The organism is Anaeromassilibacillus sp. An200 (assembly GCF_002160025.1).
GTDB lineage: Bacteria > Bacillota > Clostridia > Oscillospirales > Acutalibacteraceae > Caccousia > Caccousia stercoris.
This window is the reverse complement of the sequence record NZ_NFJU01000018.1, coordinates 1-57,031: the sequence shown is the minus strand read 5'-3', so window position 1 is coordinate 57,031 and position 57,031 is coordinate 1. Positions and strand designations below refer to the sequence as shown.

At 58.8% G+C, this 57,031-nt stretch carries 59 protein-coding genes and 1 tRNA gene (1 of these 60 cut by a window edge); 11 read left to right on the top strand and 49 right to left on the bottom strand.

Annotation, left to right across the window (positions count from 1 at the left end; translation table 11 throughout):
• The 3 genes from B5F35_RS10380 to B5F35_RS10370 form a co-directional block, all read right to left on the bottom strand.
• Positions 1–723: the beginning of a VirD4-like conjugal transfer protein, CD1115 family gene (locus B5F35_RS10380; protein ID WP_087240662.1), read on the bottom strand. The gene continues 1,059 nt to the left of window position 1, outside the view; the window shows 723 of its 1,782 coding nt (coding positions 1–723); it begins with the start codon at positions 721–723; the stop codon falls past the left edge of the window.
• The gene (locus tag B5F35_RS10375) at positions 720–1,484 is read right to left on the bottom strand and encodes a phosphoadenosine phosphosulfate reductase domain-containing protein (protein WP_275532259.1); all 765 of its coding nucleotides are present in this window, start codon (positions 1,482–1,484) and stop codon (positions 720–722) included. Before B5F35_RS10375 ends, B5F35_RS10380 begins: the two co-directional genes overlap by 4 nt.
• Positions 1,485–1,605: 121 nt before the next feature.
• The gene (locus B5F35_RS10370) at positions 1,606–1,947 is read right to left on the bottom strand and encodes a DNA-processing protein DprA (RefSeq protein WP_087240660.1); all 342 of its coding nucleotides are present in this window, start codon (positions 1,945–1,947) and stop codon (positions 1,606–1,608) included.
• 171 nt (positions 1,948–2,118) lie between these two features.
• Between B5F35_RS10370 and B5F35_RS10365 the strand changes: the two genes are divergently transcribed.
• Positions 2,119–2,322 (top strand): type II toxin-antitoxin system antitoxin, encoded by a 204-nt coding sequence (locus B5F35_RS10365; RefSeq protein ID WP_087240658.1) that lies wholly within the window; start codon positions 2,119–2,121, stop codon positions 2,320–2,322.
• A gap of 10 nt (positions 2,323–2,332) precedes the next feature.
• Here the strand turns inward: B5F35_RS10365 and B5F35_RS10360 are convergent, their stop codons facing one another.
• From B5F35_RS10360 to B5F35_RS10215, 29 genes are all read right to left on the bottom strand, one after another.
• A complete protein-coding gene (locus tag B5F35_RS10360; RefSeq protein WP_242969481.1) occupies positions 2,333–3,283 on the bottom strand; it encodes an ArdC family protein in 951 nt (316 codons plus the stop codon).
• A gap of 3 nt (positions 3,284–3,286) precedes the next feature.
• Positions 3,287–4,093, bottom strand: a complete 807-nt coding sequence (locus tag B5F35_RS10355) for a PcfB family protein (RefSeq protein ID WP_087240656.1) — start codon at positions 4,091–4,093, stop codon at positions 3,287–3,289.
• 13 nt (positions 4,094–4,106) lie between these two features.
• Complete coding sequence (locus B5F35_RS10350) at positions 4,107–4,376, bottom strand: DUF4314 domain-containing protein (protein ID WP_087240654.1); 270 nt, start codon at positions 4,374–4,376, stop codon at positions 4,107–4,109.
• Positions 4,377–5,717: a relaxase/mobilization nuclease domain-containing protein gene (locus B5F35_RS10345; protein WP_242969480.1), complete on the bottom strand. Its 1,341-nt coding sequence runs from the start codon at positions 5,715–5,717 to the stop codon at positions 4,377–4,379. It abuts the gene before it with no gap.
• Between the two features lie 28 nt (positions 5,718–5,745).
• The gene (locus B5F35_RS10340; protein ID WP_087240650.1) at positions 5,746–6,054 is read right to left on the bottom strand and encodes a plasmid mobilization protein; all 309 of its coding nucleotides are present in this window, start codon (positions 6,052–6,054) and stop codon (positions 5,746–5,748) included.
• Positions 6,051–6,452 (bottom strand): DUF6329 domain-containing protein, encoded by a 402-nt coding sequence (locus B5F35_RS10335; RefSeq protein WP_162611400.1) that lies wholly within the window; start codon positions 6,450–6,452, stop codon positions 6,051–6,053. Before B5F35_RS10335 ends, B5F35_RS10340 begins: the two co-directional genes overlap by 4 nt.
• 173 nt (positions 6,453–6,625) lie before the next feature.
• Positions 6,626–7,054 carry a DUF7768 domain-containing protein gene (locus tag B5F35_RS10330; protein WP_242969479.1) on the bottom strand — a complete coding sequence of 143 codons (429 nt, stop codon included), beginning with the start codon at positions 7,052–7,054 and terminating at the stop codon, positions 6,626–6,628.
• A gap of 51 nt (positions 7,055–7,105) precedes the next feature.
• Positions 7,106–7,915: a DNA-methyltransferase gene (locus B5F35_RS10325; RefSeq protein ID WP_087240646.1), complete on the bottom strand. Its 810-nt coding sequence runs from the start codon at positions 7,913–7,915 to the stop codon at positions 7,106–7,108.
• A gap of 16 nt (positions 7,916–7,931) precedes the next feature.
• A complete protein-coding gene (locus B5F35_RS10320; RefSeq protein WP_242969478.1) occupies positions 7,932–8,450 on the bottom strand; it encodes a hypothetical protein in 519 nt (172 codons plus the stop codon).
• A 219-nt stretch (positions 8,451–8,669) separates the two neighbouring features.
• Complete coding sequence (locus B5F35_RS10315; protein ID WP_242969477.1) at positions 8,670–9,566, bottom strand: DUF3991 domain-containing protein; 897 nt, start codon at positions 9,564–9,566, stop codon at positions 8,670–8,672.
• 118 nt (positions 9,567–9,684) lie between these two features.
• Complete coding sequence (locus B5F35_RS10310) at positions 9,685–10,011, bottom strand: type II toxin-antitoxin system RelE/ParE family toxin (protein ID WP_087240640.1); 327 nt, start codon at positions 10,009–10,011, stop codon at positions 9,685–9,687.
• Entirely contained in the window at positions 10,008–10,313 is a 306-nt protein-coding gene (locus B5F35_RS10305) for a type II toxin-antitoxin system RelB/DinJ family antitoxin (protein ID WP_087240638.1), read from the bottom strand. Before B5F35_RS10305 ends, B5F35_RS10310 begins: the two co-directional genes overlap by 4 nt.
• A 79-nt stretch (positions 10,314–10,392) precedes the next feature.
• On the bottom strand, positions 10,393–11,655 hold the full coding sequence (gene metK / locus B5F35_RS10300; protein ID WP_206424038.1) for a methionine adenosyltransferase: 1,263 nt from the start codon (positions 11,653–11,655) through the stop codon (positions 10,393–10,395).
• Between the two features lie 4 nt (positions 11,656–11,659).
• The gene (locus B5F35_RS10295; RefSeq protein ID WP_087240636.1) at positions 11,660–12,043 is read right to left on the bottom strand and encodes a DUF3846 domain-containing protein; all 384 of its coding nucleotides are present in this window, start codon (positions 12,041–12,043) and stop codon (positions 11,660–11,662) included.
• On the bottom strand, positions 12,040–12,297 hold the full coding sequence (locus B5F35_RS10290) for a hypothetical protein (RefSeq protein ID WP_087240634.1): 258 nt from the start codon (positions 12,295–12,297) through the stop codon (positions 12,040–12,042). Before B5F35_RS10290 ends, B5F35_RS10295 begins: the two co-directional genes overlap by 4 nt.
• Before the next feature lie 90 nt (positions 12,298–12,387).
• Positions 12,388–17,631 (bottom strand): SpaA isopeptide-forming pilin-related protein, encoded by a 5,244-nt coding sequence (locus B5F35_RS10285; protein WP_087240632.1) that lies wholly within the window; start codon positions 17,629–17,631, stop codon positions 12,388–12,390.
• A gap of 133 nt (positions 17,632–17,764) precedes the next feature.
• Positions 17,765–18,838 carry a CAP domain-containing protein gene (locus B5F35_RS10280; protein ID WP_140401194.1) on the bottom strand — a complete coding sequence of 358 codons (1,074 nt, stop codon included), beginning with the start codon at positions 18,836–18,838 and terminating at the stop codon, positions 17,765–17,767.
• A gap of 103 nt (positions 18,839–18,941) precedes the next feature.
• Complete coding sequence (locus B5F35_RS10275; RefSeq protein ID WP_087240628.1) at positions 18,942–19,679, bottom strand: sortase; 738 nt, start codon at positions 19,677–19,679, stop codon at positions 18,942–18,944.
• Positions 19,676–20,512 carry a hypothetical protein gene (locus B5F35_RS10270; RefSeq protein ID WP_087240626.1) on the bottom strand — a complete coding sequence of 279 codons (837 nt, stop codon included), beginning with the start codon at positions 20,510–20,512 and terminating at the stop codon, positions 19,676–19,678. Before B5F35_RS10270 ends, B5F35_RS10275 begins: the two co-directional genes overlap by 4 nt.
• Before the next feature lie 23 nt (positions 20,513–20,535).
• A complete protein-coding gene (locus B5F35_RS10265) occupies positions 20,536–21,057 on the bottom strand; it encodes a gamma-glutamylcyclotransferase family protein (protein WP_242969476.1) in 522 nt (173 codons plus the stop codon).
• Entirely contained in the window at positions 21,054–22,004 is a 951-nt protein-coding gene (locus tag B5F35_RS10260; protein WP_087240624.1) for an amidoligase family protein, read from the bottom strand. Before B5F35_RS10260 ends, B5F35_RS10265 begins: the two co-directional genes overlap by 4 nt.
• Positions 21,995–22,993: a DNA (cytosine-5-)-methyltransferase gene (dcm, locus tag B5F35_RS10255; protein ID WP_275532260.1), complete on the bottom strand. Its 999-nt coding sequence runs from the start codon at positions 22,991–22,993 to the stop codon at positions 21,995–21,997. Before dcm ends, B5F35_RS10260 begins: the two co-directional genes overlap by 10 nt.
• Positions 22,994–23,119: 126 nt before the next feature.
• A complete protein-coding gene (locus B5F35_RS10250) occupies positions 23,120–23,524 on the bottom strand; it encodes a hypothetical protein (protein WP_087240620.1) in 405 nt (134 codons plus the stop codon).
• Between the two features lie 447 nt (positions 23,525–23,971).
• Positions 23,972–24,910: a ParM/StbA family protein gene (locus B5F35_RS10240; protein ID WP_087240616.1), complete on the bottom strand. Its 939-nt coding sequence runs from the start codon at positions 24,908–24,910 to the stop codon at positions 23,972–23,974.
• Positions 24,911–25,590: 680 nt separating this feature from the next.
• Positions 25,591–25,667: transfer RNA gene (locus B5F35_RS10235), tRNA-Arg, on the bottom strand.
• Between the two features lie 117 nt (positions 25,668–25,784).
• On the bottom strand, positions 25,785–27,272 hold the full coding sequence (locus B5F35_RS10230; RefSeq protein WP_087240614.1) for an L-fucose/L-arabinose isomerase family protein: 1,488 nt from the start codon (positions 27,270–27,272) through the stop codon (positions 25,785–25,787).
• 39 nt (positions 27,273–27,311) lie between these two features.
• Positions 27,312–28,847, bottom strand: a complete 1,536-nt coding sequence (gene xylB, locus B5F35_RS10225; RefSeq protein WP_087240612.1) for a xylulokinase — start codon at positions 28,845–28,847, stop codon at positions 27,312–27,314.
• A gap of 15 nt (positions 28,848–28,862) precedes the next feature.
• Positions 28,863–29,477, bottom strand: a complete 615-nt coding sequence (locus B5F35_RS10220) for a DUF4867 family protein (RefSeq protein ID WP_087240610.1) — start codon at positions 29,475–29,477, stop codon at positions 28,863–28,865.
• Entirely contained in the window at positions 29,474–30,517 is a 1,044-nt protein-coding gene (locus B5F35_RS10215) for a LacI family DNA-binding transcriptional regulator (protein ID WP_087240608.1), read from the bottom strand. Before B5F35_RS10215 ends, B5F35_RS10220 begins: the two co-directional genes overlap by 4 nt.
• Positions 30,518–30,837: 320 nt before the next feature.
• On the opposite strand from B5F35_RS10215, the gene B5F35_RS10205 reads away from it, so the two are divergent.
• The 3 genes from B5F35_RS10205 (at position 30,838) to galE (ending at position 34,526) form a co-directional block, all read left to right on the top strand.
• Positions 30,838–32,124 (top strand): galactokinase, encoded by a 1,287-nt coding sequence (locus B5F35_RS10205; RefSeq protein WP_087240604.1) that lies wholly within the window; start codon positions 30,838–30,840, stop codon positions 32,122–32,124.
• Positions 32,125–32,494: 370 nt separating this feature from the next.
• Entirely contained in the window at positions 32,495–33,481 is a 987-nt protein-coding gene (gene galT, locus B5F35_RS10200) for a galactose-1-phosphate uridylyltransferase (RefSeq protein WP_087240602.1), read from the top strand.
• A 34-nt stretch (positions 33,482–33,515) separates the two neighbouring features.
• On the top strand, positions 33,516–34,526 hold the full coding sequence (gene galE, locus B5F35_RS10195; RefSeq protein ID WP_087240600.1) for a UDP-glucose 4-epimerase GalE: 1,011 nt from the start codon (positions 33,516–33,518) through the stop codon (positions 34,524–34,526).
• 107 nt (positions 34,527–34,633) lie between these two features.
• On the opposite strand, the gene B5F35_RS10190 is transcribed toward galE, so the two are convergent.
• From B5F35_RS10190 to B5F35_RS10180, 3 genes are all read right to left on the bottom strand, one after another.
• Positions 34,634–35,068, bottom strand: coding sequence for an aspartate carbamoyltransferase regulatory subunit (locus B5F35_RS10190; protein ID WP_087240598.1), 435 nt, complete (start codon positions 35,066–35,068; stop codon positions 34,634–34,636).
• Entirely contained in the window at positions 35,062–36,000 is a 939-nt protein-coding gene (pyrB, locus tag B5F35_RS10185) for an aspartate carbamoyltransferase (RefSeq protein ID WP_087240696.1), read from the bottom strand. Before pyrB ends, B5F35_RS10190 begins: the two co-directional genes overlap by 7 nt.
• A gap of 121 nt (positions 36,001–36,121) precedes the next feature.
• The gene (locus B5F35_RS10180) at positions 36,122–36,907 is read right to left on the bottom strand and encodes a sulfite exporter TauE/SafE family protein (RefSeq protein WP_087240596.1); all 786 of its coding nucleotides are present in this window, start codon (positions 36,905–36,907) and stop codon (positions 36,122–36,124) included.
• 191 nt (positions 36,908–37,098) lie between these two features.
• On the opposite strand from B5F35_RS10180, the gene rpe reads away from it, so the two are divergent.
• The 6 genes from rpe to secA all read left to right on the top strand — a co-directional run bounded on the left by rpe (position 37,099) and on the right by secA (position 44,046).
• Positions 37,099–37,773, top strand: coding sequence for a ribulose-phosphate 3-epimerase (gene rpe, locus B5F35_RS10175; RefSeq protein ID WP_330396268.1), 675 nt, complete (start codon positions 37,099–37,101; stop codon positions 37,771–37,773).
• Entirely contained in the window at positions 37,755–39,002 is a 1,248-nt protein-coding gene (locus B5F35_RS10170; protein ID WP_140401193.1) for a 4Fe-4S dicluster domain-containing protein, read from the top strand. The genes rpe and B5F35_RS10170 overlap by 19 nt, the downstream gene beginning before the upstream one ends.
• Complete coding sequence (locus B5F35_RS10165) at positions 38,999–39,967, top strand: RnfABCDGE type electron transport complex subunit D (protein WP_242969474.1); 969 nt, start codon at positions 38,999–39,001, stop codon at positions 39,965–39,967. The genes B5F35_RS10170 and B5F35_RS10165 overlap by 4 nt, the downstream gene beginning before the upstream one ends.
• A complete protein-coding gene (locus tag B5F35_RS10160) occupies positions 39,964–40,605 on the top strand; it encodes an Rnf-Nqr domain containing protein (protein ID WP_087240592.1) in 642 nt (213 codons plus the stop codon). The genes B5F35_RS10165 and B5F35_RS10160 overlap by 4 nt, the downstream gene beginning before the upstream one ends.
• Positions 40,602–41,189 (top strand): Rnf-Nqr domain containing protein, encoded by a 588-nt coding sequence (locus B5F35_RS10155; protein WP_162611399.1) that lies wholly within the window; start codon positions 40,602–40,604, stop codon positions 41,187–41,189. The genes B5F35_RS10160 and B5F35_RS10155 overlap by 4 nt, the downstream gene beginning before the upstream one ends.
• Positions 41,190–41,295: 106 nt before the next feature.
• Positions 41,296–44,046, top strand: coding sequence for a preprotein translocase subunit SecA (secA, locus tag B5F35_RS10150; protein WP_087240588.1), 2,751 nt, complete (start codon positions 41,296–41,298; stop codon positions 44,044–44,046).
• A 248-nt stretch (positions 44,047–44,294) separates the two neighbouring features.
• On the opposite strand, the gene B5F35_RS10140 is transcribed toward secA, so the two are convergent.
• Positions 44,295–44,597, bottom strand: coding sequence for a helix-turn-helix domain-containing protein (locus B5F35_RS10140; protein WP_087240584.1), 303 nt, complete (start codon positions 44,595–44,597; stop codon positions 44,295–44,297).
• Between the two features lie 133 nt (positions 44,598–44,730).
• Here B5F35_RS10140 and B5F35_RS10135 point away from each other — a divergent pair, with 133 nt between their 5' ends.
• Positions 44,731–45,156 (top strand): hypothetical protein, encoded by a 426-nt coding sequence (locus B5F35_RS10135; protein ID WP_087240582.1) that lies wholly within the window; start codon positions 44,731–44,733, stop codon positions 45,154–45,156.
• 134 nt (positions 45,157–45,290) lie between these two features.
• Here the strand turns inward: B5F35_RS10135 and B5F35_RS10130 are convergent, their stop codons facing one another.
• The 13 genes from B5F35_RS10130 to B5F35_RS10070 all read right to left on the bottom strand — a co-directional run bounded on the left by B5F35_RS10130 (position 45,291) and on the right by B5F35_RS10070 (position 56,387).
• On the bottom strand, positions 45,291–45,782 hold the full coding sequence (locus B5F35_RS10130; RefSeq protein ID WP_087240580.1) for a hypothetical protein: 492 nt from the start codon (positions 45,780–45,782) through the stop codon (positions 45,291–45,293).
• A gap of 28 nt (positions 45,783–45,810) precedes the next feature.
• The gene (locus tag B5F35_RS10125; protein WP_087240578.1) at positions 45,811–46,311 is read right to left on the bottom strand and encodes a hypothetical protein; all 501 of its coding nucleotides are present in this window, start codon (positions 46,309–46,311) and stop codon (positions 45,811–45,813) included.
• Between the two features lie 141 nt (positions 46,312–46,452).
• Positions 46,453–46,998: an NUDIX hydrolase gene (locus tag B5F35_RS10120; RefSeq protein WP_087240576.1), complete on the bottom strand. Its 546-nt coding sequence runs from the start codon at positions 46,996–46,998 to the stop codon at positions 46,453–46,455.
• 18 nt (positions 46,999–47,016) lie between these two features.
• The gene (locus B5F35_RS10115) at positions 47,017–47,688 is read right to left on the bottom strand and encodes a lysozyme inhibitor LprI family protein (RefSeq protein WP_087240574.1); all 672 of its coding nucleotides are present in this window, start codon (positions 47,686–47,688) and stop codon (positions 47,017–47,019) included.
• 21 nt (positions 47,689–47,709) lie between these two features.
• Entirely contained in the window at positions 47,710–50,298 is a 2,589-nt protein-coding gene (gene gyrA, locus B5F35_RS10110; protein ID WP_087240572.1) for a DNA gyrase subunit A, read from the bottom strand.
• Positions 50,291–50,857 (bottom strand): YcxB family protein, encoded by a 567-nt coding sequence (locus B5F35_RS10105; protein WP_087240570.1) that lies wholly within the window; start codon positions 50,855–50,857, stop codon positions 50,291–50,293. The genes gyrA and B5F35_RS10105 overlap by 8 nt, the downstream gene beginning before the upstream one ends.
• Complete coding sequence (locus B5F35_RS10100) at positions 50,850–51,434, bottom strand: hypothetical protein (protein ID WP_087240567.1); 585 nt, start codon at positions 51,432–51,434, stop codon at positions 50,850–50,852. The genes B5F35_RS10105 and B5F35_RS10100 overlap by 8 nt, the downstream gene beginning before the upstream one ends.
• A 44-nt stretch (positions 51,435–51,478) precedes the next feature.
• Positions 51,479–52,162, bottom strand: coding sequence for a YcxB family protein (locus tag B5F35_RS10095; protein WP_087240565.1), 684 nt, complete (start codon positions 52,160–52,162; stop codon positions 51,479–51,481).
• A gap of 60 nt (positions 52,163–52,222) precedes the next feature.
• Entirely contained in the window at positions 52,223–54,163 is a 1,941-nt protein-coding gene (gene gyrB / locus B5F35_RS10090; protein WP_087240563.1) for a DNA topoisomerase (ATP-hydrolyzing) subunit B, read from the bottom strand.
• A 78-nt stretch (positions 54,164–54,241) separates the two neighbouring features.
• Entirely contained in the window at positions 54,242–54,763 is a 522-nt protein-coding gene (locus B5F35_RS10085) for a hypothetical protein (protein ID WP_087240561.1), read from the bottom strand.
• Positions 54,764–54,779: 16 nt separating this feature from the next.
• Positions 54,780–55,052, bottom strand: coding sequence for an extracellular matrix regulator RemB (gene remB / locus B5F35_RS10080; protein ID WP_087240559.1), 273 nt, complete (start codon positions 55,050–55,052; stop codon positions 54,780–54,782).
• A 19-nt stretch (positions 55,053–55,071) separates the two neighbouring features.
• On the bottom strand, positions 55,072–56,148 hold the full coding sequence (recF, locus tag B5F35_RS10075) for a DNA replication/repair protein RecF (protein ID WP_087240558.1): 1,077 nt from the start codon (positions 56,146–56,148) through the stop codon (positions 55,072–55,074).
• Positions 56,145–56,387 carry an RNA-binding S4 domain-containing protein gene (locus B5F35_RS10070; protein ID WP_087240556.1) on the bottom strand — a complete coding sequence of 81 codons (243 nt, stop codon included), beginning with the start codon at positions 56,385–56,387 and terminating at the stop codon, positions 56,145–56,147. Before B5F35_RS10070 ends, recF begins: the two co-directional genes overlap by 4 nt.
• Positions 56,388–57,031 lie beyond the last annotated feature (644 nt).

Here is a 57,031-nt window from a genome sequence, read left to right as displayed (position 1 = left end):
CGCCGTCTCAGACTTCGTCCAGAACGGATCGGTGGTCTGGCTTCCAGCCGGGGTGGTGTTCTGAATGAGCGTTTCGATAAAGCGGAGCACGTCCTTGTCGTCGCGCACATAGGCCATGGGGTTGTAGCAGAACGAAGCGTCGGGGTTGAGCAGATCGAAAACCCGCACCGCAAAGCCGTTCGCTTCCAGCGCACCTCCCGTTTTGCGCAGAATTTCAGATTTGGGATCACAGATCACCATGGAACACTCGCCGCAGAGAAGAACGTTCGGAATGGCATAGGAGCGGCTTTTTCCCGCTCCGCTGCCTCCGATGACAAGCACGTTGGTATTGCGTTTATGCTTGTGGCCGTCCATTCCAATCTGGAAATGACGGGTGAGAATCACGTTTTGCCCGGGATGCTTTCTGTCCCGGTATCTTCCCGCGATTTGAAACACATCTCCCCATTTTGCGGAACCGTGCTCCTCTCCCCGTCTCCGGTTTTTCCGGCCGGCTTCCGCCGCCGCAGCTGCCACCGCGTATCCCATGGTAAAAAGAAGCAGGCAGCGGAGGGAAGCATCCGTCCAGCGGATGGAAAGCGGCTCGTTCATGGTTGCGGACAACTTTTCAAGAAGGATCGGGAGAGAATCGCCGGTACTCCAGCATCCCGCTGCGAGCAGCGCCGCCCACCAGACGATGGGTAAGGGCAGCAGCCACAGCCACCATGGAAATTGTTTTCGATTCATGAGGGATCTCCTCCTTTCCGATGGTTCAGGCGCTCTTTGAACAGGGAGAAAAATTCTTTGTTCCGTATGGAAAGGCCCTGCGCAAGGCGTTCCTCCTCCAGATGAAAGCGCAGGCCAAGCTGGCGGACGGAATAGTCCCTGCGAAACTGGCGCCATGTATGGTCGTCCATGTATTGAAGCTTTTCCCACAGTTCAGGGCAATGACGGTAAAGCTTGCGAAGCTCCTCCAGCGGCTGCAGAGGGCAGCACCAGCAGGAAACACGCTCGAATATGCGGTACAGGCCATCCCAATCGAAGCCTCGCTGCAGACAATAAGACAGACAATCCTTTTCCGTCATGCCCCAATCGACAAGAGGGTAATGGTGCTGCTTCACCCGATACGGCTCATCAGCGGCAATTCCTATATATTGGATCAGGTTAAATTCCTTCCGCATTTCCCGCAGATAGCGATTGACAACGCGTTCTTTCAGTCGTCCCGTACACCAGCGAGCCCGCGGCCCCGGCCAGCTCATCCCCTTGCAGTTTACAAGCGTGGGATTTTTTCTGACTGGCTGGTATTCATAAAACAGAGCTTCAAAACCAACTGGCGGGTTCAGCCTGATAATCGGTCTTGCAATGTATCGTTCAAGCTTCTCCAAATGCCGGTACATTTGGGGGAATTCCATCCCCGTATTACAGAACAGGATTTCATCAACCGGCATTCCCTCCTCCAACATTCTCAGCAGCATTGCCGTGGAATCCTTTCCCCCGGACAGGGACACTATATGCTTTGCTCTTCTGCCAAAAACCCCTTCTTTCTTTGACTACAGAAAAAAGGAGCCTGCGGATATTCCACAGGCTCCGGGCAATATGGTTGAATGTTTGACTGACGATGAAGCGATGTTAGCCGGAATGGGAACGGACAAACACTTTCACCGGAATACTCCGGCTTTTGCATTGCTTGATTACAAATTTCGTTCCGTGGGAAACGCCATCCCAAAAGGCCAGCACCAGATCCGCGTTCTCGATGATGGTGATGTTCCGTTTCAGCGGAGCGGAGCGTCCGTATTTATCATATTCCGGAAGAAACTCCGTCAGCTTGAGTCCATGAGATAGGGCGTATTCTCTTGCGCAGGTGTCCACTCCTCTGGCTCCTCCGGACACAATCTCTGTGACCCCTTCCGGCAGATAGTTTTCCAGGTGCTCCACTTTGAGACCTCTCGAACCCACTACAGCCACTCTCATCTGTTTTCCTCCTCATGCGCACTGGTTCCGGGATGCAGTCCTCATTCAGGAACCGGCCTGTTTTTGCTTTGCTGTCCGTCACATTATAGATATACTATATATCTATTTAAGCCATTATAGCATAGCGCGGCTATAAAATGAACACACAATATAGCTGCTGAGGTGATATGTATGGCTATCAAAAGTGTGTCCATCCGCATTGAAGAAGAAATGCTGGAAAAGCTGGGATATGTCGCGGACTATGAGGGCCGCTCGGTCAACAGCCATGTGCTGGTGCTGATCCGCGACAGCATTAAGGCGTTTGAGCAGGAGCACGGCGCCATCGAGGGAAGCATCCGTCCTGACGTAAACGTCAAGCCAGCCAGAAAAAGCTGATCTGCCCCGTTTATCTGTCCGGCTCCTCCTTTCCTTTGGAGGAGCGCGCTTTTTCCGGCCTGGGAGCTTCCACGCTGAATTCGTCCGGTCTGATGGCCTGTTCCTGCTCCAGCAGGCTGCACTGAATTTCCCTTCCAACGGCATAGGCGGCCCGTTTAACGTCGCTCAGAAATCCGCGCTGCCCGCGGACGTCCATTCCGGCGCAGGCGCCGCACACTTTGTCGAAGCGGAACGCGGAGACGTCCATGCCATATCGCCGCGCCACCACATAGGCGGCGCAGTAGCTCTGCGGTGCAAAGGACTGGCGGGTATAACCGCTTCCCAGGGAATCAAAATGAGCGTGCGCCTCCTCGCGGGCAAGGCAGCAGAAGGCTGTTACGGCTTCCATCCCATCGCGCACATAAATGGCGCGCTGACGGGGGACATACTGCGCCTGCACGCCGGGAGGAAGCTGGTCGGTAACGGTAAACAGAGCATGAGACTGCTGTGCCATGGCGGCGATCAGCTCCTCGGGATCATACTGCCGGACCGGAGGAGCCTGCCAGCCGCGCGTCTGCGAAATATCGTAGGCCCGCGTGATCTGATACCCTGACGCCTTTGTGCCGTCCTCTTTCTCGTAGTCCTGCTCCGCAAAGAACACATACCCTTTTTCTCCTGCCCGAATGGAGCGTCCTGCTTCCTTCCATTTCTCGAAGGTGCGCGGATGCGTAATTTCGGGATTTTGTTCCGAGAGGATCAGGAGGTTCCGGGTGCTCTGCGGCGTACAGCGAGCCATAAAATCAAGAAAACTCCGCATGGAGGAATCGTCCTGAAACACCCTTGCGGTCTGCGCGTCCACCCGCTCCCAGACCGCTTCGCGCTCCGCCTTTTTCTGCGCGGCATATTCTTCTTTTCCTACTCGGGGTATCTCATGGTCCGTTTGTTCCCTGTGCTTTTTTCCAAGCAGTTCTGCTAAATTCATGAATTACCTGCCTTTCTGTCGTTTCTTTTTTCTTTTGCGGGAGCGGGCGGGCGCGGTGTGCTCGGGCCCGCGGCGCTCCTCCCGTTTTGTACGGCGCTGTGCCTGCTCCTGCCGGATTTCCCGGAGCAGTTTTTTCACAGACTCCTTTCGGCCGGGCGTCCGGTCATCGCCCTCCCAATCGGGAGAGGAGCCTCTGCCGCGCGAGAAAGGCTCGGACGGATTCCCGTTCCTCTCCCGGCCCTGTGTAAAATTTTCCGTGTCCGCCTCGCGGGCGGCAGAGGAGAGGGAAAACGCCTCGTCGAAGCCGCCAAGCTCGAACTCCACCTGCTCGTTTCCTATGGAAACAGCTTCGTTTCGGACCGGGGCGGGCGGCACGAGATCCGGCGCTCTCCCGCCGGTTTCCTCCGGATGCTCCACGGCGGCTTCGCCGGCCTGCGAACGCACAAAATCCAGATTGAGATTGTCAAGGATCCGATTGACTTTCGCTGCGTCATCCGCAAACACAACAAGTTCCAGCTCGCTCCGGTTCCGTTTGTTTCGGATCGGCACATAGAGGAGCCCATGCCGTCTCGCCTCTTTGGCAAACTCCTTGCGGAATTGGACGGGGATCTGAAAGAATTTGAACGGACGCTGCTCCTTGAGCATCCGCACCAGCCGGGTTTTTCCGCGTGTCTTTTTCTGATCCCTGAGCACGGCGTAAGCAAACATGGCAAAGTTTTTTGCCGCCAGTCCGGACAGCTTGAGGACGACCTCCGTTCCCTCCAGCGTAAACCGGACAACCTGATCAGCGGGGTCGTTTCCGAGATTCAATCCGCATCCTCCTTCACCGCTCAGCGCCCTGCGGGCGTCTGAGTTTATTTTTTTCCTGCGCGGACTCCCTGGAAAAGGAATCCACGCCGGGAATCAGAGCGAGCGAGGATCCGGAGTCCCAGCGCACACCGATCTGACCGGCGTCGTCCACATAGACCACCGTTCCTCCTGTTCCGGGGGGCGGGGCCTGCGGATCTCCCATTGCGTGAAGAATCACACGGGTTCCGGCAGGATACCGCTCCCGGATGTATTCCACCTGTTCTTTTGAAGGCATACGATTCATTTATGCATCTCCCTTGTTGATTCCATCTTGCCGCTCACGCGGAAGACGATTCTTGTTTTGTTGCCGCCTGTTCTGTTCCTCCTCCTGCTGCCGCGTCCGACGATCCGCCTGCAGACGGCGCTCCATCTCTTCGGAGTCGCGCGCGATGTTCCGGCACAGCCGGACCGTGCGGCGGAGCTGCCGGAGCTGCACCGTCAGCTCAGACAGGCGCGGGGAACCGGGGGCGTTTCGGGACAGCCGCCTTCTTTCCGCCAGCAGGGCGGCTATTTGTTCCTCCGACGCCTGACGGAGAGCGTTAAGCTGCCCGCGATCGGCGATATGGTTCCGAAAAACAAACTCCGCCTGCTCGATCCTTCGATCCAGCAGACGGAGCTCCTCGCGCACGGCGGCGCCTGGATATCCGGGCTTTCTGCGAAGAACGCCCATTTTATAGAGGTACGAAAAGTACAGTGCCCGGAGCCCGGATACCCGGCCCTTCCACGGGTCGAACCGGGAGCGGTGAAAGAAGCGCAGAGGAGGAGAGGCGTTCCTCCCAGCCGGTTTCCAGCGGCAGGGATACAGAATGCGCCGCTGGATTGCTTCCGGCGTGCAGTTTCTCCCAAGCGTCCGGAAACGGATGGGGTGCTCTCTCCCGGGCGGCAGCAGCGTCGGGTATTTTCGATCAAAGCGGAACGTATATCCCCGCCGCTCCATGGCGGCGAGAAACTGTCTCCATGTCAGGGAAGCTGCGACTGCCTCCGCGATATCCTGCTGATACGGGGTCTTCCATGTCGGTTTTCCATTCTTCTCAGCCAGCCACTGCACATATGGCAAGGAGGAGCGCTCCGAGAGCTCCGTTTCGATTACCGACAGTCCGTATTTCCGGCACAATTCATCGGAGAAGGTCCGGATTTGACGGAGATATGTCTTCCGATTGCTGTGGTACTTGGCTCCATCCTCCACGGACACACTGTTCCACAGCAGGTGATTGTGAATATGCCCGGTGTTCAGGTGAGTGCTGACGATTACCTGAAACCTTCCGCCGAGAACCTTTTCCGCCAGCTCGAGGCCAACCTGATGCGCCAGTTCCGGGGTGACTTCTCCCGCGGCAAAGCTCTGCACCAGATGATACCCCTGCACGCCGTCCTCCTTGTGCCACATCCGTTTGACGCTACACATATCCTCGAAAGCAGTTTCCACCGTGCAGCCGAGCGCTGAACAGAACAGATCCCGCTCCGTCTGTTTCTCGTTGAGGGCGTCGGCGATCGCCCCGCGCAGAGATTCCGCATGGCGGGAGCGGGAGGTTTTCGTCTCATCGGTCACATACTCAATGCTGTCATCCAGCCGGTAGACGGGAATCACGCTTGTGTAGGCGATTTCAATGCCTCCTTTACCATTTGTCTCTCACCTCCTCCCAGACCGCGCGGGCGATGCGCGTCATCTCGTCCACGCTTTGCTGATTCGCTTCGCCGTAGGTATTGGCGACACGGGCAAGCTGGTTTGCGTTGTTGCACAGGCCAGCCGCCTTGTGAAGCAGATCGGCATGGTGCTCACACGGCCTTGCCCGCAGCTCCACGCCCCGGATAAGAGATCGCAGAAGCTCCTCGCGGGAAAGCCCGCTGCGCTCTGCCTGCTCGTTCAACTGCCGCAGCTCCCTGTCTGTCAGGTGGAGCGGTATCACACGGCTGCGCTTTCTCATCGGGCGGATTCATTCCGAGCGATATTTTTCTGTTTCTCCGTACGCTTCACACAGACAGGCACATCCTGTGTCCGCAGCCGGGAGCAATCCGGCACAAAGGCGGCGTATCTGGCATATTGGTATCCTTCAGACTCTGCCAGAACGCCGTCTCTGCCCGTTTCCCCCTTGACAAGCACGCAGTGGAAGCAGCGGGTTTCGGAGTCAAACCACATTTTCTCATTAAAATCGGAGAGAAAAGCCTGCCGGATCAAAAAACCGCTTTCCCGGAATTTCCGGTATTTTGCATCCGGCAGAATGATAATTTGTTCCACCTGAAAACAGGATTCCGGTGTATCTCCTGCCCGCTCAGGGACAGGCCGTCCTGTTTCACTGAACCCCATGATTTTTCGATGGAACACGGCGCGTTCCTGAAAATCTTCCCGTTCTGTTTTCTCCAGTTTTCTTACCTCATTTCATGTCAAATTCGGCACACAGATTCTGCGGGGGACCGGGGTGCTCCCCGGAAGGCGTTTGGATATCCAAACGCTATGCTTGCGACGGAGAACGTACTGGGAGGAATACAGCAGAAATGTCAGAGGCTGCTTGTTCCATCCTCTGCCTCCCTGATCTTCGCCAGCCCCTCGAGTGTGGTACAGATGAGATGATGCTTTTCGGCAGCACCGATCTCGACGGACATTTGGCCCGTGATTTCTCTTCCGCATACCACAAGCATCCGGCACCGGGCCAGCTTTTGCCGGGAAATTTCGTGCATGGCCTTGCGCTCCTCCGGGTTGTCGGGGGACAGATACTGACTTTCACTGAGCTGGGGACAGATAGGCACATAGCCAAGCTCAAATATTTTTTTGCAGTAGCGCCGGAGCAGGCGGGAAGCCGCTTCTTCCGAAGCGCAGATGTACGCGAACGCTTTGTCCATGATGAGTTCTTCCTTTCCTCTTTTATCCTGTCGGGAGCTTCCGATGATGATGAACAGGGCGTCCAACCGGACGTCCAATTTTGTCAAACAGCCGTCTCTGGACGTCCTCCCGGACGTCCGGACAACCGTTGCAGAGCTTCAATCCGGCGCTGCCTCCTCTCTGGCCTGAAGCGCAAAGCGTACGCGATCGGAGCCGAGCCTGTAGTAGGCGTCGGTCGCCTCGATGCCGACCGCTTCATAACCCTCGAGAACAGAGGCCAGAACAGTGGTCCCCGCCCCACAGAAGGGATCGAGGATTCTGCCTCCCGGTTCGCAGATCTTCACGAGATCGCGCATGAGCTGCAGCGGCTTTTCCGTTACATGAGTGCGCTTCTGCGGATTGGCATAGCGGAACACACCCGGCAGGCAGCCCACCGGCCGGTCTGTCGGCATGGCCCCGTTCGAGCCCCACACAATGTATTCGCTCTGCTGGCGGAACCGCCCCTTCTGCGGGCGGCAGGTCAGCTTGTCCCATACCGCGGTGCCGCGCCACTGCCAGTCCGCCCACTGCAGGGCGTCGGTGATGGAGGGATACTGCCGCCAGTCAATGAAAAGGCAGATGGGCGCTCCCTCTTTACAGGCCAGGCGCACATCATACAGCCATTCCGCCATCCAGTGCGTCCAGCTCCTCTGATCCTTCTGATCGCCTGCAAAATCCGGCAGGGCGTTTTCTCTGCTCATGCTGCTGTATTTCTGGTTGGTGGTGCGGCTCCTCTCGCTCTGACTCCACCCGCCCGAAGCATAGGGGGGATCCGTGATAACGGCGTCGAACGAGCCCGGAAGGAACGATCGGATCAGCTTAAGGGCATTTCCATGCAGGATGGTCCAGCCGTCTCCTCCTGTGTGTTCCGTCTGAAAATCGGTTTCCTGTTTGATAAAATCCAGTGTTCTGGTATTCTCCAGAAGCATCCTCCTTCTCGTTGTCTTATCGTTCTCTATCGAAGCGTGGTTTGCGGGCTTCAGGGGATTTCGGGGTAAGCTCCGTTTCCACATATTCGCTGATAATGCCGAGAGCCGCGGCGTAGTCGCCCGATTGGAAGACACGCTCCGACATCTCCTTTGCCCGATCCGGCATTCCGTTCTCCCGAAGCAGGCTCGAGGCCCGGCCCAGAATGGAAAAGATATTCCCATCCTCACCGATCAGCTTCATCCGCGGACGTTTGAAAGGGGCTTTTTCTCTCCCGTCAGCTTCCCGCTCATGTGCAATCTCAAAAGAAAAGTCTCCGTCCCAAAACCGGACATACAATGTCCCTTCCGGAACGGAAAGCTCTCTTTGCTCAAAGCTTTCGCCCCATCCGTCCGAGAACTGCCCCAGCAGATATTCCTGCAGAGCTGTCCATTCTTTCTCCGTCAGGGCTTCTCTCAGGCGTATGGTGGTGCATCCCCTGAGCTCCCCATTCCGCAGCTCCACGGAGGGAACGGCGCTCAAAACCTTTTCCCGCACGCCTTTTTCCTGCGGATTGTCAAAATAGCGGATCAGGTTCCCGCCGTCCCGTGTATTGGCGCTGTCTATCGCGCTCTGAATGATTTCCTCATATTCTGCCAGATCAAATCCGTTCCAAAGCTCCGATTCCTGATCTTCTCCGTCTCTGTACAGCTCTCCCGTCAGAGGGGAATACAGCTTCCAGACGAACTCTGTATTTTCGATATATCTGCCTCCTTTTCAGCGCGAAAAGGCCGCCCTGCTGCGGGCGGCCTCTCTCTTTTCCTGTGCGAGATCCGCGTAATCGCAGCCCTCCCGCTCCGGTAAATTCTGAATGATGCGGTATCGATCCTGATAGGCCCGGGCAATATGCTCCGCGGCCCAGCGTCCGGCGAAATCGTTGTTCAGGCAGATTTCAATTTCCTGAATCTCCGGTTTCCTGGCCAGAAGAGCATCAAGAGCGGGCGGTGTTTTGAACGGGCGGCGCTGTTCACCTTCGCGCGGGGCACAGACGCCTCCCAGCGACAGTCTGTATTTGTCCGCTCTGCCTTCCAGCGTCAGATGTGCAAGCGTCTCCACGGCGGCTTCATAAATTGCCGCCCTCCGGCTTTCTCCTTCGGGCGAAAGGCAGAAGGAATAGCGCTTGTCGCTTCCCGCCGCTTCACATTTGAACGGTTTGCCCAGAGTGCAGGTCCCCCGCAGAAAAACATACCGCGGGACGCCGCTTTCGTCTCTGCCGACAAACACCGCGTTGTGGTGCGCCGCACTCTCATACAGAAGCCCGGACCGGACGCAGCTCTCGATCACCCGCCTGTCAATCCCTCTCTGCATCAGATAGGCAAAGACACGCCGGTTATTTTCCGCGGCGGGGGGAAGGACAAGCTCTCTCTTCGGTTCTGCTTTGTGGAGCTGTGTGCGAGTGGGAAAGGCTTCTTCACTCAGGGTTAAAACAGCCTCCACAAACGAGCGGCCCTCAACATGAATCAGATAGTCAAGGGCGGATCTCCCGCCGATATCCCGGCTCTTCCAGTGCCACAGGCTGGTTCTCTCGCTGATTTTGAAGCTGTCATGGCTTCTGAGCTGGAACTCGCCGCGGCTTCCGGCCCGCACGAGCTCCTCCGATCGATATCGTTTCAAAAAATCAATTGCCGCCACACTCTTTGCGGCGGCGATCTGTTCCTTTGTGCAGTGCAGAACCTCTCACCTCCATAAAACACAGAAAGCGTCTGCCCTTCGACAGACGCTTTCCTTTTTGCTATTCTTCCGTTTCACTCAGCTGTGTGCGAATATCGCGGCCACCGTAGAAGATGCGGACTACGGTGACCTCATGCAAACCGGGATCCGGTAAATAGAAGACCAGATACTTTTTCACCGGAAACACACGCAGTCCCCGGCTGCGCCACGGTTCCTTTTCATAGACGCGGTGACGCTCCGGCATTTGATTGAGCTTTCCGATTTCTTCCATGATTTGGCTGACCAGCCGCCGGGCCGCGGATGGTTCCAGAAGCTCTTCGGACACATAGTCCAAAATATCCCGCAAATCCTGCTTTGCGGACATCGTATAGCGGATGTTCCAGTTCACAGTCCGTAATCACCGTGAAGCTCCTCCAGAACGCTGTCTGCAGAACAGGTGCGTCCGGCGCGGAGGTCTGCCATTCCTCTCTCCAGCTCCGCGTCGCGCTGTTCCTCCGTCATGGAACCAAAGGAAAGCGGTTCGCGCCTGGGCAGTTTCATCTCAAACGGAATTCCTCTCTGAAGGACAACCTGACGCAGAAACATGCCGACAGCGTTCGACATCGGGATGCCAAGCTGGTCAAGAATTTCCTCAGCCTGCTCTTTGATTTCCGGTTCTACACGGGCAAATACGTTGGATGTTCTCGCCATAAGAATCATCTCCTTTGCCTATAGTATAACCGAACTGCTTGCAATATGCAAGCGGATTGCAAAATCTCAGTGCATTATGTTACAGGACAGCCTCCCGCAGCGCGGCGGCCATATCCGTGCGCTCCCAGGGAAGCCCTGGCCTGCCGAAATGACCGTTGGCGGCTGTATCAGCGTAGCGCGGCGAGAGGAGATCGAGATGGGCGATCGCGGCGGCGGGCGTCAGGGGGAAGAGCAGCTTTACCGCGTCCGCAAGGCAGTCATCGGCGCAGAATGTTCCGGTACCAAGGGTATCCACCTGCGTCATGACAGGTTCCGCCCTGCCGATGGCATACGCCAGCGTCACCTGGCATCTTTCACACAATCCGGCCGCCACAAGGTTTTTGGCAATATATCGGGCAAGGTAGGCGCCGGAACGGTCAACCTTCGTCGGATCCTTGCCGGACAGCGCGCCGCCTCCGTGCGGGGCAAACGTTCCGTAAGCGTCCGCCGCCAGCTTCCTGCCCGTCAGCCCTGTATCGGCTTCCGGGCCTCCGAGCACAAACCGGCCGGACGGATTGATCAGAAGCTTCGTCTCCTCGTCGGGCGGAAGCTCCCGCAGAGCAGGAGCCAGTACTTTGTCCGTCAGCTCCCAGCAGAGCTCGTCCTGCGGCGTTTCCGGGCTGTGCTGTACGGAAAGTACAACCGTATCCAGACACAGCGGCTTTCCTTCCCCGTCATAGGTAACGGTGACCTGCGCTTTGCCGTCCGGCCCCAGAAAGGGGAGCCTGCGGCGCGCCGCCGTTACGGCGTCTGTGAGACGGTGCGCAAGAACGACGGGCAGGGGCAGCAGCTGCGGTGTTTCCCGGCAGGCATATCCGACCATGACACCCTGATCCCCGGCTCCCCACTGCAGGGCGGGAGCATCCTGCTCCTTCCCATGCCGTCTTTCCCCAGGCTGAGCCTGGACACACTTCGCGTCCTGTACCCGGCCTTCTCTTCTGCTTTGCCGCTCGCGATTGGGGAAGTATGTGTTCCGTTCCCGTCTCTCGAGGGGAAGTTCCACCGCCGAGGCAATGTCGGGACTCTGCCTGCGGAGCAGGCGCTGAATCACGAAGCGTTCTGCCGGATATCCGGTGCGGCGCAGCACGGAGCTTACGATCGCTCCGACGTCCGGCTCATGCAGGCTGTTGATTTCTCCGGCCACAATGATGCGTTTTCCCGCTGCTATCACTTCGCAGCCCACACGGGAAAACGGGTCGTGAGAGAGGCAGTCGTCGAGCACGCTGTCTGCAATCAGATCGCACAGCTTGTCGGGATGCCCCACGGTAACGGATTCTGCGGTAACCATTCGATTCATGGACATTCTCCTAACGTTCCTCCTGTCGAGGTTTTTTCTCCGGTCTTTCCTTTACGCGGACACTCAGGATTCCCTGCGGCGTCCTGAGAAATCTCTCCGGGTCAAGAAATTTCCTCCGGTATTTCTCCATCAGGGAATCCGGCAGATCGCAGAAATGATCTTCCTCGATGCCGCAGAGAAAGAAAGTCCCCGCGACAATGTCATAGTCCTCCAGCATGCGGTTCAGCTGCAAGCCTTCATTCTTCCCCTCGTCGTTGCAGACAAGGGCCACCGGATCCTCCCACGGATACAGCGCCTGTATCGGGCCTCCCACCGTCTTCTGCATGGCGGTAAGATTGTTTTCCATTTCGGCCGCACGCGCTGTCTTTCCCGGCTCTATCAATAAGATTTTCATGACGATGATACTCCCTTTACCGTCAGGGAGAATGGCTTGAGACTTCTCCCGATTTCTTCATAGCTTTCAAAACGGATCTCGCATCCGAGCAGATAGGAAACGGCTTCTTCCCATATTTTCAGGGAAAACTGTTCCTTATGCGGAAATAAGCAGAGCTCTCCGAGAGCCTCCCATTTGCATTCCGTCTGTGTACGCAGCTTTTCAACCGGAACACGATGCTTTTGCGCAATGGTTTCCAACAGACGATTTCTCAATCAATTCCCCCAGTCAATCATAAAATGAGGAGGGGCTGCTCGGCCCCTCCTTGTCACCATAAATATATGTTGTGTGCAGACTTTATCTGGTTAGTACCCCGTCTTCGGATACTCCAGTACCGGTGCGTACACCTCCGTCACCCAGGTGAAGCTGGAGCTGAACCACTTGCCGTTGTACTGGCCTCCCGCGTCGGTTCTGTTGGCAAACCGATGCCCGTTCGCCAAGCCCTGGTTGACTGTGACGAGAATCATCGGCTTGTCCTGCTCCCGGAAGCCGGGCTGCACGGTACCGAATTCAAACCGGAAATCCGTGATGAATTCATCCGCTGCCAGCCCAAGCTTCGAGGGCGTGCAGTCCAGATCATACGACTGTGTGGACAGGAGACCGGAAGCGAGCGTGCGGTAGGCAGAATTCCTGTTGGTGCGGTAGGTCACAGAATAGGTCAAGCCCGGCTGCGACCAGGTGCCAGTGTGAATCGTAGTGAGGCGCACGGAGCTGGGCAGTTCATCATGCCAGTAGAAATTCTCCAAAGGCACGTTGGACAAATTGCAGATATCGGAAAAGTCATACCGCATCTGCTGGCCGGGAACAACGATGGTATTGCCGGATTTCTTCACGCTGGTCGAAATCTGCGCGCTGCTGTTCTGCACCTCCACCCGGACAACGTCGTTCTGAACCTTGAGTTCCACGGTGAACTCCCTGGAGTTGAGCTGGTAAAATGCCGGCGGCGTGACCTCACGCACCACATATTTCCCCAGCGGCAAAGGCTCGGAAACCGCCACGCCGCGGTAGTCGCTCACCATGTAGCCGACCACCCGATCCGTATCCGCACGGGCAATTTCAAACACCGCACCCTCCAGCCGGCTCCCGGCAGGCTGACCGGTGACGGGGTTCGCGTCCGCCGAGGTTTTCAGGATCTGAATCTGGCCTTTTTCGCGGGCGTTCTCCCAGACAATGACCTTCGTTTTCCCGTTCTCAATCCGGATGCGCTTCACAACCTTGTCGAGATCATACCCCGGCGCGGCCTCGATCTCTTCGAGATAATAGACGCCGTCCGACAGCTCCTTGTCGATTTCGATATAGCCCTGATGATCTGTCGTGTACACGCCGACTACGTCGTTGTTTTCATCGGTGACCATGATCCGCACACCGTAGATTCCTCTGCCGGTGTCGGCGTCCACCTTGCGGATGCGGATGCCGTTCAACCGCTCGTCCTTGTAGGTGAGGGTCGTGATATCGTTCGCTTTGATCTCCACCGTCCGCGGTGTGGAATCGACGGAGTAACCCTCCGGCGCGGAGATTTCCCGCACTACCACGGTCTGAGGTTCGAGAGATACAAAAATCTGCCCCTGCTCGTCCGTTGTATATTCACCGATCAGGCCGCCGTCCGGTTTTTCAATGCGGAAGGTAACGCCCTTAAGTGCCTTGCCGGTCTGCGTAACCGTTTTGATAATTCGCAGCCCACCCTCATAGTCGTTGACAAAGGTCAGCGTGGTGGGCTTCCCGGCCACAACCTCCACGGTCTGCGGTGTCGTGTCGAGAATCACGCCGTCCGGCACGGAAACCTCTTGTACCTTGTAGCTGCCCGGCTGAATATCGGTCAGCACAGCGAGGCCGTCGCTGCCGGTGGTCACTCTGGCCACCTCCGCGCCCGCCAACGTGGAAATAACGAAGGTAACGCCGCCGATCGGCTTGCCGTCGCTGCCAACCTTACGGATGGTAAATTCTTCTACGCGATCGTCCTGGAAGATGACCTCCACGGTTTCGCCCGGCTTGACGGTCACTGTCTTGGGGGCGTCGCTGATAAGGAAGCCGTCTGGCGCTCTGGTTTCGGACACGATATAGGTTTTTTCAGGGTCAAGGCCGGAGACGAGCACTGTCCCGTCCGGGCCGCTGACGTAATTCTCGCCAATCAGTGTCCCGTCCGCTTCCGTTACCTTGAAGATCGCTCCCGAAAGCGGGTTCAGGGTTTCTGCGTTCAGCTTCTTAATGAGGATCGAGCCGTACGGTTGATTTTCAAAAACAAACTCGACCGGTGTTTCGCCCGTCACGAGCTTGGTCTGCGGCGTGGGATCGAGCACATAGCCGTCCGGAACAGAAATTTCCGTGACGGTGATGTACCCGCTCGGCACATTTGTCAGCGTGGCGCGGCCGGTGGAGTCCGTGACAACCTCGCCGATGAGCGAGCCGTCCGCCTTTGTCACGCGGAACCGCACGCCGGGAACACCCTTGCCGGTTTTGGCGTCCAGCTTGAGAATGTAGACCGGCGATTTTGCCTTGTTCTCGAACTGCACGGTCGTGATTTTGTTGGCTTCCAGTGTAATCTGTTTGGGCGTCTCGTCGAGGACGTATCCGGGCAGTGTGGCGACTTCCTTGATGGTGTAATTCGTGCCAGCCTGCAGGCCGGTGACAAGAATCTCACCGTTCTCGTCCGTCACATAATCGCCGATTTTCGCGCCGTCTGTGACGCGCACCTCAAAAGTCACGCCCTTGATGGGAGCTTTGGTTACGCTGTCCACCTTGACGATGCGCAGCGTCGGCTTGACGCTGTTGCGCAGGGTGATTTCGCCAATCTTCCCAGCTTCCAGCGTGACGCGGTGAACAGTGCTGTCTACGACGTACTGCGGCGGCGCGGAGATCTCCTGCACGTCGTAGGTTCCGGCTTCCAGATTCGGAATGTAGATGATGCCGGAATCGTCCGTCGTATACTCGCCCACCACCTGACCGTCTGCCTTGCTGACCTTAATCACCACATCGGCGACCGGATTGCCGTCCGTGTCAATCTTGCAGATCCGCAAGCCCGGACGAGAAGTGTTCTTAAAGGTAACGTCAGTGCGCTCGTTCGGCTTGAGCTGCACCGTAACCGGCTTGTCGTTGGCAATGTAGCCGGGAGCCGGCTCGATCTCCTGAATGACAATGGACGTCACGTCCAGATCCTCGAGGAAAATCACACCATTGTTATCCGTCACACGGGTGTAGACCGTTTGTGTGCCGGGGATCGTGAAGGTAAATTTCGCACCCATGATGCGCTTGCCGGTGTCCGCGTCCACCTTCGTGAGCAGCAGGCCGGGTTTCTGGTCGTTGCGGATGGTGACGATAGTCACGTCGTTGACAATCTTCACCGTCTGCGGGGTGCTGTTGAGGACGTATCCGGCAGGAGCCTCCAGCTCGGTGATCACCCAGCTTGTGCCGGTTTCCATCGTGTCGAAGGTAATCTGTCCGTTTTCGTCTGTCTGATAAATACCCTCGCCGCGTCCGCAGTTGCCGGGGCCGAACAGGTCGCCGTCCGGCGATTTGATTTCAAAAATCATACCGGGGACAAGCTCATTTGTCACGGCGTCGCGCTTTTCAACAACGAGCTGCTTCTTGAGCACGTTGGTCAGCTTCAGCTCGTAGGTCTGCCCTGGTTCAAGCTGAATTGTATGGGGCGTGGGGTCAATCTCCACGTTGTCCGGCGCGTCCGTCTCGGTGATGACGTACCAGTCGGCGGGCAGTTCAATTTCCGCTTCGCCGTTCTCATCTGTGGTCACGTCCCACTTCTCCGCGCCGTCGCGGCGCTTGATTTCAAAGGTGACGCCCTCGAGCGGGTCGCCGTTGTTCTCCGCCGTCTTGATAATCTTCACAGTGCCGTTGATCGGCTGATTATCATACACCAGTTCCACAAAACCATCCGCTTCAATTTGGATGGAACGTGTAGGATTCTCTGAGGGTTGATAGCCCGGAGGGGGCGATTTTTCCGTAACCTCATATGATCCCGGCTGAAGGTCGGATACGGTTACAATACCGGAATCTCCGGTTGTCACATCAGATACCCAGCCGGTATCAATATTACGGACGGTAAAAACAGCGCCTGCCAGCGTTTCACCGGTCAAAGCGTCGCGTTTGACAATACGCAGACTTGCTTTTTTGCTGTTCTGCACGGTAAGCACGACTTGTTCGCCGCCGTTCTGCACTTCGACTGTATACTTTGTACTGTCCAAAGCATATCCGGAAGGCGCTTTGGTTTCTTGCACGACGTATGTGCCAGGATTGGGAACAGCGATATTTACAGTGCCTGAAGAAGAAGTCGTATAGGTCTGATCAAAACTGTCAGGCCCTGTCACATGAAATTCCGCGCCAGCCAGACCGGTGCCGCCGTCTACCTTCTTAATTTGAAAAGAAAGCGGGCTGTCTTCGACGTCCTGAATTTTCACAGGGGCAGAAACTGTTTTCCAGCCATTTTCCGGTACCAGTGCGTAATTCTGCACACTGGTATAGCCGGATGGAGTAATCGCCATGCCATATTTCAGACCATAGGTCAGCACCTGGCTTTTGACATTGGCTGCAACCACGCCCTGCTCAATCAGAGTTATGTCGGCACCGGCTTCTGCATACACACGGAATTTATCGGTGCTTTCCCATGCGTTGGTGGTACCGCCCGCCAGCGTCGTGGCACTGGTGATTTTTGTGCCGTCTGTCTTGGCAACGTAAAACCCTTCCGGAAGCGTATCAGCCGGTTCGACCGTATACTCTGCGTGGAGCCGGACGCGATCCTTGTTATTGCCAGACAAGCCGGTTTCTACACGGAATTCGATAAATTTCAGTCCGGAAGAGGAATCCGTCTGCCAAAAATCTCCGTCACCGTCCGGATCTTGTGCAATTACATAGATATTTTCATCATTAAATTGTTTCCAATTTGTACCTGAACCGTAGATGTTAATCAAGGATTGCAGCATATACTGCGAATCCTCCGGCTTGTACTTGGCACTGGAGTTCACACGCCAGTCGTTACCGGGGACCCATTTGCTTGCCAACGACCACATGGCATACTTGGTTACCGCATACGCTTGATAATGGTCGTGATAGAGCTGCCTGGTCTGGTCATAGGGGTCCATCAATTTCTGTGCAGCAGCATCACCGCCTCCGGTATATCCGCCAACAGAAATAACGCCTTGCATAGCCAGCATTAGATCTTCGTCGTTCTTAAATGTATCCATACTCTGCAGGGCAGGATCATCAAGATCATATACCTGCACACTGTATCCGGAAGAACCGACCGCCCCTCCGCTCACATTGTCCGAGCCATAGCGATTGTGGTTCAGACAGTAGGCCAGATACTTCTGTCCGTCGATTTCGACCTCCATGATGTTTGCGTTGTGGGCGCTCACATCGCTGCTGTGTTTAGCACAGAGCAAATTGTCGAAGGGGTTGATTTCTGCAAGCTTCACAGGACTTTGCGTGTTTCCCGCAGCATAAGCGGGTACAGCCTGCAGGATGGATGGAGTGAGGATGGTAGCCGCAGCCAACAAGGACGCCGTTACCTTCCTCAAAAGGGATGCTAATTTTCCTTTCATGTGTGTGCGTTCTCCTTTCTCCCAATGGGAAAATAAAAAAGGTATAAAAAAACAGGCTGTATGTTTCCATACAAGCCTGTTTGAGAACAATGATACTTGAAATGATATGAAAGAGAATGGTCAAAATGGCTGCTTACAGAAGCGGATTGCGGTAGGTAGGATTCTCCAAAACGGATTTTCCTCCCGTGAAAACCTGCACCCACCAAATGCTTCCTTCTTTGTCTACATAGCAGCCAACCGCCATAGCAGTAGCACCAATTACATTTCCAGCGTCATCTACCTCATAGTCCATCATATTTTTGTAGTGGCCTTCAGATCCCATCCATGAAGCGACAATGCTTTTCGGATCGCCATTCCAGAGCGCCCAATGCACACCGCTGGGGTCCTCCACCAGAATAGGGATGGCGTCGCCGCTGCCAATGTTTTCCGTACCAGCATGAGTGCCGTCTGGACGAGTATGGGAATATTTGATCGACAGTTCTTTAGCACGAATCTGCGCCAAATCAGTTCCATTGACGTCCCATACCAGTTTCGGCAGTCCAAGCTTCACACGTTCTTCGTTCACAAGGTCAAAAACTTCCTGCTCGTACTCATGATTCCAGTCACCGAGCGTCAGTCCAGCTTCTACAGCTGCTTTCTGCTTTTCCGTCATGCCAGACGTATCCGGTGTACTCGACGTGGAACCGCCGGAAGACGTATTCCCGGAAGACGTGCTGCCTCCCGCGACAGTTGCAACGCACAGCTTCGTGCCGGAGCCGCCGTTATACGAGACGTACACGCCAGCTGCCGCGCCGGGCGTGCCAACCGCCGTGATCTTGTAGTACACGGCATTCGCCTCGGTCGCTGCCTTCGTCACGTTGAAGACACCGGGCGTCCCCATCCACACGTTGATGCCGCTGGGGTTCGCTGCCGTGAACTTGAACTGATACGTCTTCCCGGGCTGCACGGTCAGATCGCTGTTCGTGTCGCTCGTCCAGCCGGTCGCCGCCGCGCTCGGCGCAGCGGTCTGCGTGTTCTGAATTACGTTTCCGTTCTCATCCTGTACGATGACGGAGCCGTCCTTCATGTACCATGTGGTGTTTCCGGTGGCATCATCGTACTTCATGCTCGACCATCCGCCCGTTCCGGGGCAAGTCAGTGCTGCCGCGCTGGCGCTCATGGCGGGGGTGGCTGCCGCAAGCATTACGACAACCAAAACTGTGGACAAAAATCTTCCTGCTTTCCTTTTCAACTTAACCCATCCTCCTCCATTGTAATTCTACCGTCAGTATATCACAACGGATTGCAATAGGGAAGTAAAAACAGGCTGTTTATCCAATATTTACTGCCGTCACAATCAACCGCACATCCGGCCGGTTGGCAACGCAGGTGACAAGGGTAAGCTGATTTTCCGCCGATCCGGTCAGAGGGGACAAGTCATTCACGGAAACGATGCGTGTATCGGTCACCTGATACGTCCTCACGCCGAGCGGCGTCTGATAGGTGATTTGTTCACCGAGGGTCAAACAAATGAGTGCTGAAAACCACGCGTTGGGTCCCCGATTGTGACCGCAAAGACAGACATTTCCGTCCCATGCGCTTGTCCCGATGAAATGTCCCGCACCCTTGAGAAGATTGCTGTCGGTTGTCCCCTCATACACACGGATGCTCCGTCCCCGGAGCGTCACTGTGCCGAGCTGGCTTCCCTCCGGCACAGTGAACATGGTACTGCTATCTGCCGCTCTGCCGGAAGACGACGATCCCTGCCACGAGGAAGGTGTGACAGGGTATCCGGACGAGTCGATCGTCAGTCCACCGGAATCCGTTTCGGGCGTAATGACGGTGGTAAAAAAGTCATCGGACGAAATGGCGCCGCCGGTCAGACCGGAAACGGTGAAGTTCCCATGGCCGTCGTGGAGAAGCTTGGCATCCGAGGCAGGATAATAGAAGGAACCGGCTTCTGCCTCAAACACCGTGACATTCGGATTTCCGGCTGCGGAAACCGGCATACAGATCCCCACCGACAGGCAAAGGGCGGCGAGAATCGCGCATACTTTCTTCTTATTCATCGGGTCAAATTCCTCCTTTTCCGCACCGCCAGAACGGCTCCGGCTGTCCCGCCGCCAAGCAGGACGGCTCCCGCGCCGATGGGAATCCAGAGGGGAAGAGAGGGATTCTCCTCCTGCGGTTCGGGTTCCGGCTCTGGGATGGGGGTTCCGCGGTACTCTACTTCATATAAGATTTTCTCTGTTACTGTCTTTGTGACGGTTCCGGCATAGTCCGCCGTCGTCAGATACCCTGTTGCGTACCGGGTGCTGCCTGTGCCGGAATAGCTTGCCGTCGCTGTGTAGCTGGTGGGGATCAGCGATCCGTTTGCTCCTGTTCCGCCCTCACCGTGCCAGGTGACGCCGGTCAGCGCAAGCGTCAGACCGTTTTTCTCCACGGCCTGTGGGATGAGTGACGGATCGTTGTAGGCGAGGTTGGTGTAGGTCCGGGTGTCTGATACCGTGTAGGAGCGGGTCGCATAGCCCTTTGCCTCTGTATGGATGGAGGCGGGGAGGAGCGTCAGCGTTCCCGTGTACCCGTCCGCCTCGTAGGGGATGGAGCCGGCCAGCAGCGCCAGATTTTCCTCTGTTTTGGCGCTTCCGGATTCGACTGTTACTGTCTGGGAGACGCTTTTGCTCTCCGTTTTTGAGACAGGCTCCTGCGTCATCCCATCATACTCATAGAGAAATCCATCTCGTTCAAAAGGTTCCTCGATCAGGAGCTGCGGGCTTTCCTCCGGCGCGAGCTCATAGGTCTTGATGATGCTCCCGCCGTGTTCCTCCACCGCGGCAGGCACTGCCATGCCGGTACAGAAGGTCATCACGCATACCAGCAGGGCGCACAATTTTGTCTTCACACCTTATTCACTCCCTCAAATTTCTATCGTTCCTGTTTTTCATCCATTTTGGGCGCTCTCTTTTGGAAAAGCTCCCGATCCGCTGATTCGCGGACAGCTTCCCTCACCGCATCCAGTACGGAGTCCATTTCAATGCCATGCTCCGCACAGCCCGTAAGAATCCCATGCAGATAGCCGGTGGAGGGCCGGGCGGGATTTCCGCGGAACCGTTCCGTCATCGTATACGCCATGACGGGAAGGAGTGTTCCGTCCCTTCCCTTCACCTCTACCGTTTCCTTCCCGTAGAGGCTCGGATAACCCTCGTAAAGATCCAGATGGCGTTCATCATCCGCACTGATTTTCCAGAGCACGCCCTCTACCCGTCCGGTTTCGTCTGGAAGAATGGTTGCCACGCCGCGTCCTGTCCCGTTGGAGCGGAACGCGAGCCGGTAACCCTCCAGACAGACCGTTCCGACCGCCTCCGCATCGGGACAACGGAATTCCATCTGTTCGTCGTTCATGTTGGAACCATAGGCAAAATACAATTTACTGTCGATGGGAATCACCTCTCGTTTCTTCTCTGATTCAGGCTGGGGTACCGGGTCTTGTCATACCGCCATGCCCGATCGCCCGGCAGATTTTCCAGCAGATGCTGCCGCACATTCTTGTACTCCGGGCCAATCAGGCCAAGCCGCAGCAAAAAGGTGCGGAATGTAAACGCCGGGTTTTCACTGATCTCCGTCTTGCGCATGAGCGTCTTTTTCTGATTGATTGCCTGAGCAGAGATAGCCAGAGCGAGCGTGATGTTCGCCCTGACTCTTCCGGCATGCAGCGTGCTTTCAAAGCATCTCCACTCCAGCGTTCCCCGGTAAAACACAGAGTGAAGATTGAGCGCGTAATACCGGGTCCAGTGATAGTGCTCATAGCTTCCGTCTTCTCCGCCGTACCACGCCCGCTTCAGCTGCTCCATAGTCATTCCGGTAGGCATTTTACGGATCTTTTCCAGCATCGGTTCGCGGACCTTCTGGCACCAGCGTTCCACTCGTCTTTCATTAACATTGAGCGCCTTGAACAGGATGTCCTCTTTTGAATACATAATGGAAAGAGCGTTTTTGAGGCTCAGGGAGGTATGTTGGGAGGCGTCCACATGGACATGCATCCCGCAGCTTTCGTTGACAACGGCGCCCGCCCTGCGAAGACAGCGCACCACTTCCTGAAGCTTTCCCATTTCCTCATAGGAAAGCTTCGGAGAATTCATTTCCACACTGTATTCTCTGCTGCGAATCTCAGCCTGACGGCGTCCCTCCGAATATGTTGTGCGAATGCTGCCGTCGTACACAAAGCGCCAGGTCTTTCCCTGAAGGTCATTTACCTCCCATGGATCGTAGGTACGGGAGGAACGAAGGTGGACTGCGGTGGTGCCGAACAGAGCCGCCACCGCTTCCGCCGCCTGCTTTCGGGTAATTCCGGTCATTTCGATCTCGCACCCAAAAAACTGGTCCTTCAGATCGATCCTTCCATCACCTCCCGGTGGACAGCCGCCAGCCTGCGGCCGATGGCTTCCACAACATGGACGGTTACGCCGTTCCCCGCCTGTTTGTAAATCTGGGAATCCGACTGCAGAGAAACGATCCGGTCAATCCGGTCATCTGTCCATCCCTGCAGACGCAGGCACTCCCGGGGCGTCAGGCGGCGGATTCGTTTGCCATCCCAGACCCCCGACGCCTCCCGCCTGCGTTTTCGAATCCCGCCGTTTTGTTTGGCCATGACACATCGGGCGTAGCTTGTGAATTCAGGTTTCTCGTTCATATCCACACAGCAGAGGTTGTCCTGTGAAACCTCATACAGTCCGGTTCGGCCTCCAAAGCCTCCCGCTTCGGAAGAAAGCGTACAGCTTACTCCTTCGCAGGAGTAGACTCTTTCTCCCTGCGAACCGGAACGGATTTGTTTAAGAGACGTTCCAGCTGTTTCTGTGAAAGGAAATACTTTTCCTCGACATCTCTCATCAAGATATCCGATAAGGTACACCCTTTTTCTTGACTGGGGGACGCCAAAATCCCTGCTGTTAAGCACCTGCCATTCCAGACCATACCCCATTCCTTCCAGCTCATGGAGGATCGCCGCAAACGTCCTGCCGCGGTCATGGTAAAGCAGGCCGGGTACGTTCTCAAACAACAGATATGCAGGCTTTCGCGCTTCAGCCAGCCGGGCAAGCTCAAAGAAAAGCGTGCCTCTTGGGTCAGAGAAACCTCCCCGATGTCCTGCAACAGAAAAAGATTGGCAGGGAAATCCTCCGCAGAGCAGGTCAAACTCGGGCAGCTGCTCCGGTTCAGCGTTTCGGATATCTTCGCAGTACCACTCTCCCTTCGTGTCAAACAGTGCGCGGTAGCTGCGCTCAGCGTTTCTGTCCAGCTCGCAGTGTCCCACGCATACAAAACCTCCGGCTCTTGTCAGTCCCTCCCGGAAACCGCCAATGCCGGCGAACATATCGAGAAAACGGATGGTTTTCCCTTCACTCTCCCTTCAAGATGTATTTTCGGCAATGCTCATCAGCGCATGGGACATCCCTCCTTAAACGAAAAAAGCCCGGGAAGACGGTAAGATCTTCCCGGGCACAGCTGGTTTTTGTTATTCGCAGGTGTTTTCTGAAACGTCAGCCTCCATTTCCTCTCCGTCGTCCTCACGGGCGGTTTCCTCGGCCTTTTGTCCGGCGCGAGCCGCCTCAAATTCCTCATCGGCTTCCTCCAGAGCCTGCTGAATCAGGCTCACGACAAACTCCTTCTGTGTCAGCCGTCTGCCGTAGGCCTCCTCATACCGTGCCAGATACCCTTTGATCTGCTGAAACAGCTCCTCCGAGATGGAAAATGCCAGCGTTCTTCCTTTATCCATTTGATTTCTCTCCTCCCGCTCATAGTGTTCCAGAATGATCTTTTCAATAAATTTTCCCAGAGTGCTTTCCGTCCGCTGAATTTCATCGGTGATGCGGCTGTGAAGCTCCAGTGGAATCTTACAGGTAAGCCCTTTTGTCTCCATTTTTGTTTTCCCCCCTCGTTTTGTTTTGTGGCAGCACAAGCATACTGCAAACGAAGGAAGAAAGCTATGACCAGAAGCAATCAAGTTTCCCGGACAAACGAAGCATATCTGACAAGCCTCAATCCGCCAGAGTACTGAGAAAATTCATCATCTCCCGCGGAACCTCTGTCTCGTCTGCTGCCTGTGGCGAAACGGAGGAAAGCTCTTCACGGAGTATGCGGCGAAGGAGTGTTTCCAACGATTCACGCGAAGCTTCTTCCTCTGTATTGTTTGCGGACGGGGAAGCCTCCGAACACGTTTGGCGAACGGGATTTTCATTTTCACGGAAGAGAATGGCCTGAACAAGAAAGGCGCTTTTTTGCCGCTCCGGAACAGCCTGCAGAATTTCCCATGCCCGTCGATGGTCCTCCTTCTGCAGATTGGGCCGGAATGTGAATTGGGGCCTTGTCATACCTTTTTTACTTCGCCCGACATTTGCTCCAGGATTCGTTCAAACCCTTCCGCGTTCAGCTTGTCGTTCGTCAGGTAAATCGCCCGACACAGGCCGTCCTGGGGCTCAACGCTCTTCCTGACCAGCGATGCCCCTCCTCCCATCAGGATAACCGGCAGTGCTCTGCAGTCAAACCCGGCTTCCGTGACCGCGGAAAACAGGCGCTCCGTGTACAGCCGTCCCTGCCGCCGGACGATAGCCCTGGTTTCTTCCGGAAGGCTGCACGGCTTTCCGGACAGGATCCGCTCTGTCTGGGCGTCGGTGAGGGACAGCCCGGTATCCCGCCGCACCTGTTCGCGGATCTCATCCACGCAGCGGATCATGCCGAGCTCGAGACTGCGGCAGGTGGACGCGTCCGGAATACCTTTGTCGAGCCGCATGAGATCCACTGTCCATCCTCCGATATCCATGAGCAGCACGGAAGGCTCATCCCGCAGCAGCTCAGGATGAACAGCCAGAGCAGAATAGCCCTGTGGAAACAGCTTCACATCCTGAACGGTGATTCGGTATGGCACGCCCTCAAATTTGAAGCATACAGGAGACAGGCTGTCTTCCGGCTTTTCCGGATACAGGAGATACTCACGAAATGCTTTTTTCTCTCTGCCGAACAGCGTCAGGGGCAGCCCGGCCCCAATCGTGACAGAGCACTCTGTTTTTTCACCGCGCTGTCTGATTTCTTTCGCTATGACCGCGAGGGTCAGGAGATAATAATTGCGGTTTTCTGTTTTGTTTCGAAGGATTGGCTGTCTGCCGGTGCCGCAGACAAAATACTGCCCGCCGTACTCCAGCGTGTTCTGCAGCGTGTACGGTTCGTAGGAGTAAGCGGAGATACCGGCTGGAAAGGAAAAATGTCTTGTTTTCACGGCAGAATAGCCATGATCGATTCCGATGTTCATGATGAAACGCCTCCTTTGTGAATCCGATGATTTCCTGTGGACAGAAAAAGAGCCCGGAGCACAGAAGATGGCATCCGGACTCTTTGTGAGAAAGGGAAGAAGCTGATGGGAAGCGGATCTGTTCTTTCCCAGCCGGTAAGAGATACGGGGGAGAGGTGTGGAGAGGGGGAGAAGAGCAGATTTTCGTAAGTTCCTGCAAAAGGGTATACTACCCCCATGTACCCGGAACCCTGAAAAAAGCAGATCCGTTTCCGAATTGTAACATCTATCTAGGGCAGCACCGTACCATTCCAGGTGGTGGAGCGGGCCAAAAAATTTTTTGCGAGACAACCAAAAAGCGCAGGCAATCCTTTCCGGATTGGCGAGCATTTTGGGGAAGTATCACGAAAAATTTTGGTGCGATCCGCCGCCTGAGCCACAGGCGTGAATGGTGCGGTGGTGCCCTTGTAAACCGCTGTGAAATTCTACCTGTTCCGCAGCGATGAATTGTCCTCAAAACGCAAAAAGCGGAGCCTTTTTGCCCGAAAAAACGGACGGAAGGCTCCGCAAAGGGAAAAATATCTGATTTCAGGGTTTGGACATCTACGGTGCAGCGCACTTGAAAATTCGGGCTCAAAAAGCCCGCAAACCCGCATGAAACCTGAAAAAAACGGGACGACATCTATTTTGTCGTCCCTTCATGGCCCGCCCAGAGGGATTCGAACCCCCGGCCTTCAGAATCGGAATCTGACACTCTATCCAGCTGCGCTATGGGCGGAAATACTTTGAATATTATAGCGCGGCGGGGTGGTTTTGTCAAGATGAACGCGGACGCAAAAATCCCCCGCCGGGGGCATTTCTCCGGCGGGGGAACGGGTGCGAATCAGAGGGAAAATCAGCAGAACGGATTCTCCGTATCGTAGGGCAGGGAGGCGGGGCGGTTGTACGCGATATCCGGTACGCCGAGGTACTGGAACACGCTGAACAGAGCCTTGCCGACATGGCGGAACGCCACCGCGCCGTGGTGCGGATAGTGCTTGCCGACGAGCACATGACGGTAGAAACGGCCCATCTCCGGGATGGCGAACACGCCGATGCCACCGAAGGAACGGGTCTTGACCGGCAGAACCTCGCCCTGGGCGATGTACGCCTGGAGCGTGCCGTCCGCGCTGCCATGCAGGCGGTAGAAGGTAATCTGGCTTTCCGCGATGTCGCCCTCAAGCGTGCCGCGGGTGATGTCCGGGGTGTTGCCGTTCTCAAGCAGACGGTTCTGGATCAGCTGGAACTTCACAGCCGCGTCGCTGCACAGCTTGCACAGCGGGGTGTTGCCGCAGTGGAAGCCCATGAAGGTATCGTTCAGCTTGTAATCGTACTTACCCTTGATCTCCGCCTCGTACATATCCTTCGGGACAGTGTTGTTGATGTCGAGCAGCGTGACAGCCTCACCGCTGACGCACAGGCCGATGAACTCGCTCAGAGCGCCGTAGATATCAACCTCGCAGGCCACCGGGATGCCGCGGGAAACAAGGCGGCTGTTGACGTAGCAGGGCTCAAAGCCGAACTGGCTCGGGAACGCGGGCCAGCACTTGTTCGCGAATGCGACGTACTTTCGGGCGCCGATGTTGTTGTCGATCCAGTCGAGCAGGGTCAGCTCATACTGCGCCATGCGGGGCAGCAGATCCGGGTACTGGTTGCCGACGCCCAGCTCCTTGGCCATATCCTCGACGACCTCCGGGATGCGGGGATCGTTCGCGTGCTCCTTGTAGGAAACGAGCAGATCCAGCTCGGAGTTCTCCTGAATCTCCACGCCGATGTCATACAGCGGCTTGATGGGAGCGTTGCAGGCGAAGAAGTCCTGCGGACGGGGGCCGAAGGTGATGATCTTCAGGCCGGACACACCGATCAGAGCGCGGGCCACGGGCACAAAGTCCGCGATCATTTTCGCCACGTCGGCGGCATCGCCCACGGGATACTCGGGCATGTAAGCCTTGATCTTGCGCAGGCCAAGGTTGTAGGAGCAGTTCAGCACACCGCAGTAAGCGTCGCCGCGGCCGTTGATCAGGTCGTTCATGCTCTCCTCGGCGGCGGCGGCATACATGACCGGGCCGTCAAAGTTCTGCGCGATGAGCGTCTCGGGCGTCTCGGGGCCGAAGTTGCCGAGGAACACGACGAGCGCGGTGCAGCCTGCCGCCTTCACATCCTCAACAGCGCGGAGCATGTCTTTCTCGTTTTCCACGGTGACCTTGCACTCGTAGATCTCTCCGCCCAGCTCTTTGTAGGCGGCGGCCACGGCAGCGCGGCGGCGCTCCGACAGGGAGATGACGAAGCAGTCGCGGCTGACGGCGATCAGGCCCAGCTTGACTTCCGGAATGTTGTTAAACATAGTAAATCCCTCCATATGTAAAATAGATTGTATATCGATTTAGTCTGCTGCTGTCTGGAGCTGTGCGAAGCAGTCCTTCATCGCCGGGTACAGCTTGCAGTACAGCTGATAGAACGGCTCGTACTTGTCATGATTTTCCGCGATCGGCGGCTGCGGATCGCTGGCCTTGACCAGCTTGCGGCACGCGGCCGGAACGCTCTCATAGACACCGGCGGCCACGCCCGCGAGGATCGCCGCGCCGAGCGCCGGGCCTTCCTTCGAGGAGGACGTGCGCACCGGCAGGTTGTACACGTCGGCCATCATCTGCCGCCACAGCGGACTCGTTCCGCCGCCGCCGCAGGCCAGCATCTCGCTGGAGACAACGCCCATCCCGCGCAGGATGTCCAGACATTCCCGCTGGGAGTAAATCACGCCCTCGAGCACCGCGCGAAGCATGTCGTACTTCGTATGGATCGCGGACAGGCCGAAGAACACGCCGCGCGCGTTCGGGTCCAGCTTCGGGGAACGCTCGCCCATCAGATACGGCATATAGATCAGATGGTTCGCGCCGATCGGCACGCGGGCCGCTTCCTGGTCCATCAGGAAATACGGGTCCTTGCCGATGCCGTCCGCCGCCACCATCTCTTCCTTGCAGAAGTTGTCGCGGAACCAGTGCAGCGACAGACCGGCGGCGAGCGTGCAGCTCATGACCGTCCAGCAGCCCGGAACGGCGGAGCAGAACGTGTGCACGCGGCCCTGCGGGTCGATCGTCACACGGTCGGAGTGCGCGAACACCACGCCGGAGGTGCCGAGCGTCGTGAACGCCTTGCCTTCCTCCACCACACCGGTGCCGACAGCCGCCGCGGCGTTGTCGCCCGCGCCGCCCGCCACGGGGGTGCCTTCCTTGAGACCCGTCAGTGCGGCGGCTTCCTTCGTCACCGTGCCTGTCACGTCGGGGGACTCGTACATTTTCGCGAGCAGGCTCTCGTCAATATCGAGCTTTTCGAGAACCTCCTTGCTCCAGCAGCGGTTTGCCACGTCGAGAAGCTGCATGCCGGAAGCGTCCGAAACCTCGGTGGCGTACTCGCCGGTGAGCATGTAGCGGACGTAATCCTTCGGGAGCAGGATGTGGCGGCATTTCGCGTAGATCTCCGGCTCATGGTTGCGCACCCAGAGGATCTTGGAAGCCGTGAAGCCCGTCAAAGCCGGGTTTGCGGTGATCTCGATCAGACGCTGTGCGCCGATCTTCTCCGTGATCTCCTCGCACTCGGCGGCGGTGCGCTGGTCGCACCAGATAATGGAGCGGCGCAGGACGTTCCCGTTTTCATCGAGCATGACAAGGCCGTGCATCTGGCCGGAAATGCCGATGCCGCGCACGAGAGCCGGGTCAACGCCGGACTGATCCAGCACGGAGCGGATCGTGTCCTTCGCGGCGTTCCACCAATCGGCGGGGTCCTGCTCGGCCCAGCCGTTCTGCGGCTGATACATGGGATATTCGATGGTAGCGGAGGCCACGGTGTTTCCGTCCGTATCAAACAGCACCGTCTTGGTGCCGGACGTGCCGAGGTCAACGCCAAGCAAATATTCGAGAGCCATCTTGTTTCCTCCTTTTTATACGGTCAGGTTTTCGCCGTACAGACCGTTGAACGCACCCTCGATCTTCGCGTCCGGGTGCGCGATCAGCCACTTGTTGCGGGCAAAGAGCAGGCGATCCTCGCCCTCGCCGGTGGGCTTGTGCTCAAGATCCAGGTTTGTGCCGCGCGGCAGCACCACGACGCAGCGGAACTTCGCGCCGTCAATCCCGCAGGGAGCATAGTGCAGGGAGGTAGCATACACCTCGATGACCGTTCCCGCCGGGACGCGGAACGCCATGACCTTCGCGGTGTCGTAGCGCCCGTCCGGCTCGATATCCTGTTCGCGGCCCAGCAGCAGAATCAGATCGGTGCAGGCCACGTTGATCTCCGAGGAACGGTGATATTCGAGCGCGTTGAGCGTGTTGTTCCGGCCGTTGCAATAGCCGAGCTGGATCGGGATCCCGCCGAAGCCCTGCTCCGTCAAAGCGCGGAACACCGGCAGCTTTTCCAGCTTTTCATCGGAGGGGACATAGATCACCTCGTCGGGAGCGGGGGTTTCCTGCATGGCCTGTACCAGCTCCGTGCAGTCGATCCCGGTGAGCACCTTGCCGTACCCGGCAAACTCCTTGTCATGAACCGAATAAATTTTCATGCTTCTCCATCCTTTTCGTCGATATTTTCCCGTATTTTGATGACCGGCCGGGCGATCCACCGCGCGGGCGGGCTTGCCTGGTTGGCCAGATATTGAAACATCAGCTTCACGGCGCGGTAGCCCTGTTCAAAGGGCTGCTGGCACACCGTGGCGGGCACGGCTCCCGATCGCACAAGGGAACGGGTGGCCGGGATATCGTCGAACGCGAGGATCGGAATCTTCCCGAGCAGCCCGGCCTCACGCACCGCCTGCCCAACGCCGCCCACGCCCGCGCCCGCGACATACACGCAGCTCACGCCGGGATTTTCCCGCAGGGCCTCGAGCGTCAGCCGCCGCGCCGCCGCGTCGTCGTCCTCGCACTCCACCTGCGCCGCCGTCTCAAAGGGCGTTCCCGCCTCGCGCAGACGCTCGAGAAAGCCCGCGACACGCTCATTGTGGCCGCGCACATGGCGCGAGCCGGTCACGATCAGCAGCCGCGGCATTTGCAGGCCAAGCAGGAGCAGCAGCCCCGCCGCGATCCGCCCCGTCTGGCGGTAATCACACCCCACATACGACAAACAGCCGCAGGGGGACAGCTCCGAGTTGAGCGCAATCACCGGCACGCCGCGCGCGGAAAGCGCCCCGATCGCCTGCCGGATCTCCGGCACGTCCACGGTGGCGGCGCAGATGCCGCCCGCGCCCTGCTCTTCCAGCGACGCGAACGCCCGCAGGTGCTCCGCTGTCGAGTAGCCGCGCACGCTCTGGAGAAACACCGCCGCACCGAAGTCCGAAAGGCTTTCCTCCGCCGCCCGCGCGCCCCGGATCACCTCGTCGAAAAAGGGGTTCCCCTCGCTGGGAAGCAGAAGGCCGATGCGCACCGGCTTTTTCAGAGCGGCCAGCCCGAGCGCCGCACGGTTCGGGCGGTAATTGAGCTCCTCCGCCAGCCGCAGCACGCGATCGCGCACCGCCGCGCTCACGTCTCCGCGCCCGTGCAGCACGCGATCCACCGTCCCGCGGGACACACCCGCCGCCGCCGCGATATCCTTGATCGTCGCCGCCATGCGCCGCTCTCCTCTCCGTGCACCGTGCTCGAGCACGGCTTCCTTTGATTTGGATTATACGGCGGTTTTCCCCGGTTGTCAACCGGAATTTTTGTGATGTTTTCCGTCAAAGTGCCAGAAAAAAAGGAAAAAATTTTGTGACTCCAAAGTTTTTGGAAATCTTTTGGCATGTCTGTGCGACAAAAATCCATAATGATGATACGCAATCCCCTTGTAATCCCCGGGCGCGGGAGGTAAGATAAGAATAAAGGACGGCGGGGAAAAGAGCGGAAAAAAGCCGCACCCATGCCGCGAAATAACAGATTCGGGAGGAATGGCCCATGAAGGCAGACGAGCTTCGCACCGCTCTGCGGCGCGACGATACCCGTGAGAGATTCGCACATATTTACGCCTGCACCGAGCAGGAGGTGGAATCGTACATTTCCCGCGTGGAAAAAGCGGTAAACCGGTTTGAGGAATGGTTCGGCGCAGGGCGCGATTTATATGTATTCAGCGCGCCGGGGCGCACCGAGGTGGGCGGCAACCACACCGACCACCAGCGCGGCCGTGTGCTGGCGGCGGGCGTCAATCTGGACGCGATTGCCGTGGCGGCCAAGCGCGACGACAACACCGCCTGCGTCCACAGCGAAGGCTATGACGCGGATGTGGTGGATGTGACCGACCCCGTCGTGAAGGAGGGGGAAGAGGGGCACTCGGCTTCCCTGCTGCGCGGCATGTGCGCGCGGATGCGCGAGCTGGGCTGCAATGTGGGCGGCTTCGACGCGTACACAACCTCCAACGTGCTCTCCGGCTCCGGACTTTCCTCCTCGGCGGCGTTTGAGGTTCTGCTGGGCACGATGATCAACGGCATGTATTTTGACGATCACCTGACGGCGCTGCAAATCGCACAGGTGGGCCAGTACGCGGAGAACAAGTTCTTCGGCAAGCCCTGCGGCCTGATGGATCAGGCGGCGAGCAGCATCGGCTCCTTCATTACGATTGACTTCGAGAACAAGGAAACGCCCGAGGTGCGGCAGATCAACTTTGACTTTGCGAAATCCGGCTACGCGCTGTGCATCACCGACACGCACGGCAGCCACTCCGACCTCACGCCCGACTACGCGGCGGTTCCCGCCGAGATGCGGGCCGTGGCGGCTGAGTTCGGTAAAGAGGTTCTGCGCGAGGTGGACGAAGCGGAGTTCTACGCCCGTCTGCCCGAGCTTCGCGGCAAGGTCAGCGACCGCGCCCTTCTGCGCGCCATCCATTTCTTCGGCGACAACGCGCGCGTTGTCAAGCAGGTGGCGGCGCTGGAAGCGGGCGATTTTGAGGAATTCAAGCGTCTGGTCATTGAGTCCGGCCGTTCGTCCTATATGTATCTGCAAAACGTCTACTCCCCGACGCACGTGAACGAGCAGGGGGTTTCGCTGGCGCTTGCCACCTGCGAGCGTCTGCTGGCTCCTGTGGGCGGCGCGTGGCGTGTGCACGGCGGCGGCTTTGCCGGAACGGTGCAGAGCTTTGTCCCGCTGGACTACGCGGACACCTTTGCGGCGGAGATGGACGCGCTGTTCGGGGCAGGAAGCTGCCACCGTCTCGCCATCCGTCCCGTCGGCGGCGTAAGGTTATTCTAAGCAGGCTGAGCCTGCACGCAATGGCCCGCGCGGCAGCGGTGTGGACATTGTTTTGCCCGGTGGCGCGGGACGGTCTGGACATACTCCCGGTCGATTGCCATTCGGCGCAGCCGCATAAAGTTTTCGCCGGCCTTTTTCAAAAGGGCGCCGTGTGCCGGTGGCACACAAACAAGGCGCCGACCGGAGCGGCAGCGGAGACTCGCGGGGGATGGGGCAGAGCCCCATAAACTCCTGCGAAGCCACAGAAAAGCCAGGAAAAACAGCGAAGCGGCTTTTTCCGAACTCTTATCACCAGGCTCAAACAACACTTGTTTTGTTGAAAAAGGCTTTTTAATAATTACAGACACTATTTATACAGGAGGTAATTACCATGGCTGAACTTCGCTGGCATCCCCTGATCAAAGACTGGGTTATGATTGCGGGCAACCGCCAGGGGCGTCCGCAGATGCCCAAGGATTACTGTCCGTTCTGCCCCAGCTTCGGCAACGTGCCGGAGTATGAGGTGCTCAAGTATGACAACGACTTCCCGGCGCTCTCGCAGAATCCGCCGGAGCCGGACGACGTGGCAAACGACTTCTTCAAGGTGCGCCCGTCCTACGGCAAGTGCGAGGTCATTCTCTACGCGCCCGGCCACACCACCGCCGTGCCGGAGCTCTCCGACAGCCACATGAAGAAGCTGGTCGACCTGTGGTGCGAGCGCTTCACGGAGCTGAGCGCCGACGAGAAGATCAAGTATGTGTTCCCGTTTGAGAACCGCGGCGACGTCGTGGGCGTGACCATGCCCCACCCGCACGGCCAGATCTACGGCTACTCCGTCATCCCGAAGAAGCTTGAGCTCGAGACGCAGGCCTCCCGCGAGTATTACGAGGAAAAGGGCGTGTGCCTGTTCTGCGATATGCTCAAGCATGAGCTGGAAGCGGAAAAGCGCATCATCTTCAAGAATGAGCACTTCACCGTGTTCCTGCCCTTCTACTGCGAATATCCCTACGGCGTGTATATCATGTCCAACAGCCACAAGCAGTACATCACCCAGTTCACGGAGGAGGAGCGCATGAGCCTCGGCCTGACGATCCGCGACGTGGTCGGCATGCTCGACAGCCTCTTCGACTACAAGTTCCCCTACATGATGTGCATGCACAACGCGCCGGTCAACAGCGGCGACTACTCCAAGGATTTCCATTTCCACATCGAGTTCTTCCCGCCGATGCGCAGCGCCGACAAGCAGAAGTTCAACGCTTCCAGCGAAACGGGCGCATGGGCGTGCTGCAACCCGACCTGCCCGGAAGAGACCTCCAAGGAGCTGCGCGCCGCGTATGCCAAGTATAAAGAGTCCGAAAGCAAAATCCAGCGCGTATAAAATAAGCGCACGATAACCGAAAGGAGACTGTATCATGCATGTATTAGTCACCGGAGGCGCCGGATTCATCGGCACCCATACCTGCGTGGAGCTGCTGGAAAACGGCGTGGATATCGTCGTCATGGACAACTACAGCAACTCCTCCCCCGACGCCCTGCGCGCCGTGGAGAAAATCACGGGCAAGACCTTCCCGATCTACGAGTGCGACATGCTCGACTATGACAAGTTCGAGAAGATTTTCGAAGAGAACAAGATCGACGCTGTCATCCACTTCGCAGGCCTCAAGGCTGTGGGCGAGAGCGTCAGCAAGCCGCTCGAATACTACCACAACAACATCACCGGCACGCTGAACCTCCTGCGCCTGATGCGCAAGTATGACGTGAAGAAGCTGGTGTTCAGCTCCTCCGCCACCGTGTACGGCATGAACAACCCCGTACCCTTCCGCGAGGATATGCCCGTGGGCGGCACGACGAACCCCTACGGCACGACGAAATACTTCATCGAGCAGATCCTGCGCGACGTAGCCTTCGCGGACGAGAGCTGGAGCATCGCGCTGCTGCGCTACTTCAACCCGATTGGCGCGCATGAGAGCGGCCTGATCGGTGAGAATCCGAACGGCATCCCGAATAACCTCATGCCTTACATTGTGCGCGTGGCCGCCGGCCAGCTGGAGTGCCTGAGCGTCTACGGCGACGATTATCCGACCCGCGACGGCACCGGCGTGCGCGACTACATCCACGTCTGCGACCTCGCGAACGGCCACCTCAAGGCTCTCCAGAAGCTGGAGACGATCCACGGAGCGGAGGCGTACAACCTCGGCACCGGCAACGGCAGCTCCGTTCTGGAAGTGGTCCACGCCTTCGAGAAGGCCAGCGGCCGCAAGGTCAACTACAAGATCGCGCCGCGCCGTCCCGGCGATATCGCGGAATGCTACGCGGACGCCTCCAAGGCCAAGCGTGAGCTGGGCTGGGAAGCCACCCGCTCACTGGACGACATGTGCCGCGATTCCTGGCACTTCATTGAGGTATCCGGCCAGAAGAAATAAAAAAAGCAAAAAAACGGATCGCCGCGCGGGGAAACGCTCCCTGTGCGGCGATCCGTTTTGCTTTGTGTACTTTTCGCTTGCGTATTTTATCCGCGTCCCGCTGGAGCTCAGCGGCGCTTTCCGCTCTTCGGGCTGTACTCCTGCTCGCAGTAAGCGCAGCGGTAGCGCTGGTTCTCTCCCAGCACAAAAATATGATCGATGCCCTCCTCGATGCTTGTGATACAGCGCGGATTCCGGCACTTGATCACGTTCTTGAGCTTTTTCGGCAGCACCAGCTTTTTCTTTTCCACCAGCTTGCCGTCGCGGATGATTCCGACGGTGATGTTCGGATCGAGGAAGCCGAGGATATCGAGGTTCACGTCGATATCGCCGTCGATCTTGATGATATCCTTCTTGCCATACTTGGCGCTGCGGGCGTTTTTGATGATGGCAACGCAGCAGTCAAGCTTCCCGAGCTCGAGCAGATCATAGATCGTCATGCTCGCCCCGGCCTTGATGTGGTCAATCACAATCCCGTTTTGCAGGCTGTCGATATTCAGCATGATCCCGCCTCCTTTTCTCCCGCCAGGCCCAGCAGCGTCATCATCAGGGCCATGCGGACGTAAACGCCGTTCTGCGCCTGCTCAAAATACGCCGCGCGCGGATCGTCGTCCACCTCCAGCGTGATCTCATTCACACGGGGCAGCGGATGCAGCACGGCCATATCCGGCTTTCCAAGCTTCATTTTTTCCGGCGTGAGGATGTAGGTGTCCTTCAGGCGGATATAATCCTCCTCGTTGAAGAAGCGCTCCTTCTGCACGCGCGTCATGTAGAGAATGTCCAGCTTCGGCATGGACTCTTCCAGCGACGTGACCTCCTCATACGGGATCCCCTTCGGAGTCAGGATCTCGTGGATCACATAGTCCGGCACGCGCAGCTCCTCGGGGGAGATCAGCACGAAGCGGATCCCCTCGTAGCGCGCCAGGGATTTGATCAGGGAGTGCACCGTGCGGCCGAATTTGAGATCGCCGCACAGCCCGATCGTCAGGTCGCTGAGACGGCCCTTGCGGCGGCGGATCGTCATGAGGTCGGTGAGTGTCTGGGTGGGGTGCTGGTGGCCGCCGTCTCCGGCGTTGATCACCGGGATCCCGGAGTAGCGGGCCGCGCGCAGCGGCGCGCCCTCCTTCGGGTGGCGCATGGCGCAGATATCGGCATAGCAGGAGATCACGCGGATCGTGTCCGCGACGCTCTCGCCCTTGGTCGCGGAGCTGGAATCCGCCGTGGCAAAGCCCAGCACGCTGCCGCCGAGATTCAGCATGGCCGCCTCAAAGCTCAGGCGCGTGCGGGTGCTCGGCTCATAAAAGAGCGTGGCCAGTTTTTTTCCATGGCATACCTCGGCGTACTTTTGCCTGTCCTGCGCGATATCCGCCGCCAGGGCAAGCAGCCCGTCGATCTCCTCCACGGAGAAATCGAGCGGGTCGATCAGATGTCTTATCATCCGGGTTCCCTCCATCCGTCAGGCCGGGCTTGTCCGCCCGGCGTCGTTTGCCTGCTCATTTGGTCTGCTCTATTATAGTGCGGATTGCGGCGGCCCGCAACCCGCAAACGCACTTTTTTCAAAGAAGGGAAGCGTAATGCACGAGATTATATACGCTGATCAGCGTGATCACGGCCAGAAGGACGCTGAACAGCACGTCGACCTGCCGGGCGCTCATCTTCTTGTTGAAGGCGCGGCCGAGGAAGCCGCCCGCCACGCCGCCGACCACCATGACCACCAGCGCCACGGGATCAAACGCCGGGACATTCTGCATCGCAAGGCTGGAGACAAAGCTGGCCGCCTGGCTGAAAAAGATCACATAGATCGAGTGCAGCGCCGCCTGCTTGGTGTCCATCGAGAAGAAATAATAGAGCACCACCAGGTTGATCGGCCCGCCGCCGATACCGAGGAACGCGCTCATCACGCCGAGCGCCAGGCCAATCAGGGTGCACAGCACGGCGTTCTGCACGTTCTTTGTGGGAATCTTCTCCCGGAACGCCATGTACACGCCCACGCCGACGGTCAGCAGGATCATGATCACGCTCTGCACCACGCCCACCAGGCCGTCGTTCCCCGTGAGGGACTTCACCCAGTCGAACACCGCCTTGCCGAGCAGGCCGCCCACGGCCCCGCCCACCGCCAGCAGCGTGCCGCGTTTGAGCTCAATCTTCTCCCCGCGGCTGCGCAGCAGGGAAACGATTGTCATGGCCAGCACCGTGCAGCCGGAAAGAAAGCTTACCTGCGACACGCTCATCCCCGCCACCGCGTCAAACACGGGCTTGATGACCACGCCGCCGCCCACGCCGCTGATCGCGCCCACCGTGGTCGCTATCAGGCACACCAGAAAATACAGCACAAATTGCATCCCGAAATCCCTTCCTCTCCGGCCGGATCCGCCGTTGTTGTGATTGTTTCATTATACGCCTCTTCGCCCCTTCTTTCAACCTTCCGCGCGGCGGCGCGGGTTGCATTTCATGGGGGTTTCATGTAAAATAAAAGGGAGCGTCCGGTTTTCCACAAAAGAGCCGGAAACTGTTGAAAATGGAGGACATGCTCATGATGAAAATTGCGCCGTCCATGCTCTCGTCCGACTTTGCGCGCATGGGGGAGGAAACCCGCCGGATGGCTGAATCCGGAGCGGATTTCATCCACCTGGATGTGATGGACGGGAACTTTGTGCCCAACCTGACCTTCGGCGCGCCGATCATCGCCGCGATCCGCCCGTATACGGACGTATTCTTCGACGTGCACCTGATGATCCGCGAGCCGCAGAAATACATTAGGGACTTTGCCAAAGCCGGAGCGAACGGGATCACGTTCCACCTCGAGTCCGAGGGCGATCCCGCCGAGACGATCCGCCTGATCCGGGAAGCCGGGTGCCTTCCGGCGATCGCGCTCAAGCCCGGCACACCCGCCGAGCGCGTGTTCCCGTATCTGGAATCGCTCGCCATGGTGCTTGTCATGACGGTGGAGCCGGGCTTCGGCGGACAGAAATTCCAGCCCGCCATGATGGATAAGGTCCGCGCCGTGCGCGCCCGCGCGCTGTCACAGGGATTGGAGCTGCCGGTGCAGATTGACGGCGGCGTAAACCTCGAGACGATCGGGGAAGCCGCGCGCGCCGGGGTATCGATCTGTGTGGCCGGGACGGGCGTATTCCGCGCGCCGGACGCCGCGCAGGCGATCCGGGAGCTGAAGGAGGCCGCGCGCGCCGCGTGCGGGGAAGTATGCTGAGCGCGCAGGATCTCCTGCCGCTGCTGCACGGGTACCAGATGGAGAGCCGCCGCCTGCGGGACGGGATCACGGAGATCCCAACGCCGGACACCCTGACCATCCCGCTGCCGGGCGCGGAGGAATCCTACACACGTCTGGCGGGGGAGGGCGCTGAGGTGGCCAAGGGGCAGGTGCTCAGCGCGCCGAAATACGCCGCTCTGGCCCATGCCCCCGCCGCCGGGTTCGTGGAGGCCGTGGAGTTCCGGGAGATCCCGTCGTGCGGGCAGGTGTGGACAGCCCGCCTGCGCGTGGAGGGATCGCAGGCCGTGCAGGCACGCCCCGTGCGCGGGGAAACGGAAGCGGAGCGCGTGCTGCGCGCCGCCGCCGACGCCGGGATCGTGGACGAAATGACGGGAAGGCCGCTGTATCAGGAGCTGTACCGCCTGCGCCGCCGCGAGGTATCGCTGCTCCTGGCGTGCGGGATCGAGGACGATCCGTGGTGCTCCTCGGCCTGCGCCGTGCTGCGGGAACAGGGGGAGCAGGTTCTGGAAGGTCTGCGCCTGGCCGCCGCGTTCTGCGGCGCGAAGGAAACGGGGCTTGCCGTTTCCCCGCCGGAGCTGCGCGCTCTGCGGGGCTCTCTGCCCGCCGCCCGGATCGAACGCGCACCCGCGCGCTACCCCGCCCGCGCCTTTCTCCTGCGCCGCCTGCGCGCGGCAGGGACAGCCGCCGGGCTTCTGGGGCCGCAGGCGCTTGCCGCCCTTGCCGCCGCCATGCAGGGCGAGCCGCAGACACACGGCGTTGTGACCGTCTTTGGGGACGGGGTACGCACCCCGCGCAACCTGCGGTTCCCCTGCGGTGCTCCGCTCTCGTCGCTGCTGGCTTCCTGCGGCGTGCGGGAAGAAGCCTCCCTCTTCTATGTCGGACCGGCCTGCCAGGGGCACACCGTCACCGACCCGGACACCCCGATCCCGCTGCACGCGCGCTGCATCACGGTGCTTCTGCACCCGCAGAAACGACGGCGCATGACGTGCATCGGCTGCGGCCGGTGCGCAAGCGTCTGCCCGCAGGGGATCCTGCCGTGGCAGATCCACGAGTCCCTGCACCGGGAAAAGGTGGATCCCTTCCTGCTGCTGAACGTCCAGAGCTGCATCGGCTGCGCCGCCTGCACGGCGGTCTGCCCGTCCGGCCTGCCGCTTTCGGCCGAGGTCGCCCGCGCGGCGGCAATCAGAAAGAGCGGTGATTTCTTTTGAAGCTGCACACACTCTCCGCGCCCTTCCTTCGCCGGGAACGGACGACGGTTTCCATGATGGGGGATGCGCTTGCCGCGCTCGCGGCCCTGCTCATTCTTCCCACGGTCTATTTCGGGCCGCGCGTGCTGGTGATGGCCCTTGTCTCCATGACGGCGTGCGCTGCCTTTGATATCCTGGCCTGCCTTATTTTCCGGCACACGTTTGGATCCGGTGATCCGTCCGCCCTTGTCACTGGGCTGACGATCGCGCTGCTGCTGCCGGTGAACGCGCCGTACTGGCTGCCGGTGCTGGCGGGGGCGTTCGCGATCCTTGTGGTGAAAATGCCGCTCGGCTCCACGGGAAACAACCTCTTTAATCCCGCAGCGGCCGGCATGGCGTTTGTCACCGTGTGCCAGCCCGATCTGGTGTTTCTCTACGCAAACCCGACCGCCGGCTGGCTTGATCTCTCCAATGACATCACAGCGGTGCTGGGCTCCACGCCCGGATCGGCGCTGCTGGAAGGGCTCAAGCCCTCCCTGGTGCCGCGCGATCTGCTCTGGGGCGTCTACGCGGGGCCCATGGGCTGCACGGCGGCGCTCGTGATCGGGGCCGGAGCCCTGCTTCTTCTGGCGCGCCGCACGATCCGCTGGGAGCCTCTGGCCTTTTTCCTGCTCACCACGGCGCTCCTGGCCGCGCTGTTCCCCCGGATCTACTGCCCGGCGCTTACGTCCGTAAAATATGAGCTGCTCACCGGATCGCTGCTCTTCTGCGGCGTTTTCCTGCTGGGGGATCCGGTCACGTCGCCGCGCACCATGACAGGCCGCTGCATATTCGGCGTGCTGGCCGGAGCGCTGCTGATGGGGATGCGCCACGCGGGCGCTTACGAGCAGACAGCGTGTTTCGCCGTCCTGATTGCCAACGCATTCTCCCCGGTGCTGGATCGGGCCGTGATCACCATGCGCAGAAAGGGGGTGCGCCTGCCATGAAACAAAAAGGAGATCTGCGCCGGATCGGCGCGGTGTTCGGAAACGGGCTGCTGCTGCGCAACCCGCTTCTGGTGGCGGCGCTGGGCATGTACCCGGCCGCCGTGTGCTTTTCGCTTTCGCAGGCTCTTCCTCTGGCGTGCCTGTGCCTTGTGCAGTCTGTGCTGGCCGGGCTGGTCCTGTGCTTAGCGGGCCAATTCCTGCCCGGCTGGGCGCGTCCCGGCATTGTGCTGGCCCTCTCGGCGGTGTGCTGGATCCCGGCGGCGCTTCTCGCGGATCGCTGGTTCCCCGGATCGCTCTCCGTGCTGGGGATGACGGCGGCGCTGCAAATCGCCAACTCCATGGTGCTCTCCCGCCTGAACGAATATGCCCCGACACATATCCTGCCCGCCGTCCTCGCGGACGCGCTCGGCTGCACGATCGGCGCCGGGATTTTCCTGTGCGCGCAGGCAGCTCTGCGCGGCTGGCTGCTCACCGGCGAACCGTGGGACGCTTCGGGCTTTGACTCCGGCGTGCTGGGCAACGCGCCCGCTCTGCCGTTCTTCGGATTTCTGATTCTCGGCTTCTGCGCCGCCGCCGTGCAGGCGGTGAACGCGCGCCGTGCCAAGCACATAGGGAGAAGGAGGGTGACAAGGCTGTGACGCTTCTGATTCAAACGCTCTGGGCCATCCTCGCGGCGCTGACGGTGGAGAACCTTCTGCTGCCGGGGACGCTCGGCCTGAGCCGCATGCTGCGCTCCGCGCGCAAACCGGAGCACCGGCTGTGGTACGCCGGTTTTGTGGCGATCTTTTCCGCCATTTCGCTGGAGCTTTCGCTTTTGATCACGCCCCAGCTGTTCCCGGGCTTCGGGGAGGTGCTCCGCCCGTTCTGCCTGGCGCTGTGCGCCGCCGCGGCCTACTGCGCGGCCTCCTTCGCGCTCTCGCGGCTTGCTCCGGGCTTTTTCCGCCGCCACGGCGCCGCGCTCGCTCCCGCCGCCGTCAACACGATCGTGCTGGCCATGCCCTTCGCGCGGCAGACGCTGGCGCTCGGCGCGCTGGAGGGGCTGGGCTACGCCTTCGGCACCGGACTGATGTTTTATCTGGCCTCGCTGATCCTCGCTCCGGCCTATGATCGCTGCTCCAGCCAGGACGCGCCCGCATGCTTTCGCGGCCTTCCCGCCGCGCTTTTGACGATCGCCGTGCTTTCCCTGGCCTTTCTCGGCTTCACGGGAGGCAAAATCTTCTGAATTTTCTTTTTTTTTCATCCCCCGTATGCTATAATGGATAAGATAATGGCCGAACGGCCGCAAGTGCGGGCGCAGAGCCTTAGAAACACTTGAGGTGATAAAAAGCATGGCAAATATTCTCGCCAAATTCTTCGGTAATTACAGCAAACGCGAGCTCAAGCGCATCCAGCCTCTGTGCGACGAGGTGCTCGCCCTCGCGCCGAAATACGAAGCCCTCTCCGAGCACGAGCTGCGCGGACAGACCGCCGTTCTCAAGGAACGCCTCGCCAACGGGGAGACGCTCGACGACATTCTTCCGGACGCTTTCGCCGTCTGCCGCGAGGCAACGCGCCGCGTGCTGAGCACGCCGCACTTCCCCGTGCAGATCCTCGGCGGCATTGTGCTGCACCAGGGGCGCATCTCGGAAATGAAAACCGGTGAAGGCAAAACGCAGACCGTCATCCTGCCCGCCTACCTCAACGCGCTCTCCGGCAAGGGCGTGCACGTCGTCACGGTAAACGACTACCTTGCCCGCCGCGACTCCGAGTGGATGGGCAAGGTATACCGCTATCTGGGCCTGACGGTGGGCCTGATTGTCCACGATCTGGACAACAACGCGCGCAAGGCGGCCTATGCCGCGGACATCACCTACGGCACGAACAACGAGTTCGGCTTTGACTACCTGCGCGACAACATGGTGATCTACAAGGAAAACAAGGTGCAGCGCGGCCACAACTTCGCCATCGTCGACGAGGTGGACTCGATCCTGATCGACGAGGCGCGTACCCCGCTGATCATCTCCGGCCAGGGCGACAAGTCAACCGAGCTGTATCAGCTGGCCGACACCTGCGCGAAGGGACTGCGCATGGTGAAGGTGGCGGAGCTGGACGAGAAGGCCGACAACGACGAAATTTACGCCGACGCCGACTACCTCGTGGACGAGAAGGCCAAGACGGCCACCCTGACCCCGAACGGCGTGCACAAGGTGGAAGCCTTCTTCAAGCTGGACAATCTCACCGACCCCGACAACATCACGATCCAGCACCACATCAACCAGGCCATCAAGGCGCGCGGCGTCATGACGCGCGACATTGACTATGTGGTGAAGGACGGCGAGGTTATCATCGTCGACGAGTTCACGGGCCGCCTCATGTACGGCCGCCGCTACAACGAAGGCCTGCACCAGGCGATCGAGGCCAAGGAGGGCGTGAAGGTCGCCCACGAAAGCAAGACGCTTGCGACCATCACCTTCCAGAACTTCTTCCGCCTGTACGACAAGCTCTCCGGCATGACCGGCACGGCCATGACCGAGGAGGAGGAGTTCCGCGAGATCTACAAGCTGGACGTTGTGGAGATCCCGACAAACCGCCCCATGATCCGCAAGGATCAGCCGGACGTGGTGTATAAGACCGAGCGCGGCAAGTTCAACGCCGTGATTGAAGACATCATCAAGCACCATGAGAAGGGACAGCCTGTTCTCGTGGGCACGATCTCCATCGAAAAATCCGAGCAGCTTTCCTCCCTGCTGAAAAAGCGCGGAGTCAAGCATGAGGTGCTCAACGCGAAATATCACGACAAGGAAGCCGAGATCGTCGCGCAGGCAGGCCAGAAGGGCGCCGTCACGATCGCGACGAACATGGCGGGCCGCGGTACCGACATCAAGCTGGGCGGCAACGCGGAGTTTATGGCCAAGGCCGAGATGCGCCGCATGCAGTTCTCCGAGGAGCTGATCAACGAGGCCGACAGCTATTCCGAGACGGACAACGAAGAGATCCTCGCCGCACGCAAGACGTTTGAGGAGCTCAACCAAAAATACAAGGCTATCACCGACAAGCAGGCCGAGGAGGTCCGCGCGGCGGGCGGCCTGTATATCATCGGCACAGAGCGCCATGAATCCCGCCGGATCGACAACCAGCTGCGCGGCCGTTCCGGCCGTCAGGGCGATCCGGGCATGAGCCGCTTCTATATCTCGCTCGAGGACGATCTGATGCGCCTGTTCGGCGGCGAACGCATCACCATGATGATGGATCGTCTGAACGTGGACGAGAACACGCCGATCGAGACAAAGATGCTCTCCAACACCATCGAGGGCGCACAGCGCAAGATCGAAAGCCGCAACTTCGGCATCCGCAAGAACGTGCTGCAATACGACGACGTGCTCAGCCGCCAGCGTGAGATCATCTACCAGCAGCGCAACCAGGTGCTGGACGGCGAGGACATCCGCGACCAGATCCTCAAGATGATCGATCAGTCGATCGAGGAGCAGGTCCACCGCTTCCTGCCCGCCGAGACGGTGCATGACGAGTGGAATTTGCAGGGTCTCAAGGACTATTACCTTGGCTGGCTGCTCGTGCCGGACGACCTCAACTTCACCAAGCAGGAGATCGAGGATCTGGATCCCGAATTCGTTGTGAAAACCATCACTGAGCGCGCCCACCTGATCTACGAGAACCGTGAGCGCCAGTTCGGCGAGACGATCACCCGCGAGCTGGAGCGTGTGGTACTGCTCAAGAACGTGGACTCCGAGTGGATGGATCACATCGACGCAATGGAGGAGCTCAAGCGCGGCATTCGCCTGCGCGCCTACGCACAGCGTGATCCTGTTGTGGAGTACCGTGTGGAGGGCTTTGACATGTTTGAGGCCATGATCCGCACGATCCGCGAGAATACCGCGCGCATGATGCTGACGGTACGCATCCGCACGCAGGAGGAGCCGAAGCGTGAGCAGGTGGCAAAGCCCACCTCCACAAACGCGGACGACTCTGACGTAAAACGGCCTGTGCGCAAGGGCCAGAAGATCGGTCCGAACGATCTGTGTCCGTGCGGCAGCGGCAAGAAATTCAAGAAATGCACCTGCGCAGAGTATCATTCTAAATAAGAGCACGGCGGAGCCGCCCGAAAGTTTTCGGTCAAGCCTTTTTCAAAAGGCTTGCGGGGTTAGGGGCAGAGCCCCTAAAAAACCGTGCGAAGCCAGCAAAGGGCGAGAAAAAGAGCGAAGCGAATTTTTCCGTGCCGCCAGCTTCCGACTTTTCCCGCCTTCCATCGCCGCTTAGCCTCTTTCCAGACACAAAAAACCTCCCTGTGATCCCAGGATCGCAGGGAGGTTTTCGTTTATCCCCAAAAATTTCAGCGCACAGCATCCTGTGCTCCTTCCTTTTCCGGTATTTGCGGAAAGAGATCGGTATCGCCGACCAGCCACTCCATGGAAACATGCAGCGCTTTTGCAAGCACCAGAAGCTCCGCGTCGCACACATGGCGCTGATTTTTCTCAATCCGGGAAATGATCAGCTTGGTCATGCTTTCATAGCCCATAAACTGGATCCTGCGCGCCAGTTCCTCCTGTGTGATGGGCGGTTTTTGCAAAGCGCGTCCTAATCTCACACGGTCACCGCAAAGATTTCCTTCTATCATAAACATCACTTTTGGCATGCTTTATCCTCTTTCCACAAAATCAAGTTTAGATATTTTATATTTTATTTTTTGATTTTATGTGGAATTTAGGGTTTAAAAAACATATAATAGATATTAAATATCTATTATAGATATAAAACAGGAGGAAAATATGAAAAAAGCATGCTGCTTCTGTGGACATCGAGATACACCGGAGAGCATTTTGCTTTCGCTGGAACAAAAAATTCAGTATCTCATCACACAAGAACAGGTTCAGCAATTCTATGTCGGCAACGAGGGAAATTTTGACCGTATGGCAAGAAAATCTCTGTATAAGCTTCAGCAAAGCTATCCATGGATTCAAATTGCAATTGTTCTGGCTTATCTCCCACATACAAGGGAAGAACTTTCAAAAGACACTTTGTATCCCGAGGGACTAGAGAATGTACCTCCCAAGTACGCTATTATCTACCGAAACCGCTGGATGATCGATCACTGTGACTATCTGATTTCTTATGTTACCCGATCTTATGGTGGAGCAGTCAGGATGCTTTCGTATGCTATGCAGAAAAAGAGAACTATTTTTTCGCTGTGTTAACACGATACACCGCATGACGCTTTTCATTTTCTCTATAAAAGCAGCGCGGAATAAAAATGAGGCCCTCTTGTGATCCATGTCGCAAGAGGGCCTCAACGAAAACTTCAAGTTTTGCTCCGATTCACCGCTGAGATTTACTGATTTCCTGCCTTCTTCACCTGGGACGCGCCGACGAGGAAAAGAATGGGAGCGGCCACGCCGCTGATCACACCGGCCAGAGCATTCAGACTGACCACGCCGGACAGCAAAACATTCAAAATGCCAAACACCAGAAGCACCACGCCCCAAGCGGTGAAGAAACCAACACGATCCGGGCGGGAGGCGCGGGAAAGGCCAAAAATTCCCACAAAGACATGGATCAGCATCATAATGCCGTACAGGACAGCGATGCCGATCACCATGCCGAAAAAGATCCCGAGGAGCTGATCGCCGGTGATCATGCCGTCGGACTCCTGCAAAATCATCTGATCAAACATGTCCGGGGAACCATACATCGAGGTAATGTCATCCGCGGTGCCCATCGTGCTCAGGGTCTGGATAATCGGCACCAGACCGCCGATCAGGCCGCCGACAATAAAAAGGATCGAGCCGATTTTCAAAAGCTTGTTCGGGGTTGCCTGCTCCATACAACTTTCCTCCATTTCAGGGTAAAACTCAGCCAAGAACTCCCATAGAAGCGGCTGTCGCCGCCATTCCCGCCACAAAGAAGAACAGGAACAGGAACACCCACACCAGGATCGGATAGCCAAACGAAATCACAATCTTCGACGCATTTTTCATCTGGCTGGAAGCGGTCAAACGGGCGGTCATGAAAATGCCGATAACGGCAAACAGCGCACCAATTGCGCCATTCAGAATCAGGGTGAGATCCAGCACCATCGCCACATACGCCCATGCCGGGATCTTGCCGATCGGCTCATAGGGCTTGCCGGTCTGGACGTTTACGCCGTTGACCACAAGCTGCATCGAAACCATGCCGGAGATAAGCTTCACGTCGGCGTTTGGGATCGGCAGGGTGATTTCCATGGGAATCCACAGCGCGCGGCGGATCGGCAGATTCCGGATCTTGTAGACCGTACCGTTGATCTTCACCTTGTAGGAGGACCACTCCACGGTATAGGACTCCGATCCGATTTGAAACTGGTGTGACTTCATGTGTTTTTCCTCATTTCTCTTAAATTGTATTTCCAGCCCTGAACCTGCTGTTCAGAGCCTGGACAACTCGCAATATCCTCAGGCAAATAGCAGGCTGGCCGGAAAAGCGTCCGCAAAATCACAGCTTTTCCGCGCCGTTTTTTACAGCTTTCCCTGCTCCACCAGACGGGCGGCGCGCAGGACCAGTACCTGCGTTTTCGCGTCGAGCAGTTCGCCGTTTTCCGCCATCTCCACGGCCTTTTGCAGGGGGATGCGCTCCACCTCCAGGAACTCGTCCTCGTCCGGGTTCAGGTCGCCGTAGGACTCCACCCGGCAGGCGTACAGATGCAGGATCTCGTCGCAGTAGCCGGGGGTGGGGTAGAGCTCTCCCAATTTGATGTAACAGCTGCTTGTGGTGCCGGTTTCCTCCTTCTGCTCACGCTGGATCGCTTCGTCGGGATCCTCGCCCGGCTCCAGCTTCCCGGCGGGACATTCCAGCACCACCTGCGCATAGGGATAGCGGAACTGCCGTACAAACAGCAGCTCGTCCTTCTCCGTCAGGATCGCGGCGCACACGCCGCCGGGGTGGCGCACCACCTCGCGCATGGCCTTTGCGCCGTTTTCCAGTTCCACCTCGTCAAGCTGCACACGGATGATCTTCCCATGGTACAGCTCCTTGCCGGACAGTCTTTTTTCCGTCAGCTTCATGGTGTGTTTCCTCCCTTGTCAGCCCGCCGCGCTCACGGCGGAGGAATCGTCGGAATCATACGCATAGGTAAAATCCGGATCGTAGCTGTACAATTCCCGCAGGACGGCGTTGGCCCGGGCGCGGAAAAAGTCCATGCGGTTTCCCGCCGCCTCGATCTGCCCGAGCGAGCCTTCTCCGGCCTGCTCCGTGAGGGCCTTGAGATTGGCGTCACGCCCTGTCTCCCAGTCCTCCTGCTCCTTCTGGTACTGCTCCCTGTCATCTGTGGCAAGGCTCAAAAGCTTCTCCATGCCCACCTCGATCTCCTTCTCCCACAGGGCGGCATACCGCTCGCAGGCTTCCACGATCTCAATGGTGGAGACGAGATCCGCGCTCTCGGCCACATAGGCCGCGTCGATCGGATTGTCCTTAAATTTGGCGTCAAACTCCGGGCTGTCCGTCTCGATCGGGATCACAAGGCCCGCGCCTTCGCCCTCCTCGGGATTATTCAGATCCTCGCCGTTTCCCGCCGTTATCCCGGCGTCCTCCTCCGTGGGAGCCGTGGGATCGGTTTCCCCGGAGGACACTGCCGATGCGGCGGACGACACGGCGGACACGGCGGAAGCCGTCTCCCCGCGCTCGCCGCAGGCGGCAAACAACAGGCAGGAGGCCGCTGTCAGAACGGCCAAAAGTGAAATTGCAAGCTGTCTCATCGCAGCCTTCCTTTCCTCACGTTATTCTTCTGTTTCTTCGTCGGTTTCGGGTTCTTCCTCGCCCGGATCGTCATCCATAACCGGTTCGTCCGGCTCCTCGTCGGCCAGACGGTCGGCGGCCAGCTCCTCCTCGGTCAGCTCGGGCTCGCCGTCGTCCTCCGGAAGCTCGTCGGCTTCCTCGTCCTCCTCATGGGCGGTGCGGGCCAGCGTCACCACGCGGTTGCCCTCTGTCACACGCATGACGCGCACGCCCTTGCTCGGCCGCGCGCAGACGCGGATGCTGTCCGCCGGGATGCGGATCAGGATACCGTCGGACGAAATCAGGATCACGTCGTCGCTGAGATCCACCACCTTGATGGCCGCAACGTCGCCGTATTTCTCCACATGGTAATTGAGCAGGCCCTTGCCGCCTCTGGACTGCACACGATAGTCAGAGAGCGGCGACAGGCGGCCATAGCCCGTCTCGGAGACGGTGAGCAGCAACGCGTCGGCACGGATGGTGCTCATGCCCACCACGCAGTCGCCCTCGCGGAGCGTCAGCGCCTTCACACCGCGCGCGGTACGGCCCATGGGGCGCACGTCGCGCTCGTCAAAGCGGATCGCCATGCCCTTTTTCGTGCCGACCACCAGCTGGGTCTCGCCGTCCGTGAGACGCACCCAGGCCAGCTCGTCGCCCTCGTCGAGGGAGAGCGCAATCACGCCGCCCTTTCTGGCGGTGTTGTAAGCGGAAAGCTCCGTGCGCTTGATGACGCCGTTCTTCGTGACCATCACAAGATAGCTCGTTTCGTCGAACTCCGGCACACGGATCAGGGAGGAAACCTTCTCGTCGGGGGAGAGGGGCAGCAGGTTCGCGATGTTCATGCCCTTGCTGGTGCGCGATCCCTCCGGGATCTCGTAGCACTTGAGCCGGTAGACACGGCCCAGGTTCGTGAAGAACATGACGTAATCATGCGACCCGATCACGAACATCTCGGCGGCGGCGTCCTCCTCGCGGCGGCTCATGCCGGAAATGCCCTTGCCGCCGCGCCGCTGGATGTGGTAGGTGTCCGTCGGCTGGCGCTTGACGTAGCCGAAATTCGTCATGGTGAGGACACATTCCTCGCGCGGGATCAGATCCTCGATATCCACCTCGCCGCTGATCGTCGCGATCTCGGTGCGGCGCTCGTCGCCGTACTTTTTCTTGATCTCCTGCGCCTCGTCCTTGATAATGCCCATCAGGCGGGATTTGTTCGCGAGAATGTCGCGGAAATCGGCCACCTTCGCCTCGATGGCGGCCAGCTCCTCCTCGAGCTTCAGGCGATCGGTGTTCGTCAGCGCGCCGAGCGTCATCTGCACGATGGCCTGCGCCTGCGGATCGTCCAGCCCAAAGCGCTCGCACAGGCGGATCTTTGCCGTGGCGCGGTCGGGGCTGGAACGGATGATCGCGATCACCTCGTCGATGTTGTCGACGGCGATCTTGAGACCCTCCAGGATGTGGGCGCGCTCCTCGGCCTTTTTGAGATCGAACTGCGTGCGGCGCGTCACCACGTCCACCTGGAAGTCAATGTAATGCTGGAGCATGTCGCGCAGCGTCAGCGTTTTCGGCTCGCCGTTCACGATCGCGAGCATGATCACGCCGAAGGTCGTCTGCATCTGCGTGAAGCTGTACAGCTGGTTGAGCACGATCTGCGGGGAGGCGTCGCGCTTGACGGTGATGACGATCATCATGCCGTCGCGGTCGGAGTGATCGTCGATGTTGGAAATGCCTTCAATGCGCTTTTCCTTGACGAGATCGGCAATGTTCTCGATCAGGCGCGCCTTGTTCACCTGATACGGCAGCTCGGTGACGATGATGTTGAAGCGGCCGTTTTTCTCCTCCTCGATCTCGGCGCGGGCGCGCACGGTGATGCGGCCGCGGCCCGTCGCGTAAGCGGCGCGGATGCCGGAGCGTCCCATGACGATGCCGCCCGTCGGGAAATCGGGTCCCTTGATGTGCTCCATCAGCTCATCCAGGCCGGCGTCCGGGTTATCGATCAGGCAGCACATGCCGTCGATGACCTCGTTCATGTTGTGCGGGGGGATGTTCGTGGCCATGCCGACGGCGATACCCGTCGAACCGTTTACGAGCAGGTTCGGGAAATGGGAGGGGAGGGCTGTCGGCTCCTTGAGGCGGTCGTCGTAGTTCGGGATGAAATCGACGGTTTCCTTGTCGATGTCCTGAAGCATCTCAACGGCCAGACGGCTCATGCGGCTCTCGGTGTAACGATAGGCAGCCGGAGGGTCACCGTCGACGGAGCCGAAGTTTCCGTGGCCGTCAACGAGCATATAGCGCATGGAGAAATCCTGCGCGAGACGCACAAGGGCGTCGTAAACGGACGCGTCGCCGTGCGGATGGTAGCGCCCCAGCACGCTGCCCACGGTATCCGCGCACTTGCGGTAAGGCTTGCTGGGCGAGAGGTTATTCTCATACATGGTGTAGAGGATTCTTCTGTGCACCGGCTTGAGCCCGTCGCGCACGTCGGGCAGCGCACGCTGCACAATGACCGACATGGAGTAGGCCAGAAAGGATTTTTCAATTTCCTTTTTCAGGTCTACGTTGACAACTCTGCCGTTTTCCATTTTTTCATCCATTGATCTGGGCACCCTCCTGCTGAAATTTCTCCTGCAAGGCAAGAGACAGGTATTTTCGTATCCTCGAACATTCTTCCTCCGTCAGGCAGCGCTTGGGCAGAAAGCACGAGCGGCCCGCCCCCAGAGAAAAGAAAAAGATCTTTTTATCTTCATACGCCCCGGCGATCATCGCATACGGCAGCTGCGCTTCGTAGCGCGGCTTTTCCACGGCGATCCCTTCGCCGCTCACCGTCACGGTGTACGCCTCGACAAGGCGGTTATTTTCATCATAAAATTTGCCCGCGCGCGCCCTGAGCCAGAGCGGGAGCATGCTTTTCCAGCCTATCAGGAACAGCCCGCAGATCCCGAGCAGCGCGTCCAGCGCGAACCGCTGCCAGTCATCCCCCAGCACCAGAAGAAAGACAAAGCAGCACAACAGCAGCGCCGCTCCCGCGAGACGCACAAAGAGAAATTCCCCCGGGCTGATGGCGGATTTGCCCGCCGCCGCGCGGTAATCGGCGTAATCCTCCCGCGTGACCAGAAAGCTGGCGCACACGTCCGGATGGTCTGTATCAGCCATGCGGTTTTCCTCCCTTCGTCCGGGAACGGCGGTACGAAAAGGCGAAGGTGTTCTGCATGGCCTGCGAGAGAGCCGCCCGCTCCGTCTCGGAAAGGCTGTCCTTGCAGATCAGAAAGCGCCGCCCGCCGGTTCCCGCGGCCGCCACAAAGCGATCGGTTTCCAGGCAGGAGGAAAATTCCGTCCAGTATTCCTGCCACTGCTCATACTGGTTTTTCATCAGGAAAAAATCGCGGTACACGGCGATCTCCGTTTCCAGTCCGAGAAGGGGTGTCCCGGCAAATTCCCGCAGCTTTTCCTCCCACTTTTTCTGCGGCTCGAACAGCAGCGCCCAGACGGCGATCGCGGCAAACAGCGCCATAAACAGCAGGGGAATCCACATCGTCCCGTATTCCCGCAGGGAAAGGGGAGCCGTGGACGCGGAAAGCGCCGCTCCCGCCGCGCACGCCGCCGCGCGAACCGACGGTTTCGCGGTGGGGGAATTCGCCTGCTCCAGCACCTGACAGCCCGCGGCATAGTCCTGCGCGGAAAGCTGCTGCTTGAGCGTAAGAACGGCGTCCTCGTTTGGAAGGAACAGCATCCCTTTTCCCCCTTTCGATCGATGGTATCTGTGTTGTCCCGCTCTTACAGCTCGTCTCCCCGGTGTGTGCCGGAGACAATCATGGCCTGCACCTCGGGCAGCACGCCCGGCTCAATGCAGCGCAGGGGTAAAATGACCATATGACGCTTGCCGGCGGGGAAGAAGAGCAGGAGATTATGGTGCTCGTCGCGGCGGCAGCTCCCGTCAAGCGGGATCTCCCATTCACCCTCCCCGTGGCCAATCTGGATGGAATCCGGGTAAATCTCCATCTCAATATGCGAAAGGCGCTGGTCGCGGCAGATATCCCGCGCACGCTTTTTGCGCCCAAGATACGGCAGAAGGGCGACCGCCGCCAGGGCCAGCACGGCGATCCCTCCGAAAAAGAGGTTCATCGTCCCGCCCATGCGCGCATAGGTCACGAAGAAAAACACCGCCAGCAGCACGAGGATCACGCCCTCCACGAGAGCGCGCTTGCCCAGCGTCTTGGAAAAGCCGGACTTCTCCAGCGCGCGGAACACTTCCTTTTCGCGCAGCGTGTAGGAAAGCTTGATGCCCGTCTGCGGCTCCTCGTAGTCCGCCGCGTCGTCGTCCAGCACCAGCTCCGCCTCACTGCCGTCCCATTCCACGCCTTCCTCGTTGTCGTCCCGTTTTTCCTCCGGCTCCGTTTCCGCCGCCGACGGCGGCTTCGGAGACTGTTCCTCTTCCCGTTCCTGTCGCAATTCGTCCATGTATGTGTATCTCCTTATTTGTATTTTGAGGGATTTTCTCCATCGGTAGGCATTCCGCCGTCAGACGTCCAGCTCGGCGTAGCGCGCGTTCTTCTCAATGAATTCGCGGCGCGGCTCCACCTTGTCGCCCATCAGCACGGTGAACGCTTCGTCCGCGGCGGCGGCGTCCTCGACCTCCACACGGAGCATGATCCGCGTCTCGGGGTTCATGGTCGTCTCCCACAGCTGCTCGGCGTCCATCTCACCAAGGCCCTTGTAGCGCTGGATTTCGTACCCCTGGCCGCCCAGCTCTTCCATGATGCGGTCGCGCTCGCCGTCGGTGTAGGCATAGTGGTGCTTGTTGCCCTTTGTGATGCGGAACAGCGGCGGCTGGGCCAGATAGATGTGGCCCTCCTCAACAAGCGGCTTCATGAAACGGAAGAAGAACGTCAAAAGCAGCGTGCGGATGTGCGAACCGTCGACGTCGGCATCCGCCATGATGATGATCTTGCCGTAGCGCAGCTTCGAGAGATCGAATTCGTCCCCAATGCCGCAGCCGAGCGCCGTGACCACCGGCATCAGCTTTTCATTGCCGTATACTTTGTCGAGCCGCGCCTTCTCCACGTTCAGCATCTTGCCCCACAGGGGGAGGATCGCCTGGAACTTGCGGTCGCGTCCGCCCTTGGCGGAGCCTCCTGCGGAATCGCCCTCGACGATGTAAATTTCGGTTTCCTCGGGATCACGGCTCTGGCAGTCCGCCAGCTTGCCGGGCAGGGCGGCGTTTTCCAGCACGGACTTGCGCCGCACCAGCTCGCGCGCCTTGCGGGCCGCTTCCCTCGCGCGGGCCGCCGCCAGCGCCTTGTCGAAGATCGCGCGGGCCGTGGCCGGGTTTTCCTCCAGATACGCCGCGAACTTATCGCCGATCAGGCCGTTGACGAGCGTTCCCATCTCCGTGTTGCCGAGACGGCCCTTCGTCTGGCTCTCAAACTGCGCGTCCTTGAGCTTGACGCTGATGATCACCGTCAATCCCTCGCGCACGTCGTCGCCGGAGAGGTTCTTGTCGTTGTCCTTGAGGATATTATATTTTCTTGCGTAGTCGTTCATGACGCGCGTGAGGGCGCGCTTGAAGCCCTCCTCGTGCGTGCCGCCGTCCGTGGTGTGGATGTTGTTCGCAAAGCTCAGCATCAGCTCCGTGTAAGAGTCTGTGTACTGCATGGCGACCTCGGCGGTGGAGTTGCCGTCCGCCGCCGCGCAGGAGAAATACATCACGTCCGGGTGGATCAGCTCGACGGCGCGCTTCTTGTTGATGTACTCCACAAAGCTCGAAATGCCGCCGTGATAGCAGAAGCTGTCCTCCACCGGCTCCGCGGGATTGCGCTTGTCGGACAGGCAGATATTGACGCCCGCGTTCAGAAACGCCTGCTCGCGCAGACGCGTTTGCAGCGTCTCGAAATCAAACACCGTGCTCTCGCGGAAGATCTCCGGGTCGGGCTTGAAGCGCACGCGGGTACCGGTGCGGTCCGTGGCGCATTTTTCCATCAGCTCGGTGACGGCATGGCCGCGCTCAAACTTCTGGTAATACGTCGTGCCCTCGTGGTAGACCTCGACCTCCAGCCACTCGGAAAGCGCGTTCACGACGGACGCGCCCACGCCGTGCAGGCCGCCGGAGACCTTATAGCCGCCGCCGCCGAATTTGCCGCCCGCGTGCAGGATCGTGAACACGACCGTCACCGCCGGAAGGCCCGTCTTGTGCTCGATGCCCACCGGGATGCCGCGCCCGTTGTCCGTCACGCACACAATGTCCCCCGGCAAAATCTCCACGTCGATCCGATCGCAGAAGCCCGCGAGCGCCTCGTCGATCGCGTTGTCCACGATCTCATAGACAAGGTGATGCAGGCCCTTCGGCCCTGTCGACGCGATATACATGCCGGGCCGCTTGCGCACGGCCTCCAGTCCCTCCAGAACCTGGATTTGGTTTTCATCGTAATTCTGGCTTGCCTGGGTGATTTCGTTTAATTCCATGTTTTGTATTCGCTCCTTCAAATCGGCGGCTCACGCACGCCGGCTGGTGGATCTGTCTGTATCGCAAAACCGCTTTCGTCAGCGCGGGCAGTTGTTCGTGTAGCGTGTTCCCGTGCCGTTTGTCCGCACTCCCTGGGTGGGGCGGGCCTGGGCTCCCGGCTGGGCATACCGCTGCTGCGTCTGCGCGCCCTGCCGCTGCACCGTCTGCCCCTGGACAGGCTGCCGCTGTGCTCCCGGGCGCTGCGGCACGCCTCCTGCCCGGTTCGGATTTCCGGGCGGCTCCCTCTTTTTCAGCACAGGCTTTTTCAGCCGCACCATGAAAGCCGAAAGGATGGTAAACAGCAGAAAGGGGACAATCATCGCGATCAGATAGCCGAACGGCGGCTCATGGCTCTGATCGAGCATGGCGATCACAAACACCACCAGATCGATCGCCGCCACAACAGCGCCGGAAACCTTCGCGGCCCCCGTGAGCCCGATGTTCGACACACCCCCGCAGGCGGGGCAGATGTATTCTCCCTGTGTGCGCAGATACCATGCGTAAAACGGGTTGATTTTCTTCCCGCAGTACGGACACTGCGGCAGACCAAACTGTTTCATAAGCAAGCTTCCATCCTTATGGCAAAGAGATATTATCGATAAAACGGCTGCGCTTGAGCAGCGTGGACGAGGAGATCTGCGAGATATACACCGTGATCTCGCCCTTGTCCGAGCGGCAGAGCACAAACGACTTCGGCAGCTCCATGGAAACGTTCACAACGCGCCCCTTTTTCTCGCAGGCCGCGAGATACGCGCAGGTTGTCTTGGAGAGGGTGGAGGTGTCCATGTCGAAAATCCCGATGATCTCGTTCATTTTGATCACCGTATCCTGACCGAGATGCAGATACACACCTGTCGCTCCTTTCGTTTTATGATTGTGGTTGCAGAACGCCGCGATCCATGAGGAACAGGCCGCCGTCCTCTTTTTCCGGGACGACTCCCGGCAGCTCACAGCCCGTGAGAAACACCTGCCTGCCGTGCAGCTGGCGCAAAAGGTATTCCTGCCGCGCCGCGTCCAGCTCGCTGAGCACGTCGTCCAGAAACACGACCGGCTCTTCGCCGCACGACTGCGCCAGCACGCCCGCTTCGGCGAGCTTCATGGCCAGCACGGCGGACCGCTGCTGCCCCTGTGAGGCAAACGACCGCGCCGCCATGCCGGAAAGCCGGATCGAAACGTCGTCGCGGTGCGGCCCGGCGGAGGTGTGCCCGCTTCGCAGATCCTCGCGTCTGGAATGGCGCAGCGCCTGCGCGAGATCGCCCGAAAAGGACGGCTCATAGGAAAGCTCCAGCCGCTCGCGTCCGCGCGAAATGCCTTCGTAATGCGCCGCGGCGATGGGGGAAAAGCGTTCCAGATACGATCGGCGCTCCCGGACGATGGCTTCGCCGTACCGGCACAGCCGTTCGTCCCAGATCGGGAGGGTATCGAGAAGCTCCGCGTGCCGGGCGATATCCTTGAGCAGAGCGTTCCGCTGGTTTAGCGTATGGCGGTAGCGCGCAAACAGCGCGGCATACGAGGGGCGCACCTGGCACAGCGCGGAGTCAAGGAAAGCGCGCCGCTCGACCGGCCCGCCCTTGACGAGCGAGAGATGCTCCGGGGAAAAGATCACGGCGCAGAAGCGGCCCACCAGCTCGGCCATGCCTTTTTTCGGCACGCCGTTGAGGGAAGCCCTGCGCACGCCGCCGCGCAGCGTCATGTCGGCGGTCTGTTCACGCTCCTGGCTGAAGAAGGAAAGCGCGATCTTGGCCTGTTCCTCCCCGACGCGCACCAGCTCCGCGTCCTTTGCGCCCCGGAACGACCGCCCGCCCGTAAACAGCCACATGGCTTCCAGGAGGTTGGTTTTTCCCTGGGCGTTTTCGCCGCAGATCACGTTCAGCCCTTCGTGGGGAGAAAATTGCAGGGGTTCGAGATTGCGAAACCCGCGCGCCGTCAGTGACAGAACCTTCATGAATGGTGTTCGTCACCGTCCAAAGCGGCGGACACGACCTCGTATACGGTATCGCGGTACGAGGCCCGATCGCCGGGACGGAGTTTTTTCCCGCGCATGGTGCAGACCTCGCCGTTGACGAGGACCTGGCCGTCCTGCACAAGGAGCTTGGCCTGACCGCCCGTTTCGGCGGCCCCGGCGTATTTCAACAGATCCGCAAGGCGGATGAACTCGGTATCAATCTGAATGTATTGTGTCATTCTTTTTATCCTCTTTTACACCCGGCGCAGCCGCCTGAAAGTTTTCGTCCACCTTTTTCAAAAGGGCGCTGTGTGCCAGTGGCACACAAACAAGGCGCCGACCGAAGCGGCAGCGGAGACGCGGGGTCAGGGGCGGAGCCCCTGATCGTACCTTTTCCTTCCCAAAATGCAGGAGGGGAAGGAAAAACAGTCCGGGGGACTGTTTTTCTGTAGGGGGACCCACATGAGGGGTCCCCCTATGTGCTGGCGAAAGCCAGGACACAACTTGCTGCCGTGCCTGCCAGCCGCACACAGCGTCTGTTTCGCACCCAGCCGCTGAACTTTGATTCTCTCTTTTTAGCTCAGGCCGCATGGCCCCCCATTTCTTGCCGCCAAGAAATGGGGAAAAGAACCGCGAGGGGCCTTGCCCCTTCGAACCCCACGCTTTCTTTTCTACGTTAGGTTTACGCCCCTTCTTTCTCAGCGCGGCCGGCCAAATTTGCGCTGACGCGCAAGACTGGCCGGCTGGTGGGGGAATCTCCCCAAATTAGCATGAGGAATAATTTGGGGAGATTCCGTGCGTTGGGGCACGGCCCTACGGAAGCTTGCAAATAGCACCCAACTGCTGAAGCGTAATTTTCCGGGCGAAGCCTGCAAAATTATGC

What these genes read in the sequence shown, in the direction of transcription:
- B5F35_RS10370 (WP_087240660.1), bottom strand. Translation starts at nt 1,947, where the DNA reads ATGAGAGTGGCTGTAGTGGGTTCGAGAGGTCTCAAAGTGGAGCACCTG.
- B5F35_RS10365 (WP_087240658.1), top strand. Translation starts at nt 2,119, where the DNA reads ATGGCTATCAAAAGTGTGTCCATCCGCATTGAAGAAGAAATGCTGGAA.
- B5F35_RS10360 (WP_242969481.1), bottom strand. Translation starts at nt 3,283, where the DNA reads ATGAATTTAGCAGAACTGCTTGGAAAAAAGCACAGGGAACAAACGGAC.
- B5F35_RS10350 (WP_087240654.1), bottom strand. Translation starts at nt 4,376, where the DNA reads ATGAATCGTATGCCTTCAAAAGAACAGGTGGAATACATCCGGGAGCGG.
- B5F35_RS10340 (WP_087240650.1), bottom strand. Translation starts at nt 6,054, where the DNA reads ATGAGAAAGCGCAGCCGTGTGATACCGCTCCACCTGACAGACAGGGAG.
- B5F35_RS10325 (WP_087240646.1), bottom strand. Translation starts at nt 7,915, where the DNA reads ATGCTTCTGGAGAATACCAGAACACTGGATTTTATCAAACAGGAAACC.
- B5F35_RS10305 (WP_087240638.1), bottom strand. Translation starts at nt 10,313, where the DNA reads ATGGCGAGAACATCCAACGTATTTGCCCGTGTAGAACCGGAAATCAAA.
- metK (WP_206424038.1), bottom strand. Translation starts at nt 11,655, where the DNA reads ATGTCCATGAATCGAATGGTTACCGCAGAATCCGTTACCGTGGGGCAT.
- B5F35_RS10295 (WP_087240636.1), bottom strand. Translation starts at nt 12,043, where the DNA reads ATGAAAATCTTATTGATAGAGCCGGGAAAGACAGCGCGTGCGGCCGAA.
- B5F35_RS10285 (WP_087240632.1), bottom strand. Translation starts at nt 17,631, where the DNA reads ATGAAAGGAAAATTAGCATCCCTTTTGAGGAAGGTAACGGCGTCCTTG.
- B5F35_RS10275 (WP_087240628.1), bottom strand. Translation starts at nt 19,679, where the DNA reads ATGAATAAGAAGAAAGTATGCGCGATTCTCGCCGCCCTTTGCCTGTCG.
- B5F35_RS10250 (WP_087240620.1), bottom strand. Translation starts at nt 23,524, where the DNA reads ATGGAGACAAAAGGGCTTACCTGTAAGATTCCACTGGAGCTTCACAGC.
- B5F35_RS10240 (WP_087240616.1), bottom strand. Translation starts at nt 24,910, where the DNA reads ATGAACATCGGAATCGATCATGGCTATTCTGCCGTGAAAACAAGACAT.
- B5F35_RS10230 (WP_087240614.1), bottom strand. Translation starts at nt 27,272, where the DNA reads ATGTTTAACAACATTCCGGAAGTCAAGCTGGGCCTGATCGCCGTCAGC.
- xylB (WP_087240612.1), bottom strand. Translation starts at nt 28,847, where the DNA reads ATGGCTCTCGAATATTTGCTTGGCGTTGACCTCGGCACGTCCGGCACC.
- B5F35_RS10220 (WP_087240610.1), bottom strand. Translation starts at nt 29,477, where the DNA reads ATGAAAATTTATTCGGTTCATGACAAGGAGTTTGCCGGGTACGGCAAG.
- B5F35_RS10215 (WP_087240608.1), bottom strand. Translation starts at nt 30,517, where the DNA reads ATGGCGGCGACGATCAAGGATATCGCGGCGGCGGCGGGTGTGTCCCGC.
- B5F35_RS10205 (WP_087240604.1), top strand. Translation starts at nt 30,838, where the DNA reads ATGAAGGCAGACGAGCTTCGCACCGCTCTGCGGCGCGACGATACCCGT.
- galT (WP_087240602.1), top strand. Translation starts at nt 32,495, where the DNA reads ATGGCTGAACTTCGCTGGCATCCCCTGATCAAAGACTGGGTTATGATT.
- galE (WP_087240600.1), top strand. Translation starts at nt 33,516, where the DNA reads ATGCATGTATTAGTCACCGGAGGCGCCGGATTCATCGGCACCCATACC.
- B5F35_RS10190 (WP_087240598.1), bottom strand. Translation starts at nt 35,068, where the DNA reads ATGCTGAATATCGACAGCCTGCAAAACGGGATTGTGATTGACCACATC.
- B5F35_RS10180 (WP_087240596.1), bottom strand. Translation starts at nt 36,907, where the DNA reads ATGCAATTTGTGCTGTATTTTCTGGTGTGCCTGATAGCGACCACGGTG.
- rpe (WP_330396268.1), top strand. Translation starts at nt 37,099, where the DNA reads ATGATGAAAATTGCGCCGTCCATGCTCTCGTCCGACTTTGCGCGCATG.
- B5F35_RS10160 (WP_087240592.1), top strand. Translation starts at nt 39,964, where the DNA reads ATGAAACAAAAAGGAGATCTGCGCCGGATCGGCGCGGTGTTCGGAAAC.
- secA (WP_087240588.1), top strand. Translation starts at nt 41,296, where the DNA reads ATGGCAAATATTCTCGCCAAATTCTTCGGTAATTACAGCAAACGCGAG.
- B5F35_RS10140 (WP_087240584.1), bottom strand. Translation starts at nt 44,597, where the DNA reads ATGCCAAAAGTGATGTTTATGATAGAAGGAAATCTTTGCGGTGACCGT.
- B5F35_RS10135 (WP_087240582.1), top strand. Translation starts at nt 44,731, where the DNA reads ATGAAAAAAGCATGCTGCTTCTGTGGACATCGAGATACACCGGAGAGC.
- B5F35_RS10130 (WP_087240580.1), bottom strand. Translation starts at nt 45,782, where the DNA reads ATGGAGCAGGCAACCCCGAACAAGCTTTTGAAAATCGGCTCGATCCTT.
- B5F35_RS10125 (WP_087240578.1), bottom strand. Translation starts at nt 46,311, where the DNA reads ATGAAGTCACACCAGTTTCAAATCGGATCGGAGTCCTATACCGTGGAG.
- B5F35_RS10120 (WP_087240576.1), bottom strand. Translation starts at nt 46,998, where the DNA reads ATGAAGCTGACGGAAAAAAGACTGTCCGGCAAGGAGCTGTACCATGGG.
- B5F35_RS10115 (WP_087240574.1), bottom strand. Translation starts at nt 47,688, where the DNA reads ATGAGACAGCTTGCAATTTCACTTTTGGCCGTTCTGACAGCGGCCTCC.
- gyrA (WP_087240572.1), bottom strand. Translation starts at nt 50,298, where the DNA reads ATGGATGAAAAAATGGAAAACGGCAGAGTTGTCAACGTAGACCTGAAA.
- B5F35_RS10105 (WP_087240570.1), bottom strand. Translation starts at nt 50,857, where the DNA reads ATGGCTGATACAGACCATCCGGACGTGTGCGCCAGCTTTCTGGTCACG.
- B5F35_RS10100 (WP_087240567.1), bottom strand. Translation starts at nt 51,434, where the DNA reads ATGCTGTTCCTTCCAAACGAGGACGCCGTTCTTACGCTCAAGCAGCAG.
- B5F35_RS10095 (WP_087240565.1), bottom strand. Translation starts at nt 52,162, where the DNA reads ATGGACGAATTGCGACAGGAACGGGAAGAGGAACAGTCTCCGAAGCCG.
- gyrB (WP_087240563.1), bottom strand. Translation starts at nt 54,163, where the DNA reads ATGGAATTAAACGAAATCACCCAGGCAAGCCAGAATTACGATGAAAAC.
- B5F35_RS10085 (WP_087240561.1), bottom strand. Translation starts at nt 54,763, where the DNA reads ATGAAACAGTTTGGTCTGCCGCAGTGTCCGTACTGCGGGAAGAAAATC.
- recF (WP_087240558.1), bottom strand. Translation starts at nt 56,148, where the DNA reads ATGAAGGTTCTGTCACTGACGGCGCGCGGGTTTCGCAATCTCGAACCC.
- B5F35_RS10070 (WP_087240556.1), bottom strand. Translation starts at nt 56,387, where the DNA reads ATGACACAATACATTCAGATTGATACCGAGTTCATCCGCCTTGCGGAT.